Source organism: Streptomyces sp. JNUCC 63, from assembly GCF_054366325.1.
In genome coordinates, this window is record NZ_CM135963.1 from 3,934,009 (window position 1) to 3,989,651 (window position 55,643).

Annotated in this window: 51 protein-coding genes, 1 pseudogene and 1 riboswitch (2 of these 53 only partly in view); of the genes and pseudogenes, 23 read left to right on the plus strand and 29 right to left on the minus strand. The window is 71.7% G+C overall.

The window, feature by feature from the left end; translation table 11 throughout:
• Positions 1 to 462 carry the final stretch of a dihydrolipoamide acetyltransferase family protein gene (locus ACX25U_RS18020; RefSeq protein WP_454393314.1) on the plus strand. The gene continues 951 nt to the left of window position 1, outside the view, so the window shows 462 of its 1,413 coding nt (coding positions 952-1,413); its start codon lies off the left edge, out of view; its stop codon occupies positions 460 to 462.
• 117 nt (positions 463 to 579) lie between these two features.
• On the opposite strand, the gene ACX25U_RS18025 is transcribed toward ACX25U_RS18020, so the two are convergent.
• Complete coding sequence (locus ACX25U_RS18025) at positions 580 to 1,536, minus strand: BRO-N domain-containing protein (protein ID WP_454393316.1); 957 nt, start codon at positions 1,534 to 1,536, stop codon at positions 580 to 582.
• Positions 1,537 to 1,748: 212 nt separating this feature from the next.
• Positions 1,749 to 2,651, minus strand: coding sequence for a D-alanyl-D-alanine carboxypeptidase family protein (locus tag ACX25U_RS18030; RefSeq protein ID WP_454393318.1), 903 nt, complete (start codon positions 2,649 to 2,651; stop codon positions 1,749 to 1,751).
• Between the two features lie 196 nt (positions 2,652 to 2,847).
• On the opposite strand from ACX25U_RS18030, the gene ACX25U_RS18035 reads away from it, so the two are divergent.
• Together ACX25U_RS18035 and ACX25U_RS18040 are read left to right on the plus strand one after the other, a co-directional pair.
• A complete protein-coding gene (locus ACX25U_RS18035) occupies positions 2,848 to 3,498 on the plus strand; it encodes a GntR family transcriptional regulator (RefSeq protein WP_454393319.1) in 651 nt (216 codons plus the stop codon).
• Complete coding sequence (locus ACX25U_RS18040) at positions 3,495 to 4,808, plus strand: MFS transporter (RefSeq protein WP_454393321.1); 1,314 nt, start codon at positions 3,495 to 3,497, stop codon at positions 4,806 to 4,808. Before ACX25U_RS18035 ends, ACX25U_RS18040 begins: the two co-directional genes overlap by 4 nt.
• A 152-nt stretch (positions 4,809 to 4,960) precedes the next feature.
• Here ACX25U_RS18040 and ACX25U_RS18045 read toward each other — a convergent pair whose 3' ends face one another.
• Positions 4,961 to 5,785, minus strand: coding sequence for a maleylpyruvate isomerase family mycothiol-dependent enzyme (locus tag ACX25U_RS18045; protein WP_454393322.1), 825 nt, complete (start codon positions 5,783 to 5,785; stop codon positions 4,961 to 4,963).
• A gap of 181 nt (positions 5,786 to 5,966) precedes the next feature.
• Here ACX25U_RS18045 and ACX25U_RS18050 point away from each other — a divergent pair, with 181 nt between their 5' ends.
• Positions 5,967 to 6,761 (plus strand): carbon-nitrogen family hydrolase, encoded by a 795-nt coding sequence (locus tag ACX25U_RS18050; protein ID WP_454393324.1) that lies wholly within the window; start codon positions 5,967 to 5,969, stop codon positions 6,759 to 6,761.
• A 20-nt stretch (positions 6,762 to 6,781) separates the two neighbouring features.
• On the opposite strand, the gene ACX25U_RS18055 is transcribed toward ACX25U_RS18050, so the two are convergent.
• Positions 6,782 to 7,276, minus strand: coding sequence for an LURP-one-related/scramblase family protein (locus ACX25U_RS18055; RefSeq protein ID WP_454393326.1), 495 nt, complete (start codon positions 7,274 to 7,276; stop codon positions 6,782 to 6,784).
• Between the two features lie 94 nt (positions 7,277 to 7,370).
• Between ACX25U_RS18055 and ACX25U_RS18060 the strand changes: the two genes are divergently transcribed.
• Positions 7,371 to 9,239 (plus strand): NHL domain-containing thioredoxin family protein, encoded by a 1,869-nt coding sequence (locus ACX25U_RS18060; protein WP_454393328.1) that lies wholly within the window; start codon positions 7,371 to 7,373, stop codon positions 9,237 to 9,239.
• A 12-nt stretch (positions 9,240 to 9,251) separates the two neighbouring features.
• Here the strand turns inward: ACX25U_RS18060 and ACX25U_RS18065 are convergent, their stop codons facing one another.
• From ACX25U_RS18065 to ACX25U_RS18075, 3 genes are all read right to left on the minus strand, one after another.
• Complete coding sequence (locus ACX25U_RS18065) at positions 9,252 to 9,500, minus strand: DUF6458 family protein (protein WP_454393330.1); 249 nt, start codon at positions 9,498 to 9,500, stop codon at positions 9,252 to 9,254.
• Between the two features lie 133 nt (positions 9,501 to 9,633).
• The gene (locus ACX25U_RS18070) at positions 9,634 to 10,938 is read right to left on the minus strand and encodes a M18 family aminopeptidase (protein ID WP_454393332.1); all 1,305 of its coding nucleotides are present in this window, start codon (positions 10,936 to 10,938) and stop codon (positions 9,634 to 9,636) included.
• 81 nt (positions 10,939 to 11,019) lie between these two features.
• Positions 11,020 to 12,846 (minus strand): acyl-CoA dehydrogenase, encoded by a 1,827-nt coding sequence (locus tag ACX25U_RS18075; RefSeq protein WP_454393334.1) that lies wholly within the window; start codon positions 12,844 to 12,846, stop codon positions 11,020 to 11,022.
• A 159-nt stretch (positions 12,847 to 13,005) separates the two neighbouring features.
• On the opposite strand from ACX25U_RS18075, the gene ACX25U_RS18080 reads away from it, so the two are divergent.
• The 3 genes from ACX25U_RS18080 to ACX25U_RS18090 all read left to right on the plus strand — a co-directional run bounded on the left by ACX25U_RS18080 (position 13,006) and on the right by ACX25U_RS18090 (position 16,360).
• Complete coding sequence (locus ACX25U_RS18080; RefSeq protein WP_454393336.1) at positions 13,006 to 13,488, plus strand: SseB family protein; 483 nt, start codon at positions 13,006 to 13,008, stop codon at positions 13,486 to 13,488.
• 131 nt (positions 13,489 to 13,619) lie between these two features.
• Entirely contained in the window at positions 13,620 to 14,597 is a 978-nt protein-coding gene (locus ACX25U_RS18085; RefSeq protein ID WP_454393337.1) for a pirin family protein, read from the plus strand.
• A 728-nt stretch (positions 14,598 to 15,325) separates the two neighbouring features.
• The gene (locus ACX25U_RS18090; protein ID WP_454393339.1) at positions 15,326 to 16,360 is read left to right on the plus strand and encodes an AI-2E family transporter; all 1,035 of its coding nucleotides are present in this window, start codon (positions 15,326 to 15,328) and stop codon (positions 16,358 to 16,360) included.
• Between the two features lie 9 nt (positions 16,361 to 16,369).
• On the opposite strand, the gene ACX25U_RS18095 is transcribed toward ACX25U_RS18090, so the two are convergent.
• On the minus strand, positions 16,370 to 18,511 hold the full coding sequence (locus tag ACX25U_RS18095; protein ID WP_454393341.1) for a SpoIIE family protein phosphatase: 2,142 nt from the start codon (positions 18,509 to 18,511) through the stop codon (positions 16,370 to 16,372).
• 213 nt (positions 18,512 to 18,724) lie between these two features.
• On the opposite strand from ACX25U_RS18095, the gene aspS reads away from it, so the two are divergent.
• Positions 18,725 to 20,488, plus strand: a complete 1,764-nt coding sequence (gene aspS / locus ACX25U_RS18100; RefSeq protein WP_454393342.1) for an aspartate--tRNA ligase — start codon at positions 18,725 to 18,727, stop codon at positions 20,486 to 20,488.
• A 129-nt stretch (positions 20,489 to 20,617) separates the two neighbouring features.
• On the opposite strand, the gene ACX25U_RS18105 is transcribed toward aspS, so the two are convergent.
• The 4 genes and pseudogenes from ACX25U_RS18105 to ACX25U_RS18120 form a co-directional block, all read right to left on the minus strand.
• Entirely contained in the window at positions 20,618 to 20,836 is a 219-nt protein-coding gene (locus tag ACX25U_RS18105) for a hypothetical protein (protein WP_454393344.1), read from the minus strand.
• Between the two features lie 145 nt (positions 20,837 to 20,981).
• Positions 20,982 to 21,854 (minus strand): hypothetical protein, encoded by an 873-nt coding sequence (locus ACX25U_RS18110; protein WP_454393345.1) that lies wholly within the window; start codon positions 21,852 to 21,854, stop codon positions 20,982 to 20,984.
• 190 nt (positions 21,855 to 22,044) lie between these two features.
• Positions 22,045 to 22,977, minus strand: a complete 933-nt coding sequence (locus tag ACX25U_RS18115; protein WP_454393347.1) for a helix-turn-helix domain-containing protein — start codon at positions 22,975 to 22,977, stop codon at positions 22,045 to 22,047.
• Between the two features lie 250 nt (positions 22,978 to 23,227).
• Positions 23,228 to 23,674: pseudogene (locus ACX25U_RS18120) on the minus strand (ATP-binding protein); the annotation flags it as partial.
• Between the two features lie 146 nt (positions 23,675 to 23,820).
• On the opposite strand from ACX25U_RS18120, the gene ACX25U_RS18125 reads away from it, so the two are divergent.
• Together ACX25U_RS18125 and ACX25U_RS18130 are read left to right on the plus strand one after the other, a co-directional pair.
• Complete coding sequence (locus tag ACX25U_RS18125; protein ID WP_454393349.1) at positions 23,821 to 24,696, plus strand: helix-turn-helix domain-containing protein; 876 nt, start codon at positions 23,821 to 23,823, stop codon at positions 24,694 to 24,696.
• A complete protein-coding gene (locus tag ACX25U_RS18130; RefSeq protein ID WP_454393351.1) occupies positions 24,693 to 24,902 on the plus strand; it encodes a DUF397 domain-containing protein in 210 nt (69 codons plus the stop codon). The genes ACX25U_RS18125 and ACX25U_RS18130 overlap by 4 nt, the downstream gene beginning before the upstream one ends.
• 67 nt (positions 24,903 to 24,969) lie before the next feature.
• On the opposite strand, the gene ACX25U_RS18135 is transcribed toward ACX25U_RS18130, so the two are convergent.
• From ACX25U_RS18135 to ACX25U_RS18150, 4 genes are all read right to left on the minus strand, one after another.
• The gene (locus ACX25U_RS18135; protein ID WP_454393353.1) at positions 24,970 to 25,380 is read right to left on the minus strand and encodes a PIN domain-containing protein; all 411 of its coding nucleotides are present in this window, start codon (positions 25,378 to 25,380) and stop codon (positions 24,970 to 24,972) included.
• The gene (locus ACX25U_RS18140) at positions 25,377 to 25,595 is read right to left on the minus strand and encodes a type II toxin-antitoxin system VapB family antitoxin (RefSeq protein ID WP_111006448.1); all 219 of its coding nucleotides are present in this window, start codon (positions 25,593 to 25,595) and stop codon (positions 25,377 to 25,379) included. Before ACX25U_RS18140 ends, ACX25U_RS18135 begins: the two co-directional genes overlap by 4 nt.
• A 490-nt stretch (positions 25,596 to 26,085) precedes the next feature.
• A complete protein-coding gene (gene metG, locus ACX25U_RS18145) occupies positions 26,086 to 27,801 on the minus strand; it encodes a methionine--tRNA ligase (protein WP_454393355.1) in 1,716 nt (571 codons plus the stop codon).
• Positions 27,802 to 27,947: 146 nt separating this feature from the next.
• A complete protein-coding gene (locus tag ACX25U_RS18150; RefSeq protein WP_454393357.1) occupies positions 27,948 to 29,687 on the minus strand; it encodes a VWA domain-containing protein in 1,740 nt (579 codons plus the stop codon).
• Between the two features lie 279 nt (positions 29,688 to 29,966).
• Between ACX25U_RS18150 and ACX25U_RS18155 the strand changes: the two genes are divergently transcribed.
• Positions 29,967 to 32,042, plus strand: a complete 2,076-nt coding sequence (locus ACX25U_RS18155; protein WP_454393359.1) for a PhoX family protein — start codon at positions 29,967 to 29,969, stop codon at positions 32,040 to 32,042.
• Between the two features lie 199 nt (positions 32,043 to 32,241).
• Here ACX25U_RS18155 and ACX25U_RS18160 read toward each other — a convergent pair whose 3' ends face one another.
• A complete protein-coding gene (locus tag ACX25U_RS18160; RefSeq protein WP_454393361.1) occupies positions 32,242 to 33,180 on the minus strand; it encodes a hypothetical protein in 939 nt (312 codons plus the stop codon).
• A gap of 109 nt (positions 33,181 to 33,289) precedes the next feature.
• Positions 33,290 to 33,733: a hypothetical protein gene (locus tag ACX25U_RS18165; RefSeq protein ID WP_454393362.1), complete on the minus strand. Its 444-nt coding sequence runs from the start codon at positions 33,731 to 33,733 to the stop codon at positions 33,290 to 33,292.
• 128 nt (positions 33,734 to 33,861) lie between these two features.
• Between ACX25U_RS18165 and ACX25U_RS18170 the strand changes: the two genes are divergently transcribed.
• From ACX25U_RS18170 to ACX25U_RS18185, 4 genes are all read left to right on the plus strand, one after another.
• Positions 33,862 to 34,923: a hypothetical protein gene (locus ACX25U_RS18170; RefSeq protein ID WP_454393364.1), complete on the plus strand. Its 1,062-nt coding sequence runs from the start codon at positions 33,862 to 33,864 to the stop codon at positions 34,921 to 34,923.
• A gap of 89 nt (positions 34,924 to 35,012) precedes the next feature.
• Positions 35,013 to 35,375, plus strand: coding sequence for an effector-associated constant component EACC1 (locus tag ACX25U_RS18175; protein ID WP_454393366.1), 363 nt, complete (start codon positions 35,013 to 35,015; stop codon positions 35,373 to 35,375).
• Positions 35,376 to 35,379: 4 nt separating this feature from the next.
• Complete coding sequence (locus tag ACX25U_RS18180; RefSeq protein ID WP_454393368.1) at positions 35,380 to 38,025, plus strand: substrate-binding domain-containing protein; 2,646 nt, start codon at positions 35,380 to 35,382, stop codon at positions 38,023 to 38,025.
• Entirely contained in the window at positions 38,025 to 39,416 is a 1,392-nt protein-coding gene (locus ACX25U_RS18185) for an extracellular solute-binding protein (RefSeq protein ID WP_454393370.1), read from the plus strand. The genes ACX25U_RS18180 and ACX25U_RS18185 overlap by 1 nt, the downstream gene beginning before the upstream one ends.
• 180 nt (positions 39,417 to 39,596) lie before the next feature.
• On the opposite strand, the gene ACX25U_RS18190 is transcribed toward ACX25U_RS18185, so the two are convergent.
• Positions 39,597 to 39,767: a hypothetical protein gene (locus ACX25U_RS18190; RefSeq protein ID WP_454393372.1), complete on the minus strand. Its 171-nt coding sequence runs from the start codon at positions 39,765 to 39,767 to the stop codon at positions 39,597 to 39,599.
• Between the two features lie 188 nt (positions 39,768 to 39,955).
• On the opposite strand from ACX25U_RS18190, the gene ACX25U_RS18195 reads away from it, so the two are divergent.
• The 4 genes from ACX25U_RS18195 (at position 39,956) to ACX25U_RS18210 (ending at position 43,417) form a co-directional block, all read left to right on the plus strand.
• Entirely contained in the window at positions 39,956 to 41,299 is a 1,344-nt protein-coding gene (locus ACX25U_RS18195; protein WP_454393373.1) for a helix-turn-helix domain-containing protein, read from the plus strand.
• Between the two features lie 171 nt (positions 41,300 to 41,470).
• Positions 41,471 to 42,301 (plus strand): GAF and ANTAR domain-containing protein, encoded by an 831-nt coding sequence (locus ACX25U_RS18200; RefSeq protein ID WP_454393374.1) that lies wholly within the window; start codon positions 41,471 to 41,473, stop codon positions 42,299 to 42,301.
• A gap of 54 nt (positions 42,302 to 42,355) precedes the next feature.
• A complete protein-coding gene (locus ACX25U_RS18205; RefSeq protein ID WP_454393376.1) occupies positions 42,356 to 43,087 on the plus strand; it encodes a GAF and ANTAR domain-containing protein in 732 nt (243 codons plus the stop codon).
• 48 nt (positions 43,088 to 43,135) lie between these two features.
• On the plus strand, positions 43,136 to 43,417 hold the full coding sequence (locus ACX25U_RS18210; protein ID WP_454393378.1) for a ribosomal protein L7/L12: 282 nt from the start codon (positions 43,136 to 43,138) through the stop codon (positions 43,415 to 43,417).
• Positions 43,418 to 43,443: 26 nt separating this feature from the next.
• Here ACX25U_RS18210 and ACX25U_RS18215 read toward each other — a convergent pair whose 3' ends face one another.
• Complete coding sequence (locus tag ACX25U_RS18215) at positions 43,444 to 44,430, minus strand: hypothetical protein (RefSeq protein ID WP_454393380.1); 987 nt, start codon at positions 44,428 to 44,430, stop codon at positions 43,444 to 43,446.
• Between the two features lie 49 nt (positions 44,431 to 44,479).
• Between ACX25U_RS18215 and ACX25U_RS18220 the strand changes: the two genes are divergently transcribed.
• Complete coding sequence (locus tag ACX25U_RS18220) at positions 44,480 to 45,484, plus strand: nucleoside hydrolase (protein ID WP_454393382.1); 1,005 nt, start codon at positions 44,480 to 44,482, stop codon at positions 45,482 to 45,484.
• On the opposite strand, the gene nicT is transcribed toward ACX25U_RS18220, so the two are convergent.
• Positions 45,481 to 46,614, minus strand: a complete 1,134-nt coding sequence (gene nicT / locus ACX25U_RS18225) for a Nickel transporter NicT (RefSeq protein WP_454394348.1) — start codon at positions 46,612 to 46,614, stop codon at positions 45,481 to 45,483. The genes ACX25U_RS18220 and nicT overlap by 4 nt on opposite strands.
• Positions 46,615 to 46,645: 31 nt before the next feature.
• A riboswitch (cobalamin riboswitch) is annotated at positions 46,646 to 46,846 on the minus strand.
• 80 nt (positions 46,847 to 46,926) lie between these two features.
• Here nicT and ACX25U_RS18230 point away from each other — a divergent pair.
• Entirely contained in the window at positions 46,927 to 47,280 is a 354-nt protein-coding gene (locus ACX25U_RS18230) for an ArsR/SmtB family transcription factor (RefSeq protein WP_454393384.1), read from the plus strand.
• 31 nt (positions 47,281 to 47,311) lie between these two features.
• Here ACX25U_RS18230 and ACX25U_RS18235 read toward each other — a convergent pair whose 3' ends face one another.
• The 3 genes from ACX25U_RS18235 to ACX25U_RS18245 all read right to left on the minus strand — a co-directional run bounded on the left by ACX25U_RS18235 (position 47,312) and on the right by ACX25U_RS18245 (position 49,727).
• Positions 47,312 to 48,280, minus strand: a complete 969-nt coding sequence (locus tag ACX25U_RS18235) for an LAETG motif-containing sortase-dependent surface protein (RefSeq protein ID WP_454393386.1) — start codon at positions 48,278 to 48,280, stop codon at positions 47,312 to 47,314.
• 227 nt (positions 48,281 to 48,507) lie between these two features.
• Positions 48,508 to 49,323: a DUF4142 domain-containing protein gene (locus tag ACX25U_RS18240; protein WP_454393387.1), complete on the minus strand. Its 816-nt coding sequence runs from the start codon at positions 49,321 to 49,323 to the stop codon at positions 48,508 to 48,510.
• 122 nt (positions 49,324 to 49,445) lie between these two features.
• Positions 49,446 to 49,727: a hypothetical protein gene (locus ACX25U_RS18245; RefSeq protein WP_454393388.1), complete on the minus strand. Its 282-nt coding sequence runs from the start codon at positions 49,725 to 49,727 to the stop codon at positions 49,446 to 49,448.
• Between the two features lie 135 nt (positions 49,728 to 49,862).
• Between ACX25U_RS18245 and ACX25U_RS18250 the strand changes: the two genes are divergently transcribed.
• Positions 49,863 to 50,780 carry an NAD(P)-dependent oxidoreductase gene (locus tag ACX25U_RS18250; protein ID WP_454393390.1) on the plus strand — a complete coding sequence of 306 codons (918 nt, stop codon included), beginning with the start codon at positions 49,863 to 49,865 and terminating at the stop codon, positions 50,778 to 50,780.
• An 85-nt stretch (positions 50,781 to 50,865) separates the two neighbouring features.
• Here ACX25U_RS18250 and ACX25U_RS18255 read toward each other — a convergent pair whose 3' ends face one another.
• The 5 genes from ACX25U_RS18255 to ACX25U_RS18275 form a co-directional block, all read right to left on the minus strand.
• Complete coding sequence (locus tag ACX25U_RS18255; RefSeq protein ID WP_454393392.1) at positions 50,866 to 51,231, minus strand: hypothetical protein; 366 nt, start codon at positions 51,229 to 51,231, stop codon at positions 50,866 to 50,868.
• The gene (locus ACX25U_RS18260) at positions 51,228 to 52,013 is read right to left on the minus strand and encodes a hypothetical protein (RefSeq protein WP_454394350.1); all 786 of its coding nucleotides are present in this window, start codon (positions 52,011 to 52,013) and stop codon (positions 51,228 to 51,230) included. The genes ACX25U_RS18255 and ACX25U_RS18260 overlap by 4 nt, the downstream gene beginning before the upstream one ends.
• Before the next feature lie 554 nt (positions 52,014 to 52,567).
• On the minus strand, positions 52,568 to 52,900 hold the full coding sequence (locus ACX25U_RS18265; protein WP_454393394.1) for a TraR/DksA family transcriptional regulator: 333 nt from the start codon (positions 52,898 to 52,900) through the stop codon (positions 52,568 to 52,570).
• Positions 52,901 to 53,063: 163 nt separating this feature from the next.
• A complete protein-coding gene (gene secD, locus ACX25U_RS18270) occupies positions 53,064 to 55,361 on the minus strand; it encodes a protein translocase subunit SecD (RefSeq protein ID WP_454393396.1) in 2,298 nt (765 codons plus the stop codon).
• Between the two features lie 77 nt (positions 55,362 to 55,438).
• Positions 55,439 to 55,643 carry the 3' end of a hypothetical protein gene (locus ACX25U_RS18275; RefSeq protein ID WP_454393398.1) on the minus strand. 245 nt of this gene lie beyond the right edge of the window, so only the last 205 of its 450 coding nucleotides appear in the window; the start codon falls outside the window, past its right edge; it ends in the stop codon at positions 55,439 to 55,441.

Here is a 55,643-nt window from a genome sequence, read left to right on the forward strand (position 1 = left end):
TCCTGGGACGAGGCGGCCCAGGAGATCGTGGTCAAGCACTACGTCAACCTGGGCATCGCCGCGGCCACCCCGCGCGGCCTGATCGTCCCGAACATCAAGGACGCCCACGCCAGGACGCTCCCGCAGCTCGCGGAGGCGCTGGGCGAGCTGGTGACGACGGCGAGGGAGGGCAGGACGTCTCCCGCCGCCATGCAGGGCGGCACGGTCACGATCACCAACGTCGGCGTCTTCGGCGTCGACACCGGCACACCGATCCTCAACCCCGGTGAGTCCGCGATCCTCGCCGTCGGCGCGATCAAGCTCCAGCCGTGGGTCCACAAGGGCAAGGTCAAGCCCCGCCAGGTCACCACCCTGGCCCTCTCCTTCGACCACCGCCTGGTCGACGGCGAGCTGGGCTCGAAGGTCCTGGCGGACGTGGCGGCGATCCTGGAACAGCCGAAGCGGTTGATCACCTGGGCGTGACGGTCCGGATTCGGTAGCCTCAGAGGCCTGGAGGGAACGGCCGCAACTTCGGAATGCGGCCGCTCCCTCCGCTGTTCTTGCTCTCGGAGTCCTGGTCAGGAATGCTTGAGGTTCTGATCAGCCCTGGTTGAGCACATACACGGGCGCCCCGTCCTCCGCCCCACCCTGTGACCGGATGCAGGCGTGCTTGCGCAGAAGGCGCAGGCATTCGTCGACGCGGCGCACCGGCAGCCCCGTTCGGGCCGCGATCGATTCGAGCGGTTCGCGGAGCTCACCCTTCTCGACGAGAACAGGAGCGATCACCACGGCCACCGTCCACACGTCCTCCGTCACGGACAACCGCTGCCGCCAGTCGGCCAGCACGGTCTCTGTGGTGGGGTGCACGGCGAGGGTGCCGCTGGACGCGGAGCGGCCGGGAGCCAGGGCCTCGAGCCGGTCCGCGATGCGCCCCATGGCCTGGGCGATGGCCTCCTGTGCAGCGAGCGTGGCGCGCTGCGTGGCAAGCATCTCCCTTTGCAACGTGAGGGATTCGCGCTGTGCGACCGCAAGCTCCTGGTCCATCTGCAGGTTGTGCGCCTCGAGCCGGACGATGGTCTCCGCCACCTGCTCCGGCATGGCGTACGCGATGGGAGCACCGGGCTCGGCAGGCTGCACCTCGGCCTTTTCCAAGGTGTAGGAACCCTCCCGCTGCACCGTCTCGATCACCTCGGCGACCCACTGCTTGAAGGGAGCACAGGCCGGCTTCGTGCAGGCGTTGACGAGGAGGATCAGACCCTGGAGATCGATGAGTTGCAAGTCTCGACGCCAGCTCCTACCTGCGGGAACGCTGAGACAGTGACTTCCAGTCACTGTCTCGAGATTGTCTCGATGCTCCTCCGGGACATGATCGATAAGTGCCTTTCGGGGTGTGGTGTACCCCAACCGCTTGCAGACGTCCACCGCCGGAAACCAGTGGCTTCCGTCCGGCATGGTCAGCCTCCGGACCCGGTCCCCGGTCGCGGCGTAGACGAAGTCGCTGATGTCGATCGCCCCGTGCCGTTCGGCGGAGTTGGGCCTCTTGCTCGGTTCGTTCATGCGAACCACCTCCGCCGCGGAACGTAGAGCGGAGGAAATCGAATATGCCAGCAGATGCGGAGATCTTCACGATTGCGAGGGAAAGTCACGGATGCGGTCGCATCGGCCGGCCCGAGTGTGTATCTGATCTCGCGACGGGTTCCGTACCCGGCCATGAGGAAGGGGCCTGCCGCTGATCCACAGTGGCAGGCCCCCTCACATGGTGGCCGGCGTCAGCCCAGCTTGGCGAAGCCGTAGTTCAGGAGCTTCGTGGCGTCCGTGCCGCGCTGTGCGACGGACGAGGAGGCGAGGACGGTGCCGATGACCGTCTTGCCGTTGCGGGTGGCGGCGAAGACCAGGCAGTACTTGGCCTGCGGGCCGGAGCCGGTCTTCACGCCGATGGCGCCCTTGTAGCTGCTGAGCAGCGTGTTCGTGTTCGTCCACGTCGCCATCGTGCGGGTGCTGCCCGTCTTGGTGACGGTCTTGGCCGTGTACGACTTCGTCTTCACGACCGTGCGGAACGTGGAGCTCTTCAGCGCGCTGCGCGTGAGGATCGTCAGGTCGCGCGGCGTCGAGTAGTTGTTGCCCTTGCCGATGCCGTCGAACGAGTCGAAGCGCGTGTTCTTCATACCGAGGCTCTTGGCGGTGCTGTTCATCTTGCCGATGAACGACTTCACCCGCGCGTCCCGCGTCGATCCCGAGCCGAACTTGTCGGCCAGCGCGTACGCGGCGTCGCAGCCCGAGGGCAGCATCAGGCCGTACAGCAGCTGACGGACGGTCACCTTGTCGCCGACGATCAGATGGGCCTGGGAGGCGTTGTTCTTGACGACGTAGTCGCTGTACGCCTTCTGGATGGTGACCTTGGCTTCGAGGTTCAGGTTCGGCTGCGCCAGCACGACCTTGGCGGTCATGATCTTCGTGGTGGAACCCGTGGAAAGCCTGGTGTCCGCCGCCTTCGTGTACAGCGACTTGCCGGTCGCGTTGTCCATCGCGTAGCCGCCCTTGGCCACGATCGACGGCGTGGTGACGGCCTGCGCGGGTGCCGCGGTGAGGGCCCCGGTGGCGAGCACGGCGCCTGCGGTCACGGCGACGGCGGCGGCTCTGCGGATACGGATGCCCTGGATGCCGGTTTTCAAGTGAGGTACCCCGATTATGTCGAATGACCCTGCGGTGCGGCAGAGTTGAGTGCCCACAAAGTGGGGGCCGCGTCTGTCTGACTCGTAACCGGCGCGGATGGTTGTGCGGTTGCCGGGGCGGGTTTCCTCACGGGTCGTCCGGTCCGCATGCCGAACGGGGCGGGCCATGCGTACGTCTTGTATCTATGCTGTGGGCATGAGTCTGGCCGTGAAGCAACCCCCCGCCGCCGACCGCGTCTACACCCACGTCAAACAAGCCGTCCTGGACCGTCGCTACGAGGGCGGGACACTGCTGACCGAGGGTGAGCTCGCCGAGGCCGTCGGGGTCTCGCGCACGCCCGTGCGCGAGGCGCTGCTGCGGCTGGAGGCCGAGGGGCTCATCAAGCTCTACCCGAAGAAGGGAGCCCTCGTCCTGCCGGTCTCCGCGCAGGAGATCGCCGACGTCGTCGAGACCCGGCAGCTGGTCGAGGAACATGCGGCCAGGAAGGCCGTACCCGCACCGCCCGGGCTCATCGAGCGCCTCGAGGAACTGCTCGAGAAGCAGAAGAAGCAGGCTGCCGCCGGTGAGTTCGCCGAGGCCGCGGTCACCGACCGCTGCTTCCACGCCGAGATCGTCCGCAGCGGCGGAAACGAGATCCTGTCGCGGCTGTACGACCAGCTGCGCGACCGGCAGCTGCGCATGGGCGTCGCCGTCATGCACTCCCACCCCGACCGGCTCGCCAAGACGCTCACCGAGCATGAGGAGATCCTGAACGCGCTGCGCTCCGGGGACGCCGAGGCGGCCGTCGGCATCGTGCACCGGCACGTCAGCTGGTTCTCCCACCTGGCGCGGGGTGAGGTCCGGTGAGCTCTCCGTCGGGTTCCGCCGCTTCCGCCTCCCTGCCCGGTGATCCGCCCGGCGGCCTGCGTGCCCTCGCCGTCTGGAGCATCGGCGTCGCCGTCTACTTCGTCGCCGTCATCTTCCGTACGTCCCTGGGCGTCGCCGGCCTCGACGCCGCCGACCGCTTCCACGTGAGCGCCTCGGCGCTGTCGACGTTCTCGATCCTGCAGCTCCTCGTCTACGCGGGCATGCAGATACCCGTGGGCCTGCTCGTCGACCGGCTCGGCACCAAGAAGGTGCTGGCCATCGGCGCCGTACTCTTCACGGTCGGCCAGCTCGGCTTCGCTCTCTCGCCGTCGTACGGCACCGCGCTCGCCGCTCGCGCGCTGCTGGGCTGCGGCGACGCCATGACGTTCATCAGCGTGCTGCGGCTGGGCAGCCGGTGGTTCCCCGCCCGGCGCGGGCCGCTGATCGCCCAGTTCGCCGCACTGGCCGGGATGGCCGGCAACCTGGTGTCCACGCTGGTGCTGGCCCGGCTGCTGCACGGGGTGGGCTGGACGACCGCCTTCGCGGGCAGCGCGCTGGCCGGAGTGGTGGTGCTGGTGCTGCTCCTCTTCCTCAAGGACCACCCCGAGGGCCACGAGCCGGAGCCGCTGCCGCACCAGGGCACGGCGTACGTACGCCGGCAGATCGCCGCGTCCTGGCGGGAGCCGGGGACGCGGCTGGGGATGTGGGTGCACTTCACCACGCAGTTCCCGGCGATGGTGTTCCTGCTGCTGTGGGGACTGCCGTTCCTGGTCGAGGCCCAGGGGCTGTCGCGGGCGGCCGCCGGGGAGCTGCTCACGCTCGTCGTGCTGTCCAACATGGCCCTCGGCCTGGTGTACGGGCAGATCGTCGCCCGGCACCACGCGGCGCGGCTGCCCCTCGCGCTCGGCACGGCGGCGGCGACCGCGGCCATGTGGGCGGTGACGCTGGCGTATCCCGGCGGGCGGGTGCCGATGTGGCTGCTGGTGGTGCTGTGCGTGGTGCTCGGGGCGTGCGGGCCTGCCTCGATGATCGGGTTCGACTTCGCGCGGCCGGCGAATCCGCCGGAGCGGCAGGGGACTGCCTCCGGCATCACCAATATGGGAGGTTTTGTCGCCTCCATGACGACGTTGCTCGCGATCGGTGTGCTGTTGGACGGGACGGGGGGCGACTACGGGGTCGCGTTCTCCGTGGTGTTCGTTCTTCAGATGCTGGGGGTGAGTCAGGTTCTGCGGCTGCGGAGGCGGGCGGCTCGGCGGGAGCGGGAGCGACTGGTTGCCAGCCGGGTGGAGACGGTGCACGTTCCCGTGTAGGGCACCCGGCGTCGGTGCGGGCGCGCTGGGGGCTGCCGCCCCCAGGCCCCCGCTGCCGGCCTGACGGCCTCGTCCTCGAACTCCCCCAAGCTCTACGAGCAGGGGGGACCTCAGACGGGCTGGATAATTCCGACCGGCGTCGCAAAGTCCCCTTACTGCGTCACCACGAAGTTTCTCAGGATCGCTGTTGCCAGGTCCTGGTCGCCCTCCGTCTTCACCCGGTCCGCCACCGCCTCCGGGGTCACGCGGCCGCAGGCCAGGCGGACGTAGGTTTCCCAGTCGAGGGTGAGGGTCGCGGCCGGGCCGAGGGCGGGGGCCGTTTCCAGGGTGCCGCGGCCCTGGATGTCGACGCGGATGGTGCGCAGGAACTCCACCGGGCCGTGGACGTCGAAGACGACCGCCGAGCTGCGCGGGGCGTCCGTCTTGGTCGCGACCACGTCCGGGAGAGCGGCCAGCAGGTAGTCCCGGGTGACGTGGGCGCCGGGGGAGTCGAGGTTGCCGGGGTGGCCGAGGGCCGCGCGCAGGTCCTGCTCGTGCACCCAGATGTCGAAGGCGCGGTAGCGCATGGCCTCCTCGAGGGTGATCTCCGCGCCGAGCGGGCCGCGCACCTTGGTGCCGGGGTCGCGGGACTCGTTCCGCAGCTGGCGGTTGCGGCGGATGATCGTGTACTCCAGCTCGGAGGTCATCTCCGGCGCCGTGTGGTGGCGGCGGACGTCGACCTGCATCTCCATGTAGCGCTGGTGCTCGTTGGTGACGTGGAACAGGTCGCGCGGGAGCGTGTGGATGGGGCGTGGGTCCCCGAGTGCCTCGCAGTCCAGGCCGATGACGTGGGAGACCACGTCGCGGACCGACCAGCCGGGGCACGGGGTCCGCCGGTTCCACTCGCCCTCCACAAGGGGCTGCACCAGCTCGGATATCGCCTCGACGGAGTGGACCCAGGCATCGGCGTAGGGCTGGAGGGTGGGATGCAGACTCACGGAACGGGACCCCTCGGCGGTTGGTACATGGGCGGGTTGTGGCGGCATTGCCAGTGGGAGGTGGCTACGGTCGGCGGGCGTCTTGAGGTGCTAAGTTACGCTGCTCTGAGGCACCCCGGCAGTGCTTTCGTGTGACGATCGTAGGCCGCCGGGGAAACTCGAATGCCAGGACGGTGGTAGTGTGCGCGCCTCGCTGATCCAGATTGCCGTGAACGAGGGTGAATCGGTCGAATCGCGGCGGTGGCGGGCAGCCGCGCTGGTCCGCGAGCAGGCCGGTGCCGACCTGGTCGTACTGCCGGAGCTGTGGACCACCGGCGCCTTCGCCTTCGAGGAGTTCGGGCGCGAGGCCGAGCCGCTGGAGGGTCCCACGTACGAGGCCATGGCGAAGGCGGCGAGCGACGCGGGTGTATGGCTGCACGCGGGTTCGATTCCCGAACGGGATCCTGAGGGTCCCCTCTACAACACCTCCCTCGTCTTCACCCCCTCCGGCGACCTGGCCGCCGCCTACCGCAAGATCCACCGCTTCGGCTTCGACAAGGGCGAGGCCGTACTGATGGGCGCGGGCCGGGACCTGGTGACGGTCCGTCTGCCGGACACGATCCTCGGCCTGGCGACCTGCTACGACCTCCGTTTCCCCGAACTCTTCCGCGGGCTCGTCGACGCCGGGGCCCAGACCCTGGTGGTTCCGGCGGGCTGGCCCGAGCGCCGGCGCGCGCACTGGACGCTGCTGGCCCGGGCACGGGCGGTGGAGGACCAGGCGTTCGTGCTCGCCTGTGGAACGGCCGGGACGCACGCCGGGGTTCCGCAGGCGGGTCACTCGATCGTGGTGGATCCCTGGGGCGAGGTCCTGGCCGAGGCGGGCCACGACGAGGAGGTCCTGACGGTCGACTTCGACCCGTCGAAGGTCGCGACCACCCGCGAACAGTTCCCGGCCCTGAAGGACCGGGTCCTGGGCCTGGAGCCGCCACGCCGCTGAGCACCTGCCGCGCCGGGCGTCTACCGCTCGTCCTGCTCCTTCTCCGCCATGTGGATCACGCACACCGCCACGGCGATCAGCAGTGCCGGGTCGGCGTCGTCCCGCACGATGTCCACGCCGTACGTCTCCACGACGCTCAGCCACCGCCGGGAGATCACCGCCAGCAGCTCCCCGTCGTACTCGACGGCGAACTCCCGGTCGAGGATCTTGCCGCTGACGTCGAGCTCGGTGCCGTCCACCAGGGACACCCGGTAGTGGTTGCGCAGCAGCGACAGCCGCTTGCGCCGGACCTTCGCCAGGGCCTCGCCGCCCCGCTCGATCACCATCGTGTCCCGCAGGGCGAGCATCTTCTGATGGATGTCGATCAGGACCCGGCCCTGGGCGTCCTTCAGCTCGAAGGTGTCCCGCAGCCGCATCGCCTTCCCGTCGACCAGGAAGACCTTGTTGCCGTGCTCGTCCTCGATCCAGTAGTCCTCACCGATGCCGAGGATCCGGTCCCGCACAAGAAATCTCATGCCCTGACCGCTTCCCCGGAGGCGGTCCCGGAAAGCGGCCGATGGGCCGATGGGCCGAGTCACGGGCCGTGCAGCCCTGTGGTTGGCTTGTGCCATGGCAAAACGCGCGCGTGTCCGTGCCCCCGAGCTCATCGGCAAGGGCGGCTGGATCAACACCGGTGACAGGGAGCTCAGCCTTGCGGAGCTCCGGGGACGCATCGTAATCGTTGATTTTTGGACATTTTGTTGTGTGAACTGCCTGCACGTCCTGGACGAGCTCAGGGAGCTGGAGGAGAAGCACCGGGACACGGTGGTGATCGTCGGGGTGCACTCGCCGAAGTTCGTGCACGAGGCGGAGCATCAGGCGGTCGTGGACGCCGTGGAGCGGTACGGGGTGGAGCATCCGGTGCTCGACGATCCCGAGCTCGCGACCTGGAAGCAGTACGCGGTGCGGGCCTGGCCGACGCTCGTCGTGATCGACCCGGAGGGGTACGTCGTCGGGCAGCACGCCGGCGAGGGACACGCGCACGCGATCGAGCGGCTGGTGGAGGAGCTGGAGGCCGAGCACGAGGCGAAGGGGACGCTGCGGCGCGGATGGGGGTACCTCCCATGCTCTTCAAGCAATGGGGGAGGGCCGTACGTGCCGCCGGAGCCGGAGCCGACCACCCTGCGCTTCCCGGGCAAGGCCCTCCTGCTGCCGTCCGGGAACTTCCTGGTCAGCGACACCACCCGGCACCAGCTGGTGGAGCTGGCGGAGGACGGGGAGACCGTGGTGCGGCGGATCGGGGCCGGGGCGCGCGGGTTCGCCGACGGGAGCGCGGAGAGCGCGGCCTTCAGTGAGCCGCAGGGGCTCGCGCTCCTCGACGACGGATCGGTCGTCGTCGCCGACACGGTCAATCACGCGCTACGGCGCCTCGACCTCGCCTCCGGCGAGGTGACCACGCTGGCCGGCACCGGACACCAGTGGATGCAGGGCGAGGCCACGTCCGGTCCCGCCCGTGAGGTGAAGCTCTCCTCGCCCTGGGACGTCGCCTGGTGGAACGGCAAGGTGTGGATCGCCATGGCCGGCGTGCACCAGCTGTGGGCGTACGACCCGGCCGGGGGTACCGCCCAGGCGTTCAGCTCTGGGGGAGGCACCGTCTCCGTCACCGCCGGGACCACCAACGAGGGGCTCGTCGACGGGCCCGGCGGGGAAGCCTGGTTCGCGCAGCCCTCCGGGCTCGCGGCCACGCCCGAGCGGCTGTGGGTCGCCGACTCCGAGACGTCCGCACTGCGCTGGGTGGACCTGGACGGCCACGTCCACACGGCCGTCGGCACCGGCCTGTTCGACTTCGGACACCGGGACGGCGCCGCCGAACAGGCCCTGCTGCAGCACCCGTTGGGAGTGACGGCCCTCCCGGACGGCTCGGTCGCCGTCAGCGACACCTACAACCACGCCCTGCGCCGCTACGACCCCGCGACCGGCGAGGTCACGACGCTCGCCACCGACCTGCGCGAGCCCAGCGACGCGGTGCTCGTCGGCGAGGACATCGTGGTCGTGGAGTCGGCCCGGCACCGGCTGACCCGGCTGCGTCTGCCGGAAGAGGCGGTACGGGTCGACGCCGTCGCCCACCGCACCCGGCGCGCCGCCACCGAGATCGCCCCCGGACGGCTGCGGCTGGACGTCGTCTTCCAGGCCCCGGCGGGCCAGAAGCTGGACACCCGGTACGGCCCGTCCACCCGGCTCCTGGTCTCCTCGACCCCGCCCGAGCTGCTGCTCGGCGGAGAGGGCGCGGGAACGGACCTGTCCCGCACCCTGGACCTCGACCCCGCCGTCCCGGAGGGCGTCCTGCACGTCTCCGCGATGGCCGCCTCCTGTGACGACGACCCGGCGAACGAGTACCCCGCCTGCCATGTCCACCAGCAGGACTGGGGCGTCCCGGTCCGGCTGACCGAGGGCGGCGCGGAACGGCTGCCGCTGGTCCTGGCCGGCATGGACGCCTGACCGGGCACGCGCTCAGACGCCGTACCCGTCGCTGTAGCCGTCGCGCGTGTGGTGGTGGCGGTCCTCCTCGACGACCGCCGTGGGGGGCACCATGACGCGGCGGCGCCGGTAGATGCTGCTGAAGGTGGTCACGCCGATGAGGCCGACGATCATCAGGATGACGCCGACGATGTGCAGGTTGACGCCCTGCATGTGCCAGTCGGTCGCGAACGTGAGGATGGCTCCCACGGCGATGAGGATGATGCACCCGCCGAGGCCCATGAGTGTCGCCTCCTTGTCCGGTGTCGGGTCCGGTGGTTCCGGCCTGTTCCGGTCCCTTCCGGTCAACTCCGGGTACCCGCGAGCGGGGTGACCATGCGGAGGCGGCCCCTCACGGGCCGGGCGGTCGGCCTCCTCAGCCCTCCAGGAAGGCCACCAGGGCGTTCGCCAGGAGGAACGGGTCGTCCGCGGCGCACAGTTCGCGGGCGCTGTGCATGGAGAGGATCGCCACGCCGATGTCGACGGTGCGGATGCCGTGCCGGGCCGCGGTGATGGGGCCGATGGTCGTGCCGCAGGGCATGGAGTTGTTGGAGACGAAGGACTGGAAGGGGACTTCGGCCTTCTCGCAGGCGGCCGCCCAGACCGCGCGGCCCGAACCGTCCGTGGCGTAGCGGTTGTTGACGTTGACCTTGAGGATGGGGCCGCCGCCGGCGTGCGGGTGGTGGGTCGGGTCGTGCCGCTCGGCGTAGTTGGGGTGGACGGCGTGACCCGTGTCGGAGGACAGGCAGACCGTGCCGGCGAAGGCACGTGCCCGGTCCTCGTACGACCCCGAGCGCGCGAACACCGAACGCTCCAGCACCGAGCCGAGCAGCGGGCCGTCCGCGCCGGTGTCCGACTGGGAGCCGTTCTCCTCGTGGTCGAAGGCGGCCAGCACCGGGATGTACGGCAGGTCCGCCGCCCCCGGGCCGGTCGCCACGGCCGCCAGCGCCGCCGTACCGGCGTGCACCGACAGCAGGTTGTCCATGCGGGGGCCCGCCATCAGCTCGCGGTCCCGGCCCAGGTAGGCGGGCGGTTCCACGGAGTGCGTCATCAGGTCCCAGCCGGCCACCTCACCCGCCGGGAGCCCGGCCTCCTGCTCCAGGAAGGCGATCAGGTCGCCGTCGCGGACGTCGTCGCCGAGGCCCCACACCGGCTGCAGATGGCGCTGCTTGTCGAGCTTGAGGCCGTCCGTGGAGACCGAGCGGTCCAGGTGGATCGCCAGCTGGGGGACGCGGAGCAGCGGCCGGTCGACGTTCACCAGGTGACTCGAACCGTCCCGGAGCGTGAGCCGGCCCGCCAGGCCCAGGTCGCGGTCGAGCCAGGAGTTCATCAGCGGGCCGCCGTAGATCTCCACGGCGACCTGGCGCCAGCCGTGCGCCCCGGTGTCGGGCAGCGGTTTGACCCGCAGGTTCGGGGAGTCGGTGTGTGCGCCGACGATGCGGAACGGGGTGTGCGGCGCGGCGCCCTCGGGGACGTACCAGGCCACGATCGCCCCGCCGCGCAGCACGTACTTTCCGCCGCTCGTACCGTCCCAGGCGTCCGTCTCGGCGACCCGGCGGAAACCGGCCTTCTCCAGCCGCTCGGCCGCGTTCGCCGCGGCGTGGTACGGCGACGGGTTCGCCGCCAGGAAGGACATCAGGTCGTCGGTGTGGCCGCGGTCGAAGCGCTGGCTTGTACTCATGGTGTTCACCTTAACGACGCGAAGAGGGTCCGCTCCCGGTGACGGGAGCGGACCCTCGTGAGCACCACGGCTGCCGGGAGCCTAGAAGGCGGCCTCGTCGAGTTCCATCAGGTCCAGGTCCACGTTCTGGGAGACCTTGCGGGTCAGGGTGACGCCCGGCAGGACGTTGGCCGCGAAGAACTTCGCCGCCGCGATCTTGCCCTGGTAGAACGCCCTGTCCTTGCTCGACGCCGTCGGAAGCTTCTCGGCGGCGATGGCCGCGCCCTTGAGCAGCAGGTAGCCGACGACCACGTCACCGGAGGCGAGCAGCAGGCGGGTGGTGTTGAACCCCACCTTGTAGATGTTCTTGACGTCCTGCTCGGTGGCCGCGAGGTCGGTCAGCATCAGGCCGACGATCGCCTCCAGCTCGACGGCCGCCTTGGCGAGGTGCTCGCGGGCGCCGGCCAGTTCCTCGCCGCCGGTGCCGAGCGCCAGGAACTTCTTGATGTCCTCGGCGAGCGAGTTCAGCGCGGCGCCCTGGTTGCGGACGATCTTCCGGAAGAAGAAGTCCTGGCCCTGGATCGCCGTGGTGCCCTCGTACAGGGTGTCGATCTTGGCGTCGCGGATGTACTGCTCGATCGGGTACTCCTGCAGGAAGCCGGAGCCGCCGAAGGTCTGCAGCGACTGGGCGAGCTGCTCGTAGCCCTTCTCGGAGCCGTAGCCCTTCACGATGGGCAGGAGCAGGTCGTTGAGCGCGTGCTCGGTGGAGGCGTCCTCGCCGTTCGCCTCCTTCACCGCGATCGCGTCCTGGACGGAGGCGGTGTGGAGGACGAGGGCGCGCATGCCCTCGGCGTACGCCTTCTGCGTCATCAGCGAGCGGCGCACGTCGGGGTGGTGGGTGATGGTGACCTTGGGTGCGGCCTTGTCCATGAAGTTCGCCAGGTCCGGACCCTGGACGCGCTCCTTGGCGTACTCCAGCGCGTTGAGGTAGCCGGTCGACAGCGTGGAGATCGCCTTCGTGCCGACCATCATGCGGGCGAACTCGATGATGCGGAACATCTGGCGGATGCCGTCGTGCTTGTCGCCGATCAGCCAGCCCTTGGCGGGGTGGCGGTCGCCGAAGGTCATCTCGCAGGTGTTGGAGGCCTTCAGGCCCATCTTGTGCTCGACGTTGGTGGCGTAGACGCCGTTGCGCTCGCCCAGCTCGCCGGTCTCCCAGTCGAACAGGTACTTGGGGACGAGGAAGAGGGACAGGCCCTTGGTGCCGGGGCCCGCGCCCTCGGGGCGGGCGAGGACGTAGTGGAGGATGTTCTCCTCCATGTCGTGCTCACCGGAGGTGATGAAGCGCTTCACGCCCTCGATGTGCCAGGATCCGTCCTCCTGCTGGACGGCCTTGGTGCGGCCGGCGCCCACGTCGGAGCCCGCGTCGGGCTCGGTGAGCACCATGGTGGAGCCCCAGGTCTTCTCGACCGCGATCTTCGCGAGCCTCTTCTGCTCCTCGGTGCCCTCCTCGAAGAGGATGCGGGCGAACGCCGGGCCGGAGGAGTACATCCACACGGCCGGGTTGGCGCCGAGGATCAGCTCCGCGTAGGCCCAGATGAGGGACGGCGGAGCGGTGGTGCCGCCGATCTCCTCGGGCAGGCCGAGCCGCCAGTACTCGGAGTCCATGAAGGCCTTGTAGCTCTTCTTGAAGCTCTCCGGTATCGGCGCGGTGTTGGTCTCGGGGTCGAACACCGGCGGGTTGCGGTCGGCGTCCGTGAAGGACTCGGCCAGCTCGTTCTCGGAGAGGCGGGTCAGCTCCTCGAGGATGCTCTTGGCGGTCTCGGTGTCCATCTCCTCGAACGGGCCGGTGCCGTACAGCTCGTCGCGTCCGAGGACTTCGAACAGGTTGAACTCGATGTCGCGGAGATTCGGCTTGTAGTGCCCCATGGCCACGGCTCCCGTCGATGACTCGGCGAGGCACTGACTCCTCGCAACTGGTTCACGTACCAACTAGTAGCTCCGATGATGCTACCCGTCGGTAATAAGAAGCAACCCCGGTCCGGGTCACTGTGACTCAGCCCTCGTCGGGTCAGTACGCTTTGGGGCATGTACGGATACGGCCAGCCGATGGACGGTGGGGCGGCACAGCAGGGATACGTCCCCCCGCAGCAGCAGATGCCCGGCGGTGTCGGCGGGTACGGTCAGCAGGCGCCGCTCTACCCCGAGCCGTCGCCGCCCTCGCTCGCGGACGCGGTGCGTGCCTTCACCACGGGGCAGCTCACCGCGGAGGACTTCCAGCAGGTCTTCGCGACCTCCAAGGTGTACTGCCCGCGCGGGGACAACCCCGGGTTTCTCGCGCTGCACAACACCCAGCAGCCGGTGATCCCGATGTTCACCTCGCTCAAGGAGCTGCGGCGGTACGCCGGCAAGGAGTCCAAGTACTTCGTGATCACCGGTGCCGAGGTGATCGACCTGCTGCCCACCGGCTACGGCTTCGTGCTGGACATGGAGGGCGAGCACCGGATCGTGTTCGACGCCAAGGCGGTCGAGCAGATGGTGGAGTTCGCGATGCGCCGGATGTACGGCTGAGCCGCGACGGAGTCCGTCGGTCGGCGTGCTCGGCGTTCGGAGCCCGGAGGGAATGTCCCCCGGGCTCCTTCTGTTGGGGCTGGTAGAAAGTTCAACGCTCAACTAAACTGAGCGTACAAGGAGGAACCGACATGCCTGCAGTGACCGTCGAGAACCCGCTGGCGTTGCCCCGTGTGGCCGCGCCGGCCGATGCCGTGGCACGTCCCGTGCTCGCCGTCACGACCGCGCCGAGCGGCTTCGAGGGCGAGGGCTTCCCGGTGCGCCGGGCGTTCGCGGGGATCAACTACCGCCATCTCGACCCGTTCATCATGATGGACCAGATGGGCGAGGTGGAGTACGCGCCGGGTGAGCCCAAGGGCACCCCCTGGCACCCCCACCGTGGCTTCGAGACCGTCACGTACATCATCGACGGCATCTTCGACCACCAGGACTCCAACGGCGGCGGCGGCACCATCACCAACGGCGACACCCAGTGGATGACGGCGGGCAGCGGCCTGCTGCACATCGAGGCGCCGCCGGAGTCCCTGGTGATGTCCGGCGGTCTCTTCCACGGCCTGCAGCTGTGGGTGAACCTGCCGGCGAAGGACAAGATGATGGCTCCGCGGTACCAGGACATCCGTGGTGGTCAGGTGCAGCTCCTGACCTCCCCGGACGGCGGCGCGCTGCTCCGGGTGATCGCCGGTGAGCTGGACGGCCACCAGGGCCCCGGCATCACGCACACGCCGATCACGATGATCCACGCGACGCTCGCGCCGGGCGCGGAGGTCACCCTGCCCTGGCGGGAGGACTTCAACGGCCTGGCGTACGTCCTGGCGGGCCGCGGTTCGGTGGGCGCGGAGCGTCGCCCCATCCACCTCGGCCAGACCGCCGTCTTCGGCGCGGGCGGCTCCCTGACCGTCCGTGCGGACGAGAAGCAGGACTCGCACACCCCGGACCTGGAGGTCGCCCTCCTGGGCGGGCAGCCGATCCGGGAGCCGATGGCCCACTACGGCCCGTTCGTCATGAACACCCGCGAGGAGCTGCAGCAGGCTTTCGAGGACTTCCAGAAGGGCCGCCTGGGGACCGTCCCGGCCGTCCACGGCATGACGGAGAAGGGCCCGCAGGACTGACGACCGAGGTCCCCGGGTCCGCCGCGGCGGCTCGCCCACTGTGCGGGGGCGGACTCCCCGCGGGGGCGGGCTCGTACGGGGCGGGCCCCACCGGCCCGGGGTCCGTGCGAGCCACGCCGCGGACGCGGGGCGGCGCCGGTCCGGCGGCCGGTGGTTCTGGGGCCGCGCTTCGTCCCGGCCATGCACGGCATGACGAAGGCGTGGCCCGCGGGCCTGACGGCCGTGGGCCGGAGCCGCTGTGGCGGGCTCCGGCGGTCCGGGGCCCCGCTGGTCGGGGCAAGTGGGTGATGTGTCGCACCGCGGGTCCGAGAGGGCGGCGGCCGGACGCCCGGCGGCCGGTGGTTCTGGGACCGCGCTTCTCGCCGGGCCGCGACCGGGGTCAGGCCGTCCCGGCCGTGCACGGCACGTCGGAGAATGCCCCGCAGGGCCGACGACCGGCGCGCCGGGGCCTGCGCCCGGGCGGGCTCTCGGCGGTTCGGGGGAAGTGGGTGGTGTGCTGCGCGGCCGGTGTCGCCCGGGGCCGTCCCTTTTCGTCGAGTGGTCCCGTGCGGGCACTCGGGATCGCGTTCACATCGAATCGGTCCGGCCGGCGTTCGAGGACGAGGCCGTTCAGGCCGAAGCGCCGAAGCGGGGAACGGGTGTCCGGGGCGGCAGCCCCCAGGAGGTCGGCCAGGGCGCCTTGGGCGGGTCGCGGGGCGTTCGCGGGTGACTTGTAGTCAGCTGGTGCCGTGCTGCTGCTGCCCGAGCCCGTGCGGCGTCTCGCCTCCTGGTGCGTCGTCGTACTACTGCTGTCCGGGGTGGTGTGGATCGGGGTCCGGCTGTGCGTGACCTTCCGGACCGCCGTCACGCCCGTGCTGCTCGCCCTGCTGGGGACCGCTCTGCTGCGGTCGTTCTTCCGGCGGCTCGTGGACGCGCATGTCAACCGTTCGCTCGCCGCGGGGATCACCTGCATGGCCGTCGTGGTGGTCGTCGGCGGGGCCGTCTACATCGTCGTGGCCGCGCTGATCGACAGCGGGGACCAGATCGTCGCCTCCCTCAAGCGGGCCGGGCAGTCGCTCGCCACGCACTTCGGCGGGGCCGGGACCTCGCTGAGCGACCTGGCCTCCCACGGCAAGCAGCTGCTGGAGAAGTTCGGCGGGACGGCCGCCTCCAACGTCATCAGCGGGGTCAGCGTGGTCGGCGAGTGGCTCGCCATGGCCCTGCTCGCCCTGCTGCTCGTGTTCTTCTTCCTGCGCGACTCGGGCAAGGCCGCCGACGCCCTGCGCACGCTTGTCCCGAGCGGAAGTGCCGACCTCGCGGAAGCCATGGCCCGGCGGGCCTTCGAGGGCGTGGAGGGCTTCATGCGCGGCACCACGCTCATCGCGTTCATCGACGCCGTCAGCATCACCATCGGCCTGCTCGTACTCCGGGTGCCGGGCGCCGTGGGACTCGGCGCGCTGGTCTTCGTCGGCGCCTACATCCCCTACCTGGGCGCCTTCCTCTCCGGTGCCGTCGCCGTGCTCGTCGCCCTCGCCGACCGCGGGTTCGTCATCGCGCTGTGGACGCTCGGCGTGGTGCTCGCCGTACAGGTGCTGGAGGGGCATGTGCTGCAGCCGGTGATCCAGAGCCGGACCGTGCATCTGCACCCGGCCGTGGTGCTGCTGGCGATCACCGCGGGCGCGTCGGTCGCCGGGATCATCGGGATGCTGCTCGCGGTGCCGCTCACGTCGGCGGCGTTCGGGGTCGCCCACGAGCTGCGGGAACGGTACGCGGCTCCGTCGTAGGGGCGGGCCTCATGCGCCCACCGGACACTCGTACAGCTCGAACCAGATGCTCTTGCCCCGCCCCCGCGGCACGACACCCCACGCGTCCGCGAGCAGCTCGATCAGCACCAGGCCGCGTCCGGAGGAGGCCAGCTCCCCGGGCCGGCGCTTGTGCGGCAGGTCGTCGCCGGTGTCGGTGACCTCCACCCGCAGCCGCCGCTCGCCCTTCTCCCCGCCGACCTCGGCCAGCAGCAGCGCGTCGGCGTCGGTGTGCACGAGGACGTTGGCGAGCATCTCCGACAGCAGCAGCACCGCCGAGTCCACCTGGTCCTCGGCCACCCAGTCGTGCAGCACCTCGCGCAACTGCTGCCGGGCGACCGCCACCCGCTCGGGTTCGGCCTGGGCGACCGTCATCAGGGTGCGCCGCACCTCCGGGAGGAGGACGGCGCCGCCCTCGCTGTGCCGGCTCAGCAGCAGTAAGGCGATGTCGTCCTCGCGCCGATCGGCCAGCGGCCCCGTGGTGTGGTGCGAGGAGGGCCCGTGCACGGCCTGGACGAGTGCGTCGGCGAGCTCCTCGGTGCCGCCCCCGTGCCGCTCCAGGATCGTACGGATCCGCTGCCAGCCGGTGTCCAGATCGTGGCCGCCGGTCTCGATCAGGCCGTCCGTGCAGATCATCATCGTCTCGCCCGGCTCCAGGGTGAACCGGGTGGTCGGGTAGTCGGTGTCCGGGTCGATGCCCAGCGGCAGCCCGCCCGCCGTCGGCCGCAGCAGCACCGTGCCGTCCGCCATGCGGATCACCGGGTCCGGGTGGCCCGCGCGAGCGATCTCCACCACGCCGCTGTGGGGGTCGACCACGGTGTACAGGCAGGTCGCGAAGCGCAGGTCGGCGCCGTCGTCGCCGCCGTCGCCGGTCATGCCGTGCAGGAAGCGGGAGGCACGGGAGAGCACCGCGTCCGGGGGGTGCCCCTCGCAGGCGTAGGCGCGCAGTGCGATGCGCAGCTGGCCCATCAGGCCCGCGGCGCGTACGTCGTGGCCCTGGACGTCCCCCATGACCAGGGCGAAACGCCCCGACCCGGACTTCGTACCGGACCGCGAGGTGCCCCCGGGCAGCGGGATCATGTCGTACCAGTCGCCGCCGACCTGGAGGCCGCCGCCGGTGGGGACGTAGCGGGCGGCCACGTCCATGCCGGGGACCTCGGGGCCCAGCGTGGGCATCATCGAGCGTTGCAGGTTCTCGCTCAGCTCCCGCTCGGTCTCGGCGGTCCCGGCGCGGGACAGGGCCTGGGCGAGCATCCGGGCCACCGTGGTCAGCACCGAGCGCTCGTCGGGCGTGAAGGCCACCGGATAGGCGAAGGCCGCCATCCAGGCACCCATCGTGCGGCCCGAGACGGTCAGCGGGAGGAAGGCCCAGGAGCGGCGGTTGAAGCGCTGGGCGAGCGGCCAGGTGAGCGGGTAGCGGGACCTGTACTGCTCCGGGGAGGACAGGTAGACCGCCCGTCCGGTGCGCACCACCTCGGCGGCCGGGTAGTCCGTCTCCAGTGTCATGTGCAGGAAGGGGCCCTCGTCGCCGGGCCGCTGCCCGTGGTGGCCGACGACCGTCAGCCGGTCGCCCTCCACGCCGAAGACGGCCAGCCCGTCCGGCGAGAACCCGGGCATCGCCAGACCCGCCGCGACCCGCAGCACCTCCGCCGTGGAGCGGGCCTCGGCCAAAGCCCGGCCGGCGTCCAGCAGGAACGCCTCGCGGGAACGCCGCCAGTCGCCGGTGACCGCTCTTCGCCCGGCCGGGGAGCCCGGCGTCGGCTCGGCGACCTCCTGCAGGGTGCCGATCAGCTCGTACGCCTTCTTCCGGACGTCGAAGGCCGGCTTGGAGCGGCTGCGCACCACCCGGATGATCCGGTTCCGCTCGTCCATGATCCGGATGCGTACCTCGGCGAGGGTGTCCTCGGCGACGGCGAGCTGCACGACGCCCGTGATCTCGTTCCAGTCGACCGGGTGAAGGCGGGCCCGTACCTGGGCCTCCGTGAGGATGGCCTGCTCGGCGGGCAGCCCGAGCAGACGAGCCGCCTCGGCGTCGACCGACACCCTCCCCGTGGCGGTGTCCCAGTGCCACATGCCGGTCGCCAGGGCGGCGAGTACGTCCCCCACGGCGGGCAGGGGATCACCAGTGCGCATTGCCCCACTCTAAGAAGAGGTGATCGAACACTGCCACCGATGGTGTACGGGTGTGCGATCTCGTACGGCTCCGCTGTGCCGCCCTCAATGGTGGGGAACCGAGGACGGGGTGGCCGGTACGCTTGGTAGGTCCGGGCCGTAACCGATCGCGTGCCCGATCGCGCCGAGGACAGCCATCCCGGCACCACCCGAACCGAAGGACGATGAACGACGATGCACCGGTACAGGTCCCACACCTGCGGCGAGCTCCGCGCCTCTGACGTCGGCACCGACGTCCGGCTCAGCGGCTGGCTGCACAATCGGCGCGACCTGGGCGGCATCCTCTTCATCGATCTGCGCGACCACTACGGCATCACGCAGCTCGTCGCCCGCCCCGGCACGCCCGCGTACGAGGCGCTGGACAAGCTGTCCAAGGAGACGGTGGTCCGCGTCGACGGCAAGGTCGTCTCCCGCGGCACGGAGAACGTGAACCCGGATCTGCCGACCGGTGAGGTCGAGGTCGAGGTCGGCGAGGTCGAGGTGCTCGGCGCGGCGGCCCCGCTCCCCTTCACGATCAACACCGAGGACGGGGTCAACGAGGAGCGGCGCCTGGAGTACCGCTTCCTGGACCTGCGCCGCGAGCGCATGCACCGCAACATCATGCTGCGTACGGCGGTGATCTCGGCGATCCGTCACAAGATGGCGGCGATGGGCTTCAACGAGATGGCGACGCCGATCCTGTCCGCCACCTCCCCCGAGGGTGCCCGTGACTACGTGGTCCCCTCCCGGGTGCACCCGGGCAAGTTCTACGCCCTGCCGCAGGCGCCGCAGCAGTTCAAGCAGCTGCTGATGATCTCCGGCTTCGACCGCTACTTCCAGATCGCGCCCTGCTTCCGCGACGAGGACGCGCGCGCGGACCGCTCGCCGGGCGAGTTCTACCAGCTCGACGTCGAGATGAGCTTCGTCGAGCAGGAGGACGTCTTCCGGCCGATCGAGCGGCTGATGACGGAGCTGTTCGAGGAGTTCGGCGGCGGTCGTCACGTGACGTCCCCCTTCCCGCGGATCCCGTTCCGCGAGGCGATGCTGAAGTACGGCTCCGACAAGCCGGACCTGCGCGCCCAGCTGGAGCTCGTCGACATCACCGACGTCTTCGAGGGCTCTCAGTTCAAGGCGTTCGCGGGCAAGCACGTGCGCGCGCTGCCGGTGCCGGCGGTCCAGGACCGGCCGCGCAAGTTCTTCGACCAGCTGGGTGACTTCGCGGTCTCGCTGGGCGCGAAGGGCCTGGCGTGGGTGCGGGTCGGCGAGGACGGCTCGCTGTCGGGTCCGATCGCGAAGTTCCTCACCGAGGAGAACGTCGCCGAGCTGACCAAGCGCCTGTCCCTGGCCCCCGGCCACGCGGTGTTCTTCGGCGCGGGCGAGTTCGACGAGGTCTCGAAGATCATGGGCGCGGTGCGGGTCGAGGCGGCGCGCCGGGCGGGTCACTTCGAGGAGGACGTGTTCCGCTTCTGCTGGATCGTCGACTTCCCGATGTACGAGAAGGACGAGGAGACCGGCGGGATCGACTTCTCCCACAACCCGTTCTCGATGCCGCAGGGCGGCCTGGAGGCCCTCCAGACCCAGGACCCGCTGGACATCCTGGGCTGGCAGTACGACATCGTCTGCAACGGCGTCGAACTGTCCTCCGGCGCCATCCGGAACCACGAGCCCGAGATCATGCTCAAGGCCTTCGAGATCGCGGGCTACGACCGCGAGACGGTGGAGGAGAAGTTCGCGGGCATGCTCCGCGCCTTCCGCTTCGGCGCCCCGCCGCACGGCGGCATCGCCCCGGGCGTCGACCGCATCGTCATGCTGCTGGCCGACGAGCCCAACATCCGCGAGACCATCGCCTTCCCGCTCAACGGCAACGCCCAGGACCTGATGATGGGCGCGCCCACGGAGCTGGACGAGGCGCGGCTGAAGGAGCTGCACCTGACGGTGCGCAAGCCGCAGCCGAAGTAGTCCCCGGACACGGTCTGTTGCCCGCCACGGCGGGTACGGACTTCGAAGGGCTCGGAACCGAACCGGTTCCGAGCCCTTTTCCCATGCGACCCGCCGCCGGCCCCAGCTCCGCACGGAGCTCGGCGACTGCTACTCGACGGCTTTGGCGAAGGCGTCGTCCTTCGTGGCCTGCATCTCGTCCAGGCGGTCCGGGGCGACGACGGCGAGGGCGGCGCGCAAGGCATCAGGAGTCTGCTCGGGATGGGCGAACAGCTCATGTCCTTGTCCGACGTATTCGCGTGTCGCGGCGAGGAAGACCGCCCTGTGCTCGGCTTCGATCTCCGCGTCGTCCCGTTCCTCTGTGCCCATCTCGGTGAGAAGACGTGCGGCCCTCTCGGCAGCCGCAGGGTCGTCCCTCAGAAGCGCGCGCCTGCGCTCCCGCCAGCTCTCGCCGTTCACCGTCCTACCTCCAGAGGTCCGCGTACCGGGTCGGCTTCTCTGCCAAGGTCTGGGGCTACTCGTCCGTAAAGACGTCTTCGGCCGTCGGAGCTGTGACGGCACGCCGGTGCCAGTGGCGCAGGATCTCGGGATCGCCACAGCTGGTGATGCGTTCCCGGACCGCTTCGGGGACGTCGATGCCGCGCACTTCGAGGACGTCCAGGACGTCCTCGGCGGCGCGTCGCGCCTCGCCCTCGGCTCGGAGCTCCTCGGAGAGGGGTGACTTGTAAAAGGAGAGATCCACGGCCACCAGTTTCCTCCACAGTTGTGCGGCTGGGTGCTTGCCCAGGCCTTGTGCGATGAATTCGATGATCGGGTCAGCGATGCTCTGCGGTGTGTCCCGCAGAACGGTCGTCATTGATTTGAGTATGGCCCCGGCGTCCGGATGCGTGGCGTGGGTGATCACGGACAGCGTGGCGAGGGCGAGATCCTTGCGGACTTCGGTCGGGTCGATGATCACCGGCATGTTGTGCGGTCCCGCGACCAGCGGCCGCAGGGTCAGCAGGGGCCACTGGCGAGGACCGAAGGTGACCTCACGCGCGGCCCATTCCGCGGTGGCGCGGTCCTGGCAGACGACCAGCAGCATCGGCTGCAGCCGGTACTTCGTGAGCAGGTACGAGGCGTAGTACGCCCAACTGGCGGGCTTGTCCGGGTCCTTCCTGCCCTGGGCCTCGACCGAGAGGAGCAGCGCCTCGTCGTCCTCCGCCTTCAGCCGCAGGAGGGTGTCCACGCGGCGTTCGACAGGGCTGGTCTCGGTGAGGTCGTTGGGCAGGACGGTGACCGAGGTGGGCGGGGGGAAGTCGATGCCGAGTACCTCGGACACCCCGGAGAAGAGGCCCGGATATTCCTGGAAGATGCGGTGCATCGCCTCGTGGGGCGAGCTGACCATACGGATTCCTGTGAGGGTGAGGTGGTACGGGACGGAAAGGGCATTGCCTCTGGCACATGCCAATGCGTGCTCTGCGGGGAGCGTATGAGTGCGACTTGCCCCGGCAGGAGCGCAGTTGGTGATGTTCACCTGGAGGGGTGAAGGCGGCGGCGAGTCGATCTCCAGCGGGCGCCGGATCCTGGCCGGCTCGTCAGGTGGCCGTGGGCGTCGGTTGCCGGAGTTCGAGGCAGTCCCGGCAGTTGCGTGGGTCGGGGCCTCGGTAGCCGCGGTCGCAGGTGTCGCAGTTGCGGAGTGGGTGCCTGACGGGCGGGGGTGGCTCGGGGGCGCGGAACGGCGGCAGGGGCGGGAGCTGGGCGGTGAGGCGATGGGCCAGGAGGGCGGCCGGGCGGCGCAGGGGCTCCGTCGGCAGGTCGCTGGTCAGGGCGTGGCGTACGGCGGTGGGGGTGAGGTCCCGTTCCAGCCAGGCGGCGACTCCGGGCGCGAGGTGCTCGGCGTCGGTGGCGGAGAGGAGCAGGCGGGGGTCCGTGCGGCGCAGGCCGGCGAGGACGTCGGTGGCTGCCTGGAGCAGGGCGGGGGAGCTGTACGCGGGCTTCGGTACGGCGGGGAGGGCTGCGCGGCGCGGGGGTTTCTGCTGCGGGGCGGTGGCCGCGCGGCGGGCCGGGGGCCTCGGCGGTGCCGCTTCGGACGCGTCGCGGTCGCGGTCGCGGTGTCGGCCCGGCTGGTTGCAGGAGACGGTGCGGGTGACGATGCGGCCGCTCTCGGTGCGTTCGCGGGTGCGGCGGAGGTAGCCGTGGGTCTCCAGTTCGCGCAGGGCGGCGGCGATCCGGGTGCGGCCCTCGGAGAAGCGGTCGGCGAGGGTCTTGATGTCGACGGGGGCGCCGGCGGGCAACGACTGGATGTGGCAGGCCGGCCCGATCGCGAGGAGCGACAGGTCCGGGTGCTGGGCGAGGTGGTTGCCGATCACCGTGAAGCGGGTGGTGTGGCGGGTGTTGTCGTGGGTGACGCCGTAGGCGCGCGGGCGGGCAGAGGTGCGTGGATTCGCCCGGGAGTGGGGTTCGTGCGCTTCGTTCGCGGCAACGGCTGACTGGGCGTGCGGGGGCACGCTAGGGTTCTGGGTACCCATCGGGAAGGGCTCACTTCCTCGGTGGTCAGGCCCTCGATCGGGATTGCTACTCCCGGCCGGGGGCCGATGCGTGTGCGGGGTTGTGTGTGCTGAGCGTAGGGGTGTTGGGGGGCCGGAAATCCAGCCGAGCCGGTGATGTTCACCCGCCCGAGTGAGTTTGATCGACGGGCGGGAGGGGTGGGGCTTGGTGGGGTTCTTTCTCCCTCGGGTTCTTGGAGTGGGGACCGCCTGCGGCACCGGAGCCCGTGGGAGTGGGTTCCGGCGGTGAGCAGCGCAGTTCGGCCCACACCCGCTTGCGCGGGAACCGGTCCTCGCTCACGCTCCAGCGGTCGGCGAGCGCGGCCACGAGGAGCAGGCCACGGCCCGACTCGGCGTCCGGGGTGGGCTGTTGGGGTGCGGGGAGACGGTCACCGCGTGTGTCGGTGACTTCGACACGGAGCGTGTCGCCGATCACGTAGAGCATCAGCCGGAAGTCCCGCCCGGGGACGCGGCCGTGCGTGATGGCGTTGGTCGCCAGTTCGGCCACGAGGTGGTTCGCGGGTTCCGTGGGCAGCCCCCAGCGGCGCAGCTGCGCCTCGGCGAGTAGACGTGCGAGACGGGCACCGCGCCGTGTGGACGACAGCAGCACGCTGAAGTCGGGGAACTGGATGCCCTGTTCGGCCGTGAGGTCGGCGATTTCCTGATTCACGTCACTCAGAGTGGCCGAATACGCCTACCGTGAGGAGTGACTGAATGGTTGCGTACGCCGACTGTCGGCTGCTTGTCCGGTGCTGTCCGGGCCGTCGGCACCGTTCGTAGGGGCAGGGCGTCGCGGTACGGCGCGGGACTACGGAGGGGTGCGGTATGTCGGTGGACGGCGAGGCGGTACGGCTCGGGGGAGAGGCGGACGAGCCGGGGTGGGAGGTGGACCCGGACGACGAGTGGGGAGTCGCGGTGATCGCCACCGTGGGGCGGCAGCTGAAGCTGCGGCGGGAGGCGGTGGGGATGCGGGCCGCCGAGTTCGGGGCGGCGATGGGGTACGGGGAGGACCTGGTCTACAAGATCGAGGGCGGCAAGCGGATCCCCCGGGAGGAGTACCTGGACAAGGCCGACGAGGTGTTGGGCGCGGGTGGGCTCATCTCGGCGACCTGGGAGGACGTGAGGAAGGTCCGGTATCCGAAGAGCGTGCGGGCGCTGGCTGATCTTGAGGCCAAAGCAGTTGAGATCGGGGTGTACGTCGGGCTCAGCATCCACGGCCTGTTGCAGACACCGGAGCATGCGCGAGCCTTGTTCGAGGCCTGGCAGCCGCCGTACTCGGAAGAGGAGGTGGAGCGCTTGGTCACGGCTCGGATGGCCCGAAAGTCTATCTTCGAGCGGTCGCCTGCTCCGGCTCTCAGCTTCGTCCTGGAAGAGGCGACGCTACGCCGGCGGGTTGGAGGCACAATGGTGTGGCGTCAGCAACTCGAACACATGCTGGGGGCAGGGCGGTTGCGTAACGTCACGCTTCAGGTGATGCCGACGAGTGCAGGGGCCCATCCTGGGCTGGACGGCAGGATCGAGGTGCTGAAGTTCGCCGACGGCACGGCGGCGGGTCGTTCCGACGGTGCGTTCAATGGCCGGCCGACTTCGGATCCGAAGCAGTTGCGGATCCTTGAGCTGCGGTATGGGACCATCCGTGCGCAGGCTCTCACGCCGCGGGAGTCGTTGGCCTTCATCGAGCGAGTGCTGGGAGAAACATGATCCGCAAGGCCTCTGCCGGGGACGCTTCCGAGCTGGTCTGGTTCAAGAGCAGTTACAGCGACGGCCCCGATGGCAACTCCTGCGTCGAGATCGCGATAGCGCCCCGCACCATCCGCGTCCGCGACTCCAAGAACACCGAAGGCCCGCAGCTCGCCCTCGCGCCCGGCGCCTGGGCGCACTTCGTGACGTACGCCTCGGAAAGCTGATCCTCAACGGCACTCGCTCTGCGCCTGGTTGTCACCGGGAGCAGGGTGCCGTGGTGTCTTGAGTCAGTCAGTTGCTTCGTGCTTTGCCCCGGACCATGGGGATGCCTGGTCTCACCTTGGCGATGGCCGCGAAGTCGTCGTCGACATGGAGAACGGTCAGGTGCTGTTGCTCGGCGATGAGGGCGATCAGAATGTCCATGGGGGAAGGGCCGCGATGATGGCCGATCCTCGCGAGGTCCCGCTGCACCTCCACGACCTTCGGCCAGGGATCGTCGAGGGCAGGGACCCAGCCGAAGGTCTGGCCGAGCATGGTGAAGAAGGGCTCGTAGTCCCGGTCGGAGCGAAGGCCGGGCATCAGCTCGGCCTCGACGGGCGGGCAGATGGCGACGAGCCCTCGTGCCACGCGATCGGGCCAGGGGGAGTCGAGCTGCCCGCGCAGCAGCCGCCACACGGCGGAGGTGTCGGCGAGGTAGGTCACAGGCCTGCCCGTTCCCGTTCCGCGAGGACGTCGAAGTCCAGGAACGCGTCGGCGTTCTCCTGGAGCCAGCGCAGGGCACGTGCCCGGTCGTCGGCGCTGATCGCGGACGCTATGGTCAGCGCGCGGTCGATGGTCTCCCGTTTGGTCTTGGTGCCGAGCTGCCGCTGAGCGAAGGCCAGCTTGTCGTCGTCGATGTCGACCAGAGTCCTGGACATGAGACCTCCCGCAGTCGGACTTATATATCAGCGCCAAGCTTATATCAATCCGCGCCGGCCGGGGCAGGCGTGACGCGTGCTCGGACCTTGGACAGGGGGCGGATGAACGGCGAAGGGCGCGACCGTTCCCCCGATCACCCTGCTCCCCCTCTGCCAAGCCCTGGGGTAGCCATGATCCCGACGAGTGCGACGCAGGGCCCACTCCGGGCGCCTTGAGATGGCCCCGACGTCACAACGGACAGGGCATGGATATGCCTGCCGGTACTGGCGTCTTCGGAGTGTTCGGAGTCTCCGGAATCGCCGACTGCGTGGTCATCTCGTTCGTCCCCCCCGGCTTTCACGGACATCCCCTTCCCCGGCGGTCGTAGAAGTCCAGGTCCGAAGTGGGCGGCGACACCCCTGTTGGAATGATCTGCCCGGACCGCTCGGGACCACGGCGAAGGGGCCCGGGAACAAGTCGTTCCCGGCCCCTGTGCGCAAACGGTAAGCCCTATTCGCCCGAACCGCCGAAGCGCTCCTTGTACGTCTCCAGGTCCTCGTCCGTCAGCTTGGTGAAGAGGACCGGCGGGACCGTGAAGGGGGTGCCCGGGGTGAGGGTGGTGAGGGACTTCGCCTCCTCCGGGGTGACCCAGGTGGCCGTGTCGTCCCGCAGGTCGAATGCCGCGCGCATCGCTGCCGACGAGGCCGGGATGAACGGCTCCGAGACCACCGCGTAGAGGTGGATCAGGTTCATCGCGGTGCGCAGGGTGAGGGCCGCGCCCTCCTTGTTGGTCTTGATCTCCAGCCAGGGGGCCTTCTCCTCCAGGTAGGAGTTGCCCGCCGACCACAGGGCGCGCAGCGCGGCCGCCGCCTTGCGGAACTGGATGGCCTCCATCTGCTCCTCGTACTCCGCGAGGAGCCGGGCGATCTCCTCCCCGAGCCTGGCCTCGGCCTCGCCCGGCTTGCCGCCCTCCGGGACCGCGTCGCCGAAGCGCTTGCGGGAGAAGGAGAGGACGCGGTTGACGAAGTTGCCCAGGGTGTCCGCCAGGTCCTTGTTCACCGTGGCCGTGAAGTGCTCCCAGGTGAAGGAGGAGTCGTCGGACTCCGGCGCGTTCGCCATCATGAAGTAGCGCCAGTAGTCGGCCGGGAGGATGTCCAGCGCGTCGTGTGTGAAGACGCCGCGCCGCTGCGAGGTGGAGAACTTGCCGCCGTAGTAGTTGAGCCAGTTGAAGGCCTTGATGACGTCGACCTTCTTCCACGGCGAGCGGGTGCCCAGCAGGGTCGCCGGGAACATCACGCTGTGGAAGGGCACGTTGTCCTTGCCCATGAACTCGGTGTAGTGGACGTCCGCGTCCGACTCCCACCACCACGAGCGCCAGTCCCGGTTCTCCGGGTCCTGGTCCGCCCACTCCTTCGTCGCGCCGATGTACTCGATCGGGGCGTCGAACCAGACGTAGAACACCTTGCCCTCGGCGGCCAGGTCCGGCCAGGTGTCGGCCGGGACCGGGACGCCCCAGTCCAGGTCACGGGTGATCGCACGGTCGTGCAGGCCCTCGGTGAGCCACTTGCGGGCGATGGAGGACGCGAGGACCGGCCAGTTCTCGGCCCGCTCGTCCACCCATGCCTCCACCTCGCCGGCCAGCACCGACTGGAGCAGGAACAGGTGCTTGGTTTCGCGGATCTCCAGGTCGCTGCTGCCGCTGATCGCCGAACGGGCGTCGATCAGGTCGGTCGGGTCCAGGACCCGCGTGCAGTTCTCGCACTGGTCGCCGCGTGCCTTGTCGTAGCCGCAGTGCGGGCAGGTGCCGATGATGTACCGGTCGGGCAGGAAGCGGCCGTCGGTGTTCGAGTACACCTGGCGGATGGATCGCTCCTCGATGAACCCGTTCGCCTTCAGCTCGCGGGCGATCTCCTGCGTGATCTCGTGGTTCTGCGGGGAGGAGCTGCGGCCGAAGTAGTCGAAGGCCAGGTCGAAGCCGTCGTAGACCGCCTTCTGCGCGTCGTGCGCCTGCGCGCAGAACTCGTCGACCGGGATGCCCTGCTCCTTGGCCGCCAGTTCGGCGGGCGTGCCGTGCTCGTCGGTCGCGCAGATGTACAGGACCTCGTGGCCGCGCTGGCGCAGGTAGCGGGAGTACACGTCCGCCGGGAGCATGGACCCCACCATGTTGCCCAGGTGCTTGATCCCGTTGATGTACGGAAGGGCGCTGGTGATGAGGTGTCGAGCCATCGCGGGCTGCTCCCAGGTCGCTGCTGAGGGTGACGATCTCGTCGGGTTCGGGTCGTCTACGGAACCTTGAAATCGTAGCCGACATGGGCGGGCCGCCCGCTTCCCGTTTTACTGGGTGGGAAGGGGCGGCCCTTGGCGCGTGTGGATCACGGGCGCCAGTTCGCCAGTACGCCCTCGTAGATCTCCTGGTCCGTGAGTTCGCGCGGGGTCGGGCCCGCGTGGAAGAAGGACGTGGTGTCGGTCTTCAGCTTGCGGAGGTAGTCGAAGGCCTTGTTGTCGTGCTCACCGAAGGCGACGAAGGAGAAGAAGACGGCGGGGTGCTTCTTCGCCGCCTCGGTGAGGGACTGGGTGGCCGGGGTCTTGGCGTCCGGGGCGCCGTCCGTCTGGAAGATCACCAGGGCGGGGGCGGCCGGGTCGTCCGCGGACTCCTCGTGGTGGGCCAGTACGGCTTCCACGGCCGCGTGGTAGCTCGTACGGCCCATGCGGCCCAGGGAGCCGTGCAGGTCGTCGATCCTGTTCTCGTGCTCGGTGAGGGTGAGCTCGCCGGTGCCGTCCACTTCCGTGGAGAAGAACGTGACGTGGACCGTGGCCTCGGGGTCGAGGTGGGCGGCGAGGGCGAGGGTCTGCTCGCCGAGGGCCTGGGCGGAGCCGTCCTTGTAGTACGGGCGCATGGAGGCGGAGCGGTCCAGGACGAGGTAGACCTTGGCCCGGGTGCCGGTGAGGCCGTGCTTCTCGAGGGCGGCTCCGGCGGCCTCGTAGGCGGTGGTGAGGCCGGGGGCGTGGGACTTCACGGTTTCCTGCGGGAGCGTGGCCGGTTCGGGTGCCTCGGCTTCGCCCTCGGCGGGGACGTTCCCACCCGCACCACCCGTGCGGGTTTCGTGGTCGGGTGCGGGTGGCCCCTGTGGGGTGTCCTCGCCGTCGGCGGCTGCGGGTTCCGCCGTAGCCGCCGGCTCCACCTCGGTCTCGGGCTCCGGCCCGGTCTCGGGCTCAGCCTTGGTCTCGGGCTCCGGCCCGGTCTCGGGCTCAGCCTTGGTCTCGGGCTCCGGCCCGGTCTCGGGCTCAGCCTCGGGCTCGGGCTTAGCCTCCGGCTCGACGTCGGCCTCGGCGTCCGCCTTGGCCTCGGGCTCAGCCTCGGGCTCGGGCTCCGGCCCGGTCTCGGGCTCAGCCTCGGGCTCGGGCTTAGCCTCCGGCTCGACGTCGGCCTCGGCGTCCGCCTTGGCCTCGGGCTCAGCCTCGGGCTCGGGCTCCGGCCCGGTCTCGGGCTTAGCCTCCGGCTCGACGTCGGCCTCGGCGTCCGCCTCGGCCTCGGGCTCAGCCTCGGGCTCGGGCTCCGGCCCGGTCTCGGGCTTAGCCTCCGGCTCGACGTCGGCCTCGGCGTCCGCCTCGGCCTCGGGCTCAGCCTCGGGCTTGGACTCGGCCTCGGGCTCCGGCTCAGCCTCGGCCTCGGGCTTGGGCTCGGGCTTCGGCTCGGGGTGAGTTTCCGGCTCAGGGGTCGGCTTCGTTTCCGGGGCTGTCTCCGGTGCCGGCTCCTCGGTGGCGGACGGCGTTTGTACCGGCTCCTCCGGTGCCTGGCTGTCCGCCGGGCGGGCGGGCCTCGGCACCGTCACGTTGTCGAAGGCCGCCGAGACGAGGTCGTGTTCGTCGCGGGGTTCCGGGACGGAGGCCGTGGGCTTCGGTGTCGGTTCCGGGGACGGGGACGGGAGCTTCGGCGACGGGGCCGTAGCCGCGGCCGGCTCCGCGCCCGGCTCCGGGGCCGGCTCGGGCGGCGTCGGGGTGGTCTCGGCCGCAGCGTGCGTTTCGGCGGCCTGCGCCGCACCCTCCGCCTCGACGGTCCTCGCTCTGCGTGACCGGCCGAACGCGTTCCGCAAGAGAGTGAGAATGCCCATGTGCGCAACCCTTCGCATGAGTTGAAGCCCGTCAATCCCTGGCCAGGACGGACACGTAAGGTTAGCTGCCCTCATGGGCGATCTTGGGCAGGGTCGGGTGTCCGGTGCCGTGGCTGTCAAGCGCGGTGCCCGGACCGCGCCCGGCACCGTACGGCGACCTCGGGACAACTTCCTTGACGCTGCCGCGGGTTCACCCGTCGTTCATCCTGGCGCCCGACTGCCGCACATATGTGCTCCTACGGTTCGCGTTGGCACCACGGGCACCCAAGGAGAGAACAATTGCGCAAGCTGCTGCCGTTGATCGGAACGCCCTCCGGCTCGCATCCCGGCGGACGGTCCGCCCTGACCTGTCGTTTCCGGTGTGGTGACGCCTGCTTCCACGAGGTGCCCAACACCAGCTCCAACGAGTACGTCGGCGATGTCATCGCCGGTGTGCTCGCGCGCCGTTCGGTGCTGCGGGCCGCCGCGGTCGTCGGTGTGGCCGCCGCGACCGGTACGGCCGCCGTCGCCGGGGCCCGCCCGGCGGAGGCCGCGGCCTCCGGCCCGGCCCCCGCGTCGTCCCGGAAGGAGCCCTCGGGCGCGCGTGGGCTGCGGTTCGCGCCCGTCGCGCCCAACACCGCCGACACCGTCACCGTCCCCGACGGCTACCGGCAGAACGTCGTCATCCGCTGGGGCGAGCCCGTCCTGCGCGGGGCGCCCGCGTTCGACCCGGAGAACCAGACCGCGGCGGCGCAGGCCGGGCAGTTCGGGTACAACAACGACTTCCTGGCCCTGCTGCCCCTGCGGGGTGAGCCGCACCGGCAGCTCCTCGTCGCCAATCACGAGTACACCGACGAGGTGCTCATGTTCCGGGGATACGACCCCGAGAACCCCACCCGGCAGCAGGTCGAGGTCGCCTGGGCCGCGCACGGGCTGTCCGCCGTCGTGGTGGAGGAGGACCGGAAGACGGGGAAGCTCACCGCCGTACCCCGGCACCACCTCAACCGGCGCGTCACCGCCACCACCGAGTTCCGGCTCACCGGCCCCGCCGCGGGGTCGGACCTGCTGAAGACCTCCGCCGATCCGAGCGGGCGCCGGGTGCTCGGCACGCTCAACAACTGCGCGGGCGGGACCACGCCGTGGGGGACGACCCTGCACGGCGAGGAGAACTTCAACCAGTACTTCGCCAACGGCGGCCGGGCCACCGACAAGCGCTACGGCATCGGCACCGGGGCCACCGAGCGCAAGTGGGAGCGGTTCGACCAGCGGTTCGACATCGCGCGGGAGCCCAACGAGGCGCACCGGTTCGGGTACGTCGTCGAGCTCGACCCCTACGACCCGTCCTCCACGCCGCGCAAGCGCACCGCGCTCGGGCGGTTCAAGCACGAGGGGGCGACCGTCCGGCTCACCGAGGACGGGCGGCCCGTCGTGTACTCGGGCGACGACGAGCGGTTCGACTACTTCTACAAGTTCGTCGGCAGCAAGCGGATGCGGCCCGGCAACAGCCGCTCCGCGCGCGAGCACAACCTGTCGCTGCTCGACGAGGGGACCCTGTACGTCGCCCGGCTCACCGGGGACTCGCCCGCCGCCGAGATCGACGGGAGCGGAAAGCTGCCCGCCGACGGGGAGTTCGACGGCAGCGGCGAGTGGATCCCGCTGGCCACGGCGACCGCGAAGGGGGCCGTCTCGCACGTCGAGGGGATGACCGCCGAGGAGGTGTTCGTCTTCACGCGGCTCGCGGGCGACAAGGTGGGCGCCACGAAGATGGACCGGCCCGAGGACATCGAGCCCTCGCCGCACACCGGCAAGGTGTACGTCGTCCTCACCAACAACACCAACCGGGGCAAGGCGGGCTACGCGCCGGCCGACGAGGCCAACCCGCGCAACGCCAACAAGCACGGGCACATCCTGGAGCTGACCGAGCGCGGCAACAAGGCCGACGCGACGCGCTTCGGCTGGTCGGTGTTCCTCGTCGCCGGTGACCCGGCCGATCCGTCGACCTACTTCGCCGGGTTCCCGAAGGAGCACGTCAGCCCGATCTCCTGCCCGGACAACGTGGCCTTCGACCGCTACGGGAACCTGTGGATCTCGACCGACGGCAACCAGCTCGGTTCGCACGACGGGCTGTTCGGCGTCGCGGTGAAGGGGGACCGGCGAGGGGAGCTGAAGCAGTTCCTGACCATGCCCACGGGCGCGGAGACCTGCGGGCCGATCGTGCAGGAGCGGCGCGTCGTCGTCGCCGTGCAGCACCCGGGTGAGCTCGACGGGGCGTCGGTGGAGCAGCCGGCGAGCGCCTGGCCGGACGGGCCCGGCAGGATCACGCGGCCCGCGGTGGTGGCGGTCTGGCGGGCGGACGGGAGCGACATCGGCGTGTGAGGACGCCACCCGGCGCGGGCACCCCCGCCGAGCACCCGCGGGTGTCTCGGCGGGGGTGCCCCTGTGCCGGGCCCGGACCGCGTGTTCGAGACCGGGATCCGTGGCCGCGCGACCGCCGGGTCAGCCGGCTCCGCGGTCCTGCCCCACGGCTCGACGAACCGGGCCGGTGGGTACGGGCAGCCCGGCGCCCCGGGCGGACTCAGACCTGGACTCGGGGCGGCGGCTGCTGGTCGCGGGGCGGAGTGGTCGGGGGCTCCGACGTGCGGCGGCGGCGTACGAGGCGCAGGGGGCGTCGGCGGCGGGTGAGCCAGGTGAGGGCGGCCACCGTCAGGCCGAGGGCGACCAGGAGCCAGGAAGCGGTGCGCAGGGTGGCGGTGAGGGCGTCGTAGACGGCGCCGGCGGCCGGCTGGGAGACCTCGGCGGGCAGGTCGGCGAGGGTCACGCTGCGGCCGATGGCGACGGCGAGGGCGAGCAGCGCGCCGCCCAGGGCGGTACCGAGCGCGGTGGCGGTCAGCGCGCGGCGGCGGCGGGCGGCCAGGGCGAGGCCGGCGACGGCGAACACGACGGCCGCCACCGGGAGCCAGAAACCGGCGACTTCGAGCACGTGGTACCCCTTCCGCAGGCGGCCCAGTTGCTGGGCCGGAAGCAGGTCGACCTCGGTGTGCTCGACGGGGATGCGGCCGGCGAGCGGCACGTGGTCCTCGGCGAGCCTGGCCTTGACCTGGGCGGTGACCGGCGCGAGGTCGACGGTGACCGGGCGTTCGCGCTCGCCGCGGTCGTCGCGCAGGGCCCGCAGGACGGCGTCGTGGGCGACCCGGTTGCTCTCGTTCCACGCCGTACGGAAGGCCTCCGTCCGGGTGAACGAACGCACCGCGTCGTGCACGAAGGGCGCGACGGTGCCGCGCAGCACGCCGGCGTCCAGTTCGTGGCCGATCTCGCGCACGATCCCGTCCCCGACGGCGTCCGCGACGGCGTCCCGCACGTCCGGGTCGTCGGCGAGCGGCGCCATCGTGGTGACGTAGCGACCGGTGTCGGCCAGGCCGTACGCCGCCCAGGCCGACAGCGCGCCGAGCGGCACGAGCAGGCACGAGAGGGCGATCAGTACGGCTGACAGACCGCTTCGCAGGCGTCGGGACACATGTCCCAGCCAAGGCCGCCCGCGGGGGCCCCGCGAGCGGAGGAAGGGCATTCGGGTGACTGCGACGGGTTGCGGGGGACGGGGGCACGGGCCGCGGGGCCTGGTGCGGTCAGGTGATGCGGTGCCCCCGCGCGTCCTCGTGCGTGTAGAACCAGTAGAAGCAGATGACGCCCACGCCGATGCCCGCCAGCAGGGACAGTGCGACGGACAGCCAGACCGACTCGCCGCTCTGGCTGAAGAGGAAGCCGAACGCCACGCCGATGAAGGCGAACCAGAGCACGGCGTGCGGTTCGCGCCCCAGGCGCGGGCCGAGCACCAGGACGCTCGCCAGCACCACCGTGAACACGATGGTGGTCACGAAGCCGAACACGAGGTTCCCGGTCGTGATCGGTCCGCCGTGTCGCCGGATCGCCGCCGCCCAGTAGCCGTAGATCAGCCCCAGTGCGAAGGGCGCCGCCCACCGGCCGATGGCGTGGGCGCGTGGGCTGAACAGGTCGGGCCTGCGGGTGCTGCCGCGGGTGGTGCGTCCGTACACGGGTGCCGCATGAGCCATGAGAGCGCTCCTCTCTCTCCTCGCCCCCGCCTACCAGAGCACACCGGGGAAGGGGCCCTGGCAAGTCGGTGCAACCGTTACCGTGTGCTCTGACGCAGGCGACCGACCGGATCACCGACGGGGGGACGATGCCCGGAACCGTGCTGTTGCTCGCGGCCGCGCCCGTGGGCAGGGGGCGCCTGGTGGACGCCGCCTCCGTGCTCCCCGTGCTGGCCGCCGTGCCGCCCTCGGTGCTGTCCGGTACGGACACCGCGACCGTCGTCGAACTCGCCGACCCGCTCGAACCACAGGCCGTGCTCACCCGGCTGCGCGCCGCCGCGGCGGCGCCCGGCCCGCTGACCGTGTTCGTCACCGGCCAGCTCCAGCTGGACCGCCGCCAGCACCTGCCCCACCTGGCGCTGGCCCGCACCACCCCGGCGACCGTCCGCTACACGGCGCTGCCCTGGCACTGGCTGCGCGAGGAGCTGCGGCTGCGCCCGGACGGCACGACCACGGTCGTGGCCGATCTGCACGCGGACGCGGAGAGCTGGGAACTGCTGCGGCGGCGCCCCCTGGACTCGGGCCGCAACATCGCCGTGTACGGCCGCCTCGCGCCGCCGCCCGCCCGGCGCACGGTGGCGGTGCCGGCGTACATGAGGGCGGTGGCGACGATCCTGCGCAGCGGGCGCCGGCCGCCCCTTCAGGAGCTGCACCAGCGGGCGCTGACGCGGCTGGCCGACGAGGGCGGCGGGCCCGGGCTCGTACTCACCGCTCCCCGGCCGGCGCCGGCCGACCCGCACGCGGCCGTCGCCGCCTGCGTGGAGGCCGGGCGGCACGGCGACGCCGACGCGCTCGCCGCCCGCTGGGAGCAGGCCGCCGTACGCGCGCACGGGGCCGTGTCCGAGGACGCGCTGCACTGGGCCGAGGTCCGCGCGGACCTGGCGATGTTCGCCGGCGACGCCGCCCGCAGCTGCCGGGCCTGGCTGACCGTGGCCGCCACCCGCCTGGCCATGGGGCAGACCGCCGACACCCCGGCCGTCGAGGCCGCCGTCGACCGGGCGCACCACCAGTGGGGACGGATCAGCGACCCCGAGCGGGCCCGCGAACTCGGGCCGGTGCTCGCGGAGTTGCGGGGGCGGGTGCCCGGTCGGCGCCAGGGTGCGCTGGACCATGTACGGCAGCAGCTGCGGCAGTTGCAGACGCAGGGCTGACGGTACGGAGCGCGGCGCCCGGAAGGTGGTGCGCGTGGCCGGTACGCGCCCTCCCGCGAATGCCTGTCGCGGTGCCAGAATGGTGAGTTATGGCTGAGGGGGATGGCGTGGCCGGCCGAGACATCCGGGTCCGGCTTGACGGAAGTGCGAGCAGCAAGGACGTCGGCGCGCTGAAGGCGTGGCTGGAGCGGGAGAGACCGCTGGAGGAGCTGGTCCGCGACGGGCGGCTGCGGATCCTCGAGCGGCCGCGTTCGGACGGGCCGCCCGGTCACATGGGCGCCGGCATGGAGATCCTGCTGGTCCTGATCGGCGCGGGCGCCGAGGCCGTGACCAAGGAGCTGCTGGCCCAGACCAGACGGGCGGTGGATGCCTGGCTGGAGAACCGCCGCCGGGTGGAGTCCGGAGACCCGCCCGAGCCCCGCGTCGATCCGGTGCGCCGCGACGAGGGATAGCCCCGTGGACCGCTTCGACCCGCGCGGGCGGGTGAACCGGGCCCTGCTGGTCGGCGTCTCGGAGTACGACCACACGAAACCGGCCGAGCCGGACGGCGTCCCCGGCGACCTGCCCGCCGTCCGGCACAACCTGGAGCGGCTGGAGGACGTACTGCGCCGGGGCGGGGTGTTCGGCGAGGGCGAGATCACCGTCTGCCGCTCGCCCTCCCTGGACGAGTTCAGCGAGGAGCTGCGCACCGCGGCCCACCGGGCGGAGGGGCTGCTGCTGTGCTACTTCGCGGGGCACGGTGCCGTGCCGAGCGCGGGCGACGAGCTGTTCCTGCAGATGCGCAACGCGCGCGTGGTCGCGGGCGGCCGGGCGGTGTTCCCGGGCGCGGACGAGTTCAACGCGGTGCTCACCGTGCTCGCCGGGAGCCACGCCGAGCGGATCGTGGTGATCCTCGACTGCTGCTACGCGGGCAACGCCGCCAAGGTGTGGCACGACTTCGCCGACCGGCGGCAGAAGATCCTGCTGCTGATGAGCGTGCAGGCCAATCGGCTCATCGACTCCGGCGACGGCACGAGAGAGAGCCCGTTCACCGAAGAGCTCGTGCAACACCTCGACTCAGGCGGGGAGTTGTCGCTTCTGGAGATCTTCGAGCGGGTGCGCGGGTCGATGGCCGGGGCGGGCCGCGTCACCACGCTCGGGGACCCGTGGGAGCCGCAGTTCGCCGGTGAGCCGGGCACGGACGTGCTGCTGGGGGCGGCTCGGGAGGGAGAGCCGGCGCGGCCCTTCGAACAGCCGCCGCGCACCGGGCCGGCGGACGGGTCCGCCGCGTCCGGCGGATCCGTGCCGGAGGGCGGCACCGGGAACCCGCGCCCGCGCCGCCCGCTGCGGGCCCTGCTCGCCCGCCTCGCCCGGCTCCGGGACCGGGCCGGTGCCGTCGTCCGCTGGTTCGGCGGGCCGCGCAGGCGGGTCCGGGTCACGGTGAGCGCGCTGCTGGTGCTCGCGCTCGCCGGCCTCGGGCTCGGCGGTTACGAGCTCATCGGCTTCGGCGGCGGCCACTCCTGCGCGCCGCCGCTCGAACTGCGCCTGCTGACCGACCCCGAACTGGAACCGACGGTCCGCGCCGCCGCGGACGCCTACCTCGTCTCGGACGCCAACACCACCGGGCACGGCTGCCGCCGTACCGGCATCACCGTCTACAGCGCGGGCGTGAGCAGTGCGGTCACCGCGCTGCGCCGGCAGGCCGACGCCTGGCGGGACCCCGTGGAGGACACCAACCCGCAGCGGGACGTCGGGCCGCAGCCGGACGTCTGGATCCCCGCCTCGGCCACCGACGTGGCACGGGCCGTCGACGACCAGACCGCCCGTCCCCTCGTCACACTCGACCCGGACCCCGAGCCGTTCGTGTACTCCCCGGTCGTGCTGGCCGTCCCGCAGGACCTCGCGGGCGACGGCCTGGGCGAGCGCGTCGGGCTTCCGCTGTCCCGGCTGGCCGATGATCTGAAGCGGCGGGACCTGAGCGCCCGCGTGCTGCGTCCCGACCCCGAGTTCACCGGCTCCGCCCTGCTGGCGACCATCGGCCTGTACGGCGGCGGCACCGCCGTCCCGCGCGTCGCCGAGCAGAGCGTACGTCCCACCGGGCCGCCCTCGCCGACGGCCGCCGAACTGCTGTGCACGCTGCCGGACGACCGCGCCGCGGACGGCCGCACCGCCGCGCTGGTCCCGGAGTTCCTGCTCAGAAGCGGGGTGGACTGCGCCCGGACCACGCGGGTGCCGCGCACCGCCGAGTACCCCGACGACGTACCGGCGCTGACGCCCACCTTCGTACGGGTCCGCTGGGAGGACGGCGACCGGGACGCGGCGGCGCGGGACGACGCCGCCAGACGGTTCGGCACCTGGCTGACCGGCGAGGAGGGCCGGGCCGTGTTCGGCGCGGCGGGCTTCAGGAACGCGACGGAGCCCGGCCACCCGCTGCTCGACGACCAGCACGTCGGCGCGGGCGTGCTGCGCCTCCCCAGTCCGCTGCCGGGCCGCGCCGAGCGGGCGGCGATGGAGACGGCGCTCGAGCGGTACCGCAGCGCCCACGGCCCCGGCCGGGTCCTCTACCTCCTCGACAGCTCCGGCTCGATGGACAGGCAGTGGCCCGGGCCCAGCGGCGGCCCCGGCATCCTGAAACAGTCCCTGAGCGGGCTCGGCACGCAGGACGAGTACGGGGTGTGGGCGGTGTACGGCACGTCCGGTGACCGCGGGCACGAGATCCTGCTGCCCTTCGGGCACCACCGCCGCGCCGAAGCCGTGCAGGCCGTCGACGACAAGGCGCGGGTGCGGGACGCCGAGGCCGACCCGCACGCGGCCCTGCTCGCCGCGCTCCGCGACATGGACCGCCGCGGCACCGACGACGAACGGCCGCGGCTGATCGTCTACATCACCGACGACGAGGACAACAACCGGCTGACCGGCGGGAACCTGGAGGAGGTGCTGGCACTGGCGGGGCGGGTGAAGGTGCCGGTGGCCATGGTCTCGCTGGTCAGTGGCTCCTGCGACCGGGGCCGCGCGGACGCCCGGATCGCCGAGGCGAGCGGTGGCCGCTGCCTGGACGCGGGCGACGACCCCGGCAGGGGCCTGCGCGAGGAGGTCGCGCGGGTGGGGACGAAGGAGGAGTGATGGCCCGACGACCGGCGGTACCGCTCGCATGGCGGCTGGTGCTGCCGCTGCTGCTGACGGCCACCGCCTGCACCGGGGGCGGGCCGCGGGCGGACCGGACGCCCGCCGCCGACGTGCCCGGCCCGATCGTGGTGGCCAGCGGCCGGGACGTGACCGGCAAGAACGGCATCCGCCAGCAGCTCATCGACGCCTGGAACCTGCGGCAACGGAAGCAGAACCCCGGCTACCGGGCTCGGCTGGTGGAACTGCCCGGCTCGGCCGACGAGCAGCGCAGCCAGCTGCTGGGCGCCCTGCAGTCGGGCAGCGCCGACTACGACGTGGTCAACCTGGACGTGACCTGGGTGCCGGAGTTCGCCGAGGCGGGGCTGATCAGGTCGCTGCCCGACCAGGCGCTCGAGAGCGACGTCATCGCGTCGGTGGCCGGCACGGCTCGCTGGAAGGACCGGGTCTACGCGGTGCCGTTCAACAGCGACGTGGGACTGCTCTACTACCGGCGCGACTACCTGCGCGCGGCAGGCGTGCAGCAGACCGACCTCGGCACCGACGTCACCTGGCAGCGGCTGCGCGAGTTCCGCGACATCCTGGACGGCAACCCGCCCAAGGGGTACGAGAAGCTGTGGACCACGCAGCTCGCCGCCTACGAGGGCCGTACGGTCAACGCCGTCGAGGCCTTCGCCTCGGCGACGGAGGGCTTCACGCTCACCGACGCCTCCGGCCGCTACACCGCCGGTCCGCGGGAGCTGACCGACGGCATCGCCGAGCTGCGCCACCGCACCGACACGCCGTACCTCCTGGGCAGCGCCGCGAACTCCGACGAGGCCTCCTCGCTCAGTGACTTCGCGGACGGCCGCACGGCTTTCCTGCGGCACTGGCCGTACGCCTACGGCACGCTCCACCAGACCTTCACCGACCAGCAGCTCGGTGTGGCCCCGCTGCCCGGCCGGGCGGTGCTCGGCGGACAGAACCTGGCGGTGACCCGGTCCTCGCAGCGGGCCCGGAAGGCGGCCGAGCTGATCACCTTCCTGACCAGCGCCGAGAGCGAACGCTGCCTGCTGGACGCGGGGTTCGCCGCGACGCGCACGTCGGCGTACGAGGACGACGGGGTCCGGTGCGCGGCGGCGCCCGCCTCCGGGGACTCGCCGTCGGCGTCCCCCACCGGTGAGCGCACCGATCACATGCCCCGGGACGCGGCCGGCCGGCCCGGCTACGCCCGCGCCATCCTGCTCCCCGCCCTGCGGCGGGCGGTCTCCCGTCCCCGCACCCCGCTCTACGGAGCCTTCACCCAGACCTTCACCGCGGAACTGGGCGCCCTGTTCACCGGCGATCCGCCCGGCGACGCGGACCTGGCCCGCCGACTGGACAAGGCGCTGCGACGGGCACTGCCGGACTGAGCCGGAAGTGCTGGGCAGCCTGGGTGAAGTCCGGTGCGACACCGCTCCCCGTGAGGGGCGCGGGGCTGTATCGATGTGCGACTCCTCCCCCAAGCTCTTGACGAGCAGGGGGACCCCCATCGTGGGCGCGGCCGGCTCCCACCGGCCCGCGGGTTCATCACCGTGCTTCCAGCGGAGCGCTCAGCGGCTCTGGGCGACCTGTTGGGCCGGTGCCGGGTCGGACACCTTTGCCGGGCCCGCGTTGGCCGCCGCGACGAGGGCGGTCACGGCTATGACGGCTGCGCCGAATCCTCTGACGAAACGTGCGGAGACGAGTCCGAGTCCTTGGCGCGCGACAGTGCGTCCGAGCACGGCAACCGACCTCGCAACGACAGTGATGGATTAAGCACGTTTAACGCGTTCTCCAAACTAGGGGTTCCGGCGGCCCAACGGAAAGAGTGACAGGGCGAGTTGGGGCCTCATGGGCGGAAGGTCCGGTGCTGATTTCCGGTCAGTGCGCGCCGCTCGCCACAAGCCGGCCTGCTGGCATGATGAACCGCATGGCGAAGCGGGACGACCCGGAGACCATCGGGCGCAGGGTGCAGCGGTTGCGGCGCGAACGAGGGTTGACCCAGCGGCAGTTGGCGGAACCGGCGTACACCCCCGCCTACATCTCCACGCTCGAGGCGGGCCGGGTCCGGCCCTCCGACGAGGCGCTGAGGCACGTCGCCGGGAGGCTCGGGGTCGCCTTCGAGGAGCTCGCCACCGGGCGCCCCGCCCACCTCGCCACCGACCTGCGGCTCAGGCTGACCGAGGCGCAGCGCACGCTCGCCACCGGAGAGGCCGGGAAGGCGGCCGAGCAGTACGCCCGGCTGCTGGCCGAGGCCGAGGAGCACGAGCTCGCCGACGTTCAGTCCGAGGCCCTGCTCGGGCTCGGCGAGTGCGCCCTGGAGACCGGCGAGCTGGCGAGCGGCCGGCGGCTCTTCGAGCGGTCCGAGCAGGTCCTCGCCGAGGCGCCGCTGCCCGCCCGGGTGCCCGCGCTGCGCGGCCGGGCCGTCTCCCACTACCTGGCGGGCGAGCTGCGCTACGCCGTCTACCTGTTCGAGTCCACCCTCGACGAGCTCAACCGGGGCGGGCTGCACGACCCGGATGCGCTGCTCCTGCTCTACGCGAGCGTCATCGGGCCGTACATGGACATGGGGGCGCACGCGCGGGCGGCCCAGGCGGCCGAGTTCGCCCTCGCGCTCGCCCCGCAGGCGGGCGACCCGGCGCTGGTGGCCCGGATGCACCGGTCGGTGGCCCGCACCCTGCTCGCCGAGGGACGCATCGCCGAGGCCGACGCCTCGCTCGCCAAGGCCGCCGAGCTCTACCGGCACCTGCAGCTGCGCGCCGAACTCGCCAACTGCCACTGGATGCGTGGTTACGTCTGCGCACAGAACGGCGAACTGGAGCGCGCCGAGGAGGAGTTGCGGACCGCGCAGACCATGCTGTCGGCCAGGCGCGCCGCGCTCTACACCAGCCAGGTCGCGGTCGAGCTGGCCGACGTCCTGCACCGGCGCGGCAAGTCGGAGGAGGCCGCCGGGCTGCTCCGGCAGGTCCTCGGGGACCTCTCCCCCGAGCGCGGCGCCGTCCACGCCGCCGCCGCGCACCGCCTGCTCGGCATCATCGCCGAGGACGCCCGCGACACGGAGGCCGCCGAGGAGCACTACGTGCGCGCGCTGAGCCTGCTGGAGCGCGCGGGCGCGGCCGGCGACCTCGCCGATCTGTGCCGCCTCCTCGGCGACCTGCTCCGCCGCACCGGCCGCGTGGAGGCCGCCCTGGACGCCTACCGCACGGGCCTCGGCCACCGCACGGCCCCCGGCACGACCACCCTGGGCCCGGCCCCGGCCCAGCCGCCGCTGTGACGGCGGGCGAGCACCCTGCGGCCCCGTGGGTTTTCGGGGGAGGCGCGCGGGTACCCGGGGGGCCGGTCTGGGCAGGTGGACCCGCGGTGGGGTGTCTCCTCGTTCAGCGCGTGTGCGTCTGTTCCCGGGAACCGTGAACGACGATGGCCGCGCTGATGTGGTGAGGAGGCGGTGGCCATGCAGCCCAGGGACGACGGCTTCGGCGCCCCGGGCGGCGAACCCGGTCGGCGCGGCCGCCGGGACGGCCGCCTCCAGGACTACGAGACCGAGGTGGCACCCGAGCGGGACCGCGTGCGCGACCCGGTGAACGCCGCCGACGTGATCGCCGAGGGCGTCAGGGGCATGGCGCCCGCCGAGATCCCGCACCGGCTGTGCGTGGTCGCGGTCAAGCTGCTGCCGGTGACCGGCGTGAGCGTCTCGCTGCGCGGCAACGGCATGCCCGTACAGATGAGCGCCAGCGACGACGCGGCCTCCCGGGTGGCCGAGATCCAGGCCACGCTGGGCGACGGGCCGTCGCTGTACGCCGCGGAGATCGGCGCGCCCGTACTGGCCTCCGACCTGACCACGGGCCGCGACGCCCGGCGCTGGCCGGTGTTCGCCCAGCAGGCGGCCGAGGCCGGGGTCCAGGCGGTGTACTCCATTCCGCTCGGCAACGACGCCGTCTGCGTGGGCACGCTCGATCTGTACGGCGACGCCCCGCACGAGCTCACCAAGCGGGAGCTGCACACCGCCCAGCTCGTGGCCGGCGTGATGACGCTGGCCCTGATGTCCCTGCCTCACGAGGAGGACAATGAGGGTGCAGGAGAAGAATCCTGGCTGAGCGGTCTCACCACGGATCAGGACGAGGTCTATCAGGCCATCGGCATGATCATGGCCCAGCTCGGGGTCGGCGCCGACGAAGCTCTGGCGCGGCTGCGCGCCTCCGCCTTCGCCCAGGGCCGTACGGCACTCGACGTGGCGCACGAGGTGATCACGCACAGGAAGAGGTTCGACCGTGACTAGGTGCGCTCAGGCACGACGGCCGGGTGCGGGGCGTCGTGTCGTGAGGAGGCGGCGATGAACCGGGAACTGCGGCTCACGCGGGCCTTCGTCGACCTCGCCGACACTCTGGGCAGCCGATTCGACCCCCTCGACCTGTTCGACCGGCTCAGCGGCCACTGCATCGCCCTGCTGGCCGTCGACGCGGCCGTGGTGGTGGCCGACGCCCGCGGTGATCTTCGGGTGATGGCCTCCTCCGACGACGCCCTCGGCCGCCTCGACCTGTTCCAGGTGGAGCGGCACCGGGGTCCGTCCGTCGACTGCTACCGCTCCGGCGAGCCGGTCGCCGCGGACGACCTGCGCGGCGACGGCCGGTGGCCGGAGTACACCGACCGTGCGCTCGCCGCGGGCTACGTCTCCGTGCACGTGCTGCCGCTGCGGCTGGACGGCCGGGCGATCGGCGCGGTGTCCCTGCTGCGCCGGGACGAGGCGCCGCTGCCGGCGGGGGACCTGATCGTGGCGCAGGGGCTGTGCGACATCGCCGCGCTCGCGCTGGCCCGCTGGCCGACCGAGCCCAAGCGTGAGCACGACCTGCTGACCTCCCTCCAGGCCGCCGTCTCCGCGAAGGCGACGGTGGAGCTGGCCAAGGGGCTGATCTCCCAGTACGCCGGCATCTCCTTCGCCAAGGCGCTGGAACTGCTGCACGAGTACGCCGAGAAGGAGCGCAGGTCACTGGCGTCCGTCTGCCGCGACCTGGCCGAAGGCAAGCTCACGGCGGCCGAACTCCTGGAAGAATCGAGGCGGTTGTAGGCGTGTCCGCAGCCTGGACGCGGCACGGGTGCTCCTGGCCTTTGTGTCATGGACATACTTGCGCTGTCAGCCGTGGTCCTCGTCGCCGTCGTCGGCATCGCCGCCAACGGGAGCCGGCTGTCCCGGACCGACCGCCGCCTGGCCCGCGTCGAACACAAACTGGACCTGATACTCGACCACTTGGGTCTGCGCGAGGAGGACCCGCGCCTGGACGAGGTGGCCGCCCTCGCCCGCGCGGGCCGGAAGGTCGAGGCGATCAAGGCCTACCGGGAGGCCACGGGCGCCGGCCTGAAGGAGGCCAAGGAGGCCGTCGACCACCTCACCGCCTGACCTCCGCCGCCGGCCCGCCGGCCTCCTCAGGCCTGGGTCCGTTCCTGGTGGTGGACCGTTGTGAGGCGGTCCGTGACCAGGAAGAGGGATTCGGTGGTGGTGTTCTCCGGTGGGGTGCCGAGGGCGCCGGTGGTGATGGTGACGGCGTCGTCGCCGAGGCGTACGGCGGCCACGTCGAGGGTGAGGATGGAGGAGTCGTCGGTGAACGTCACGCGCAGGCCCTGGCGGGCGTCGCCGACCTCCGGGAGGGCGAGGCCCGTGACCCGTACGTCCTGAACGCCGGACCGGGTGGTCGTCGCCGTGAAGTCGGCGCAGGTCCGCGGCAGGGATTTGAGCCAGTTCAGGGCGCGGTCCACGTCCGCCGCGCGGAGTGCGAGCACATGGTGGCGCAGCTGGGCCTCGTCGTCGGCGTCGTCGAAGGCGGCGACCGCGTGCGCTCCTGAGGGGGCGCCGAGCGGTTCGTCGGCGTAGAGGGCGTCCAGCAGACGCTGGCAGTCGGGCACCTCGGCCCGCGCCTTGAGCACGCCGTCCCGCCAGGTCGCGGCCCCCTGGGTGGGTGCCCACGCCGGACCCAGGTCGGCCTCGGTGAGCAGTGCCTTCTGCGCCTGCTCCTGGGTGAGCGCGGCGGTCGGAGGCACGGAGGCCGGTGCGGCCGGGCGGGCCACCGACGGGGAGGCGGCGGTCTCGGCGGCCCGGCCGGCCTGCCCGGAGGTGCAGGCCGCCGCGGTCAGCAGGGCGACCGCGGCCAGGACCGGGGCGGGCAGGACACGGGCCGGGGGACGGAACATGCGGGGCCTCCAGAGGGGCGAGTGCTGTTCTCCCACCGCACCACCCGGCCGCCCCGCCCACCAGCGCGCCGGTCCGTCCGGGTGAGCGGCGCCGGGAAAATCGGGCAGCGGGAGGCCGGCGGCGACCAGGCCGCCGTACGGCTGCGGGACGGGCGCCGCCCGGGTGCCGTACCCGTCGAGGAGCTGCTGCGGCGGATCGGGATGGGGGTCCCCCTGCGCGTTCAAGAGATTGGGGGAGGGTGGCCGCGCGCGGCACCGGGCTGTGGGAGTGACGATGGGGGGTGGGTCCGGTCCGACGGAAGGAGCGCCCGTGGCCTCTCGGCCCACTCCCGTGGTCATCGACTGCGACACCGGCGTCGACGACGCCCTCGCCCTGCTGTTCGCCGTCCGCCACCCGGGCCTCGACCTGCGCGCGGTCGGCTGTGTCGCCGGGAACACGGACGTGGACCAGGTGGTACGGAACACGCTGACCGTCCTGGAACAGGCGGGCGCACCCGCCGTTCCCGTGGCCCGGGGTGCCGAGCGGCCGCTGCTCGAACCCCTGCGCACCGCCCACCACGTGCACGGCCGGGACGGCATGGGCGACCTCGGGCTGCCCGTGCCGTCCCGGCGGCCCGCCGACGTGGACGCGGTGATGCTGCTGCGCCACGCGATCCTGGCCTCGCCCCGTCCGGTCACGCTGGTCCCCACCGCTCCCCTGACCAACATCGCCCTGCTGCTGCGCACCCACCCCGAGGTGACCCGCAACATCGAGCGGATCGTGTTCATGGGCGGCGCGGTGGCCACCGGAAACGCCACGCCGGTCGCCGAGTTCAACGTCTGGCACGACCCGGAGGCCGCGGCGATCCTGCTCACCGCCGCGGTGCCGGTCACGATGTACGGCCTGGACGTGTTCGAGCGGGTGCTCGTGCCGGAGGCGGACGTACGGCGGCTGCGCGAGCGCGGTGAGCCCGGCGCCCGGCTGGCCGGGCGGCTGCTGTCCCACCGCACCCCGGCCACCGGCAACGACGTCCCCTTCGGCGGCCTCGGCGACGCGGGCACGGTCTGCTCGGTCGCCGACCCGGCGGGGCTGACCACCCACCGGCTGCCGGTGGAGGTGAACCTCGCGCCGGGCCCGGCCCGCGGGCAGACGGTCGTCGACCGCCGCCCGCGCCCGGGCGAGGCGGAACTGCACGGCGAGGCCCGCGAACAGCCCCTGGTGGACGTGGCGCTGGACATCGACGCCGAACGGTACGTCAAGCTGTTCCTGGCCACCGTGGAGGGGACGGGGAACGACTAGTCGGTGTCGGCGGCGGGCCGTACCGCCCACCGTTGTTCCACCTTCGCCGCCTTCCAGTACGTCACCGCCGCCGCCCACACCACGACGAACAGGCCGACGACGACGTAGCCCACGTTGTCCAGGTCGAGGCCGGCGATCCAGCCGGTGACGGCGTCCCGGAGGTCGAGCTTGTCGTGGAGCACGCCGACCAGCTCGATGGTGCCGATGAAGAAGGCGACGGCGATGGACAGGCCGGTGATGGTGAGGTTGTAGAACACCTTGCGGACCGGGTTGGAGAACGCCCACTGGTAGGCGAAGTTCATGAACGTGCCGTCGAGCGTGTCGAACAGGCTCATGCCGGCGGCGAACAGCAGCGGCAGGCACAGGATCGCGTACCAGGGCAGGCCGGCCGCCGCGCCCGAGCCCGCCATCACCAGCAGCGTGACCTCGGTGGCGGTGTCGAAGCCGAGGCCGAACAGGAAGCCCAGCGGATACATCTGGCCCGGGCGGGAGATCGACTTGGTGAGCCGGCCCAGGACGCGGTTCATGAAGCCGCGGGAGTCCAGGTGCGCCTCCAGCTCCCGCTCGTCGTAGGTGCCCGCCCGCATCGCCCGGAAGACCTTCAGGATGCCGACCAGGGCGACCAGGTTGAGGGCGGCGATGAGGTACAGGAACGTACCGGACACCGCCGTTCCGAGGACGCCGAGCGCCTGGTGGGTCCGGGAGTCGTCGTTCATCAGCGTGCCGGCGAGCTGGGCGCCGCCCGCCACCAGGGCGGCCATCGCCACCACGACGCTGGAGTGGCCGAGCGCGAACCAGAAGCCCACCGACACCGGCCGCTTGCCGTCGGCCATCAGCTTGCGGGTGGTGTTGTCGATGGCGGCGATGTGGTCGGCGTCGAAGGCGTGCCGCATCCCGAGCGTGTACGCGGTGATGCCGAGTCCGATGCCGAACGCCTTGGTGCCGACCTGGTAGTTACCGGGGACGACGAGCAGGAACAGGATGCCGAAGGCGACGATGTGCAGTGCGGCGATCACGGCCATCAGGCCGGCGGTCCTGAGGGTGTCCTCCCGGCGCCATGCGAAGGACGTCGGCCGCGCGGACGCGGTCCGCGCGGACGTCGGCGTGGGGGCAGGGTTGGGCAGGGTCATCCGGTCATCACGCTCCAGCACCTCGTGGATCTCCTCGTGAGCTGCCGTGGCCGGTCTCCTGGCTTACGGGGTGAAACGCTCTCCGTCCCTGCCTTCCCGGTCGTTGGACCAGTGGCCCGGCGGCTGCCGGACGGGACGGGAACTCCCCGATCACAGTGGCGAGGGCCGCTCCGGCATGGACCCTTGACGGGCCGTCACCGGATTCCCGAGCACCACGGCCCGCCCACCGTAGAGGTACGGACGGTCGCCTGCATAGCTGCACAGCTGCGCAGGTATGGAAGATCACAGGGTGGTGCCTGCGAGGATGGCGCCATGCATCTCGTCCCTGCCGACCGCGCCGGCCGTCGCACCATCGACGGTCACCGGGTGTGCGACGCCATCGCGGCGATCGGCGACGCCGGTCCCGTCCACACCTGGGCGGAGCGTTTCTCCCTGCTGTCCGACCCCAAGCGGCTCGCCCTGCTGCTGGCGCTGCACCGCGCCGGGCCGCTCGCCGTGTCCGACCTCGCCCTCGCCACGGACATGAACGACCCCGCCGTGTCGCAGGCACTGCGGCTGCTGCGGGCGGCGGGGGTCGTCGCGGGGGAGAAGGAGGGGCGCGTGGTGCGCTACCGGGTGGTGGACGCGGAGGTGGCGGGGCTGCTCGAGCACTGCGCGGCGGCCTGAACCGCCGTCTGCTCGAACAGCCCCGCGCGCATCACGAGGCGCGGTTCGCCGCCCGGCGCCGCGTGGCGACCACGATCGCCGCGCCGCCCGCCAGCAGCACCGCCGCGCCGCCGGCGACGAGGCCGGTGTTGCTGCCGCCGCCGGTCTCCGCCAGGTCGCCGCCGCCGCCGTTCGGGGCCGGGGCCGGGGCGGTGGTGGAGCCGGAGGCCGACGGGGCCGGGGTCTCGCTCGGGCTCGACGACGGGCTCTCCGTCTCGGAGGGGGTCTTGTCGGCCGGAGGCGCCGACTCCTCCGCCGGGGCCGACTCCTCCGCCGGGGCCGGCGGCTCGGCGGGGGCCGAGGACGGCGGGGTGGACGGGGTCTCGGGCTCGGGCTCGGTGGCCGTGCAGTCCTTGGTGCCGCCGTTCCAGGCCGCGATCAGCTTGTCCTTGATGACCGGGCGGTCCGGGCCCTTGGGCAGCTCACCGTGCTCGAAACCGTCGTTCGCGTCCGTCCTGCCGTCGAACTTGACCGCCCCGCGGTACAGGTCGATCTGCGCGAAGCAGCCGGCGTCCGGCACGGCGATGTCGAGGGAGTCGGTCTCGCCCCGCTTGACCGTCACCGTGTCGAAGTCGACGAACACCTGCTCGCCGGAGGTGGCGAACGTCGGGCCGTGGGCGAGGTAGGAGGCCAGGGAGGCGGTGCAGGCCGTGGCGTCACGGGCGGTACGGACCTTGATGTGGACCTTGCCGTCCTCGCTGGGCCGCAGGCTCTGGTCGTCGACCTTGACGGCGTCGAAGAAGTTCTTGCCGTCCAGCGAGAACTGGCAGCGGTCGCTCTCGGTGACCTTGCCCGCGCCCGTTCCGGGCTTGTACTGGCCGCCGTTCTTCCAGCCGTCACCGCCGGGCGCGCCGTGGGCCCAGGCACCGGAGGCGGCGGCGACGGAGGCGGCACACAGGGCGAGCGTCGCGGCGCCCGTTCCCAGCAGGCGGCCGGCGGTGACACGTCTGGCTATGGACATACGGATCCCATCTTGCTTGTGCACAGGGGTGATTGGTCGCAGGACTACGGCACGGACCAGGGAAGGGCCCACAAAAGACGGAAGAAACAACGGGCCCATCGGTCACATGCGCCACAGTGTGCGCTCATGGTCGTGTGCGCGGTTGAAACATGTCAACTTCGGGAACACGAACCGAGTTCACTGCTCCATCACGCTTGTGTCACATGAGGAACCAGGTGTTCCGCGACTCACCCCACCTGCGGGCTGGGGGTCTGCTGCGGGTCGGGGGCCTGCGGGTTGGGGGCCTGCGGGTTGGGGGCCTGCGGGCTGGGGGTCGGCTCGCCGGGGATCACTAGCGGGGTCGACGTGGCGGTCGGCGGCGGGGTGAGTACGACCATGGGCTGGCGGCCGGACGGGGGCGGCGGGGTCAGGTCCGTGGCGGGCAGCTTCGGCGGGCTCGTCTGCATGTGCAGCGTCTGCTCGAAGTTGACCAGTCCGGTGGCCTCCAGAACCATGATGTGGTCGAGGACGGTGTCGTTGGCCTGGTTGGCGAGCTCGCGGACCAGGCTGTTCTTGGTCGTGGAGCGGACCTTCGCGATGGTGTTGAAGATCGAGCCGTGCGTCATGCGCAGGATGTTGGCCAGTTCGGAGTCGAAATCCTTGCCGTTCTTGTTCGCGATCGTGGTGACGAAGCCCTCCTGCTGCGGGCTGGCCACGTTCGGCAGCGTGATGTTGAGCAGGGGGGCGATCTTGCGGCAGCTGGTGTCCAGTGCCGCGTGACCGTCGATCAGGTGCCTGCCGGCGGTGACGACCTCCGGGGTCGTCCCCTTCTTCAGGGCTATCTGACCGAGGGGGTACTCCCACAGTCCGGCCGCGCGCACCTTGACCACGAAGTCCCGGTCCGACTCCGTCAGCGGCCCCCACTGCGTCTGGGCGATGATCCGGTCGCCGTCGCTGGAGACCTTCTCCAGACCGAGCATGCTCGGATAGGCGAGCGCGGCGAGGGTCAGGCTGAGGGCACCGCCCACGAAGAGAGTTCCCGTCGCGTTCCGCGAAAAGCGCACCGTGCCTCCTGCGCGGTCGTGGATCCCGCCCACAGGCGGTTCGGACACCCAGTGATACGTGCAGGGAAGCGTAAAGAACCTTTTGATCTGGTAAAAAGTCACCGCCGTCGGTGTGACGGTGCTCACCCGCCGGTGACATCCTCGGCCGCACCCGCGTCCGGACCGGCTGCTCCCGCTCCGCCGGCGCCGCAGCCACAGTGACCCACGCCCACCGACGCCGTGACCCGGGCGATCGGCCGGGCACGCGTCTCGACCGGTTCCCCCTCCGGGACGCGGGCCGCCGACTCCCGTGCCCGCGGGCCCAGCCGGCGTACGGCGAGCAGGGCCGGTGTCTCGGGCAGGTGCGGCGGGTCGGCGAGCACCTCCTTCAGCAGCGGCCGGGAGAGGCCGGAGGGATCGGCCATGTCGCCTCCCGCTGCCCGTTCGCCCGCACCTCCGGTGAACAGCCGGGGACGGGTACCCGCACCCGTAGGTCACCCGTGCGGACGCCGGGCCCGGGCCCGGGCGACACTCACCGCATGGATAAGGAGGTGGACGACATGACCGACACCCGTACCGTGGCCGTCCTGGGCACCGGGATCATGGGCGCCGCGATGGCCCGCAACCTCGTGCGCGCCGGACACACCGTCCGGGTCTGGAACCGCACCCGGGCCAAGGCCGAGCCGCTGGCCTCCGACGGCGCCGAGGTCGCCGGGACCCCCGCCGATGCGGTGCGCGACGCCGACGTGGTCCTGACGATGCTCTACGACGGCGGCACGGTCCTGGACGTGATGCGCGAGGCCGCCCCCGCGCTGCGCCGGGGCGCCGCATGGGCGCAGTCGACCACGGCGGGACTGGAGTCGGTCGCCGAACTGGCCGCCCTCGCCGGCGAGCACGGCCTGGTCTTCTACGACGCGCCCGTGCTGGGCACCAAGCAGCCGGCCGAGGCCGGACAGCTGACCGTGCTGGCGGCGGGACCCGTCGAGGGCCGGCAGGCGGTGACTCCGGTGTTCGAGGCGGTCGGCGCCCGTACGGTGTGGACCGGCGAGGACGCCGCGGCGGCCTCCGCCACGCGGCTGAAGCTGGTGACCAACAGCTGGGTCGTCGCGGTCACCGCCGCGACCGGCGAGGCGCTGGCCCTGGCCAAGGGGCTCGGCGTGGATCCGCAGGGCTTCTTCGACCTCATCGCGGGCGGCCCGCTCGACATGGGCTACCTGCACGCCAAGGCCGGCGTCATCCTCGAGGGGAAGTTCCTCCCGCCGAGCTTCGCGGTGACCACCGCGGAGAAGGACGCCCGCCTGATCGTCCGGGCCGGCGAGCGCCACGGCGTCCGCCTCGACGTGGCCGCCGCGAGCGCCGAACGCTTCGCCCGCGCCGCCGCCCAGGGGCACGGTCAGGAGGACATGGCGGCGGCGTACTTCGCGAGCTTCACCGACCGCGACTCGGCCGAGGCGGACCACGAGCAGACGGAGTCGTGACGGGGCAACCGGGGCACACCGGGGCGCCGTCGGGATGCCGGCGGAACGTGGAGCGGAGTCGGCCGGCCGCGCGGGTCCCGGATGGTCAGGCGCGGTCGGTGAGTTCGTCGGCGTACACCTGGGACAGCGGCTGAGGACCCACGTACTGCTGGCAGTTGCACTGGCCCGGCTCGAAGCGCAGCGGCTTCTTGTTCTCGTCCCAGGCCGTCGGGACCTCGACGCGCTCGTGGCAGCGGCCGCTCTTGTCGTGCTTGGCCAGATGGTGGGTGCAACCGCACACCGGCTCCGGCGGCTTGTGCGCCGCCTCCACGGCCAGCCGATCCGCCTTCGCCGCCTCCATCAGCTCCAGCTTCCGCTCGTGCCGGTTGCGCAGCGCGGTGCGAACGGTGTCGGCGAACCAGGCGAAACCACCCGTCCAGAACAGGATCAGCACCCACCAGATCCAGCTCACTGTTCCCTCCCCCTCCCCCTGACGAGCTCAGGATAGGTGCTGATGTCCCGGGCGTCGTCACCCGGGACATGAACGGACGGCCCCGGCACGGCCACCGGGACCGCTCCCGTCCGGGCGCCCGCCGGCGTCGACGGGCGCCGCCGGAGGGCCGGTACGGCCGCCCTGCCCGGCAGCCGTCCCGGTCCGCGGCCGTGGAAGAGCGCCAGGACGATCGCCGCGGCCACCGCGATCAGGTGCTCGCGGCCGGCCAGGTTGGGTACGACGATCGACTCCACCACCATCGATCCACCGGTGAGGAAGAAGACGACCGGGGCGCGTCGCACGACCGACAGATAGGTGAACAGGCCCACCACGGCGGCGGACGGCCCGGTGTCGAGCACCTGCCCGGCCTCGGGCGGCAGCCCCAGCCCCCACCAGCCGGGACCCGCCGCGATCATCACGCGTACCGTGAGGGTGCCGGCCAGCGTGGTCGCGTACGAGATGAACAGCGTCCGGCCCCGGCCCAGGGTGAGCTCGGCCAGTGCGAACGCGAGGAAGAGCTGGGTGATGCCGGCCCACACCGGCAGGTCCAGCGCCGGGACGTAGAGCGACACCGGGGTGCGCAGCAGGGCCAGCCACAGCGGCAGGTCCGCCTGGACGCCGCCGAGGAGCCGTACCGCCGTCTCGCCGGCCGGCCGCTGCGCGACCTCGTGGAAGAAGATCACGCCGAAGGCCGCCACGAACGCCAGCACCAGCCCGGACAGGCCGCGGCGCGTCAACTGCCGTACGGGGTCGACGACCATGGCGTGCCACTCGCCGTGCAAGGTCCGTACGGCGAACCGCGCGAACCGGGCCACGACCTCGTCCCCTCCCTTGTTCCCCTGCACCGCCGCTCGGCTCCTCGAAGGAGTTTCCCCATCCGCCGCGCACAACCGTATGGACCGTAATCCGGACCGGCGCGTTCCCACGGACGGCGCGACCCGGGCCTCAGCCCGGTGTCGGAGGAGCCGCCGGGACCGCGTAGCGCCCAGCGCGGGATGGCGCCGGGCCGGGTGCAGGGCCTCGGCGGCTCCGCGCCCTCGGCGAGCAGGGGCCCGGACGCTGTCGACGGCCGGCACGGCCCGCGGCCGCAGCGTCCGGAGGACGCCGACGGCGGTGGTGCGGTGGCGCGGGTCGCTCGGCACCGGGGCGGTGAACGTGACGACCGGCCGGATCGGCGAGGGCGCCGCACCGGGCGGGCGGCGCGGCCCCCGGGGTGCGCTCGGTGCGCGCGGCGGTCGCCGTGATGTCTCCGAGGGTCATCGGCCGGCCTCCTCCACCCCGTGGTGGGGGTGCGGGCGCGGCCCGGGAGCAGGGGTCAGCCGGCGCGCTGCTGGCAGGGCACGCAGCAGCGGGCGTACGGCAGGATCTCCAGCCGTTCCACCGGGATGGGCTTGGCGCAGTCCTCGCAGCTTCCGAACGAACCGTCGTCCAGCCGTCCGAAGGCGGCCTCGATGTCCTTCAGCGCCTGCCGCAGGGCGCTCTTCTGCGCGCTCAGGAGGTCGTCGGCCTCCTGAGCGCCGTTGGCGCTCTCCTCGACGGCCCGCATCTGTGCGAGGCGGGAGTTGCGCTCGTGTTCCAGGCGCTGCCGGGCCTCGTGCGCGCTCATGCGCTCGGCCGCGGAGTCACTGCGGGTGGTCTCCAACGACATCGGCGATACGGTCCCTTCTGGCAAGAGCCGGTGAGGGGGGCCGCGGTGATGTACGGCCCCCCTCCTGGCCCTCCAGACTGGCCCGGCGCGGAAGCCGCGGCCATCGGTCGCAGCACCCATTTCCGGTGGGCGGCGGGGTGCACCGCCCACCGGAACGGCCGAATCAGACCTGCGCGCCCTGTGCGGACCGGCGGGCCGCGGGCTTGCGGCGCTGCGGGCGGCTCGGGGTGTCCCCCCGCCGGTTGCTGAACTCGATGGCGAGCGGGGTGGCGGTGAACACCGAGGAGTAGGTGCCGACCACCAGACCGATGAGCAGCGCGAGCGCGAAGTCGGTCAGCGAGTCCCCGCCGAGCACCGCCAGGGAGGCGAGGATCAGCAGCGCGCCCATGCCCGTGTTGACGGTGCGGGGCAGGGTCTGCAGGACCGCCTTGTTGGTGATCTCCGGCAGTGGCGCCTTGCGGTTCCGCCGGACCAGCTCCCGGATGCGGTCGAAGACGACGACCGAGTCGTTGACCGAGTAGCCGATGACGGTGAGCAGGGACGCCAGGAACACGCCGTCGATGGGCTTGCCCAGCCACGCGAAGACGCCGACGAGGATGACCACGTCGTGCGCGAGCGCGGCGACCGCGGCGGAGCCGAACAGCCAGCGGAAGCGGGCGGCGAGGTAGAGCAGCTGGGCGCCGAGGGCCACGGAGAGGGCGATGAGGGCGTTGCGGCGCAGCTCCTCGCCGAGGCTCGGGCCGATCAGCTCGTCGCGGACCTTCTCCGTCTCGCCGCCGAGGGTGCCGACGGTGTCGGTGACCTTCGCCGCCTCGGCGTCGGTCAGCTCCTCGGTGCGCACGGTCAGTCCGTTGTCGCCGGAGGACTGCACGACCGCGCCGGGGAAGCCCGCGTCGGCGAGGGCGGTGCGGGCCCGTTCGGGGTCCACGGAGGTGCTGGTGCTGTACTCGATCAGCCGGCCGCCGGTGAACTCCAGGCCGAAGTTCAGGCCCCGGACGGCGATGCCCGTCGCGGCGAGCACGAGCACGACCGCGGAGGCGGCCAGCCAGCGGCGCGAGCGCTTCATCAGCTGCGGGTCGCGGCGCACGAGGAAGTCGCGCACCCGGCCGGTGGTCGCGAGGCCCGTGAACAGCGGGCGGCGGCGCACCGACGGGCGGGACACGGCGAACTCGGCGAGTACGCGGGTGATCACCAGGGCGCTGATCATGGAGGCGACGACACCGATGGCGAGGGTGACGGCGAAGCCGCGCACCGGCCCGGTGGACAGGAAGAACAGCAGTCCGGCCGCGATCAGCGTGGTGATGTTGGAGTCGGCGATCGCACTGAAGGCGTTGCGGAAGCCGGCGGTGAGGGCCGAACGCGTGCTGGGCCGGTGCATGCCGGCGTACTCCTCGCGGGCGCGTTCGAAGACGAGCACGTTGGCGTCCACGGCCATGCCGATCGCCAGCACGAAACCGGCCAGGCCCGGCAGGGTCAGGGTGGCGCCGAGGCCGGCCAGGGCGGCGTAGGAGATCACGCCGTAGCAGACCAGGGCCACGGTCGCGAGGAAGCCGGTGAGCCGGTAGACGGTGATGATGAACAGCGCGGTCAGGATGGTGCCGATCACCGCGGCCCAGGCGGTGGCCTTGATGGCGTCGGCGCCCAGGGTCGGGCCGATGGTGTGCTGTTCGACCGTCTCGACCGGCACGGGCAGGGCGCCGCCGCTGATCAGCAGGGCCAGCTCGCGGGCCTCGGCGTCGCTGAAGGAGCCGGTGATCTGCGTGGAGCCGCCGTCGATGCCCGTCCCACAGGCAACCGACGGGTCGACCTGCGGGGAGGAGATGATCCGGTCGTCGAGCACGATGGCGACGCGGCGCGCGGGGTCGCCCACCGGCTTGCAGGCGGCCTCACCGGTCAGCTTGGCCCAGCCGCCGCGTCCGGCCTTGTTGAAGTCGATGGTGACGTGCCAGCCGGCGCCCCTCTCCTGGTCGAAGCGGGCGTCGGCGCCCTTGACGTCCTTGCCGGTCATGGTGGTGTTCTGCAGGCGCAGCTTCTGCCCCGACTCGTCGGGGAGCACGAGTTCCTTCGGCTCCCCGGGCTTGGGCTTGGCGGTGTCCGCGGCGGGGTCGGCCGGGCCGAGCACCGGGTGGAAGGTCAGCTGGGCGGTACGGCCGAGCACGTCGGCCGCCTTCTTCGGGTCCTGTACGCCGGGCAGCTCGACGATGATCCGGTTGCTGCCCGAGCGGACGAGGGTCGGTTCGGCCACACCGAGCGCGTCGACCCGGCCGCGGAGCACTTCCAGGGTGCGGTCGGTGGCCTCGCGGTCGGCCTTGGTGGTCGGGGTGGAGCGGGTTTCCAGGACGATCTGGGTGCCGCCCCGCAGGTCGAGTCCGAGGCGGACGGGAACGGTGACGGTGATGTAGACGGACAGGGCGATCACGATGAGGGCGAACAACGCCCTCACCTTGTTTGAACGGATCAAGAAAGGCCTCCGGCGGGCACACCACGACCACGGTCGACGCGGTCACGGCGGTTCGAACGGCGAACGGAACGGGAACGTCAGATGCCGAAGCCGCCGGGAGGCGCCCGTCCCCCGACCTGGACCACGCGCCCCACCGGGTCCGGCACGTACCCGCCCACCGCCGCCACGCGCCTGCCCGGGGGCGCGGCCACCGCCGCCTCCTGCACAGCCGTCGCCGGCTGCGCGTGCTGGGGCGGCCGCTCCCCGTGCGCCTCCTGCCGCGTCCCGCTCTGCGTGGAACAC

Bases quoted from the DNA above. Each gene is read 5' to 3' on its own strand.
- ACX25U_RS18170 (WP_454393364.1), top strand. From the start codon at position 33,862: ATGCCCGGAACCGTGCTGTTGCTCGCGGCCGCGCCCGTGGGCAGGGGG.
- ACX25U_RS18195 (WP_454393373.1), top strand. From the start codon at position 39,956: ATGGCGAAGCGGGACGACCCGGAGACCATCGGGCGCAGGGTGCAGCGG.
- ACX25U_RS18125 (WP_454393349.1), top strand. From the start codon at position 23,821: ATGTCGGTGGACGGCGAGGCGGTACGGCTCGGGGGAGAGGCGGACGAG.
- ACX25U_RS18165 (WP_454393362.1), bottom strand. From the start codon at position 33,733: ATGGCTCATGCGGCACCCGTGTACGGACGCACCACCCGCGGCAGCACC.
- ACX25U_RS18185 (WP_454393370.1), top strand. From the start codon at position 38,025: ATGGCCCGACGACCGGCGGTACCGCTCGCATGGCGGCTGGTGCTGCCG.
- ACX25U_RS18105 (WP_454393344.1), bottom strand. From the start codon at position 20,836: ATGGGCACAGAGGAACGGGACGACGCGGAGATCGAAGCCGAGCACAGG.
- ACX25U_RS18150 (WP_454393357.1), bottom strand. From the start codon at position 29,687: ATGGGCATTCTCACTCTCTTGCGGAACGCGTTCGGCCGGTCACGCAGA.
- aspS (WP_454393342.1), top strand. From the start codon at position 18,725: ATGCACCGGTACAGGTCCCACACCTGCGGCGAGCTCCGCGCCTCTGAC.
- ACX25U_RS18245 (WP_454393388.1), bottom strand. From the start codon at position 49,727: ATGGCCGATCCCTCCGGCCTCTCCCGGCCGCTGCTGAAGGAGGTGCTC.
- ACX25U_RS18265 (WP_454393394.1), bottom strand. From the start codon at position 52,900: ATGTCGTTGGAGACCACCCGCAGTGACTCCGCGGCCGAGCGCATGAGC.
- ACX25U_RS18085 (WP_454393337.1), top strand. From the start codon at position 13,620: ATGCCTGCAGTGACCGTCGAGAACCCGCTGGCGTTGCCCCGTGTGGCC.
- nicT (WP_454394348.1), bottom strand. From the start codon at position 46,614: ATGACCCTGCCCAACCCTGCCCCCACGCCGACGTCCGCGCGGACCGCG.
- ACX25U_RS18175 (WP_454393366.1), top strand. From the start codon at position 35,013: ATGGCTGAGGGGGATGGCGTGGCCGGCCGAGACATCCGGGTCCGGCTT.
- ACX25U_RS18230 (WP_454393384.1), top strand. From the start codon at position 46,927: ATGCATCTCGTCCCTGCCGACCGCGCCGGCCGTCGCACCATCGACGGT.
- ACX25U_RS18065 (WP_454393330.1), bottom strand. From the start codon at position 9,500: ATGGGCCTCGGCGGGTGCATCATCCTCATCGCCGTGGGAGCCATCCTC.
- ACX25U_RS18205 (WP_454393376.1), top strand. From the start codon at position 42,356: ATGAACCGGGAACTGCGGCTCACGCGGGCCTTCGTCGACCTCGCCGAC.
- ACX25U_RS18110 (WP_454393345.1), bottom strand. From the start codon at position 21,854: ATGGTCAGCTCGCCCCACGAGGCGATGCACCGCATCTTCCAGGAATAT.
- ACX25U_RS18070 (WP_454393332.1), bottom strand. From the start codon at position 10,938: ATGAGTACAAGCCAGCGCTTCGACCGCGGCCACACCGACGACCTGATG.
- ACX25U_RS18025 (WP_454393316.1), bottom strand. From the start codon at position 1,536: ATGAACGAACCGAGCAAGAGGCCCAACTCCGCCGAACGGCACGGGGCG.
- ACX25U_RS18035 (WP_454393319.1), top strand. From the start codon at position 2,848: ATGAGTCTGGCCGTGAAGCAACCCCCCGCCGCCGACCGCGTCTACACC.
- ACX25U_RS18210 (WP_454393378.1), top strand. From the start codon at position 43,136: ATGGACATACTTGCGCTGTCAGCCGTGGTCCTCGTCGCCGTCGTCGGC.
- ACX25U_RS18250 (WP_454393390.1), top strand. From the start codon at position 49,863: ATGACCGACACCCGTACCGTGGCCGTCCTGGGCACCGGGATCATGGGC.
- ACX25U_RS18060 (WP_454393328.1), top strand. From the start codon at position 7,371: ATGGCAAAACGCGCGCGTGTCCGTGCCCCCGAGCTCATCGGCAAGGGC.
- ACX25U_RS18075 (WP_454393334.1), bottom strand. From the start codon at position 12,846: ATGGGGCACTACAAGCCGAATCTCCGCGACATCGAGTTCAACCTGTTC.
- ACX25U_RS18055 (WP_454393326.1), bottom strand. From the start codon at position 7,276: ATGAGATTTCTTGTGCGGGACCGGATCCTCGGCATCGGTGAGGACTAC.
- ACX25U_RS18140 (WP_111006448.1), bottom strand. From the start codon at position 25,595: ATGTCCAGGACTCTGGTCGACATCGACGACGACAAGCTGGCCTTCGCT.
- ACX25U_RS18095 (WP_454393341.1), bottom strand. From the start codon at position 18,511: ATGCGCACTGGTGATCCCCTGCCCGCCGTGGGGGACGTACTCGCCGCC.
- ACX25U_RS18130 (WP_454393351.1), top strand. From the start codon at position 24,693: ATGATCCGCAAGGCCTCTGCCGGGGACGCTTCCGAGCTGGTCTGGTTC.
- metG (WP_454393355.1), bottom strand. From the start codon at position 27,801: ATGGCTCGACACCTCATCACCAGCGCCCTTCCGTACATCAACGGGATC.
- ACX25U_RS18080 (WP_454393336.1), top strand. From the start codon at position 13,006: ATGTACGGATACGGCCAGCCGATGGACGGTGGGGCGGCACAGCAGGGA.
- ACX25U_RS18115 (WP_454393347.1), bottom strand. From the start codon at position 22,977: ATGGGTACCCAGAACCCTAGCGTGCCCCCGCACGCCCAGTCAGCCGTT.
- ACX25U_RS18235 (WP_454393386.1), bottom strand. From the start codon at position 48,280: ATGTCCATAGCCAGACGTGTCACCGCCGGCCGCCTGCTGGGAACGGGC.
- ACX25U_RS18260 (WP_454394350.1), bottom strand. From the start codon at position 52,013: ATGGTCGTCGACCCCGTACGGCAGTTGACGCGCCGCGGCCTGTCCGGG.
- ACX25U_RS18220 (WP_454393382.1), top strand. From the start codon at position 44,480: ATGGGGGGTGGGTCCGGTCCGACGGAAGGAGCGCCCGTGGCCTCTCGG.